Source organism: Aeromonas sp. S18(2024), from assembly GCF_041402525.1.
Lineage (GTDB): Bacteria > Pseudomonadota > Gammaproteobacteria > Enterobacterales > Aeromonadaceae > Aeromonas > Aeromonas enteropelogenes.
Genome location: NZ_JBGLQV010000010.1, coordinates 1 through 56,131, shown reverse-complemented (window position 1 = coordinate 56,131; position 56,131 = coordinate 1). Strand labels below are relative to the sequence as shown.

Annotated in this window: 53 protein-coding genes and 7 tRNA genes (1 of these 60 cut by a window edge); 42 read left to right on the top strand and 18 right to left on the bottom strand. The window is 60.4% G+C overall.

The genetic code is table 11. The annotated features are described in order from the left end of the window. From gpt to ACB034_RS16075, 5 genes are all read left to right on the top strand, one after another. Window positions 1–209, top strand: the 3' portion of a protein-coding gene (gene gpt / locus ACB034_RS16095) for a xanthine phosphoribosyltransferase (protein WP_026457557.1). The gene continues 259 nt to the left of window position 1, outside the view; 209 of the gene's 468 nt are visible here — the last part of the coding sequence; its start codon lies off the left edge, out of view; the stop codon is at window positions 207–209. Window positions 210–331: 122 nt separating this feature from the next. Further along, window positions 332–1,597, top strand: a complete 1,266-nt coding sequence (gene frsA / locus ACB034_RS16090; protein WP_026457558.1) for an esterase FrsA — start codon at window positions 332–334, stop codon at window positions 1,595–1,597. A gap of 62 nt (window positions 1,598–1,659) precedes the next feature. Beyond that, window positions 1,660–2,052 carry a sigma factor-binding protein Crl gene (crl, locus tag ACB034_RS16085; RefSeq protein ID WP_026457559.1) on the top strand — a complete coding sequence of 131 codons (393 nt, stop codon included), beginning with the start codon at window positions 1,660–1,662 and terminating at the stop codon, window positions 2,050–2,052. Between the two features lie 154 nt (window positions 2,053–2,206). Next, window positions 2,207–3,310, top strand: a complete 1,104-nt coding sequence (gene proB, locus ACB034_RS16080) for a glutamate 5-kinase (RefSeq protein ID WP_042028272.1) — start codon at window positions 2,207–2,209, stop codon at window positions 3,308–3,310. Between the two features lie 33 nt (window positions 3,311–3,343). Continuing rightward, entirely contained in the window at window positions 3,344–4,597 is a 1,254-nt protein-coding gene (locus ACB034_RS16075; RefSeq protein ID WP_371173239.1) for a glutamate-5-semialdehyde dehydrogenase, read from the top strand. 85 nt (window positions 4,598–4,682) lie between these two features. Here the strand turns inward: ACB034_RS16075 and ACB034_RS16070 are convergent, their stop codons facing one another. The 4 genes from ACB034_RS16070 to rsgA are packed head-to-tail and all read right to left on the bottom strand — an operon-like array spanning window position 4,683 to window position 7,122. Next, window positions 4,683–4,934 carry a DUF2960 domain-containing protein gene (locus ACB034_RS16070; RefSeq protein WP_042028274.1) on the bottom strand — a complete coding sequence of 84 codons (252 nt, stop codon included), beginning with the start codon at window positions 4,932–4,934 and terminating at the stop codon, window positions 4,683–4,685. A gap of 4 nt (window positions 4,935–4,938) precedes the next feature. Continuing rightward, the gene (locus ACB034_RS16065; protein WP_371173238.1) at window positions 4,939–5,190 is read right to left on the bottom strand and encodes a VF530 family DNA-binding protein; all 252 of its coding nucleotides are present in this window, start codon (window positions 5,188–5,190) and stop codon (window positions 4,939–4,941) included. Continuing rightward, entirely contained in the window at window positions 5,187–6,059 is an 873-nt protein-coding gene (gene asd / locus ACB034_RS16060; RefSeq protein ID WP_010633008.1) for an archaetidylserine decarboxylase, read from the bottom strand. Before asd ends, ACB034_RS16065 begins: the two co-directional genes overlap by 4 nt. Window positions 6,060–6,087: 28 nt before the next feature. Next, window positions 6,088–7,122: a small ribosomal subunit biogenesis GTPase RsgA gene (gene rsgA / locus ACB034_RS16055; RefSeq protein WP_041202860.1), complete on the bottom strand. Its 1,035-nt coding sequence runs from the start codon at window positions 7,120–7,122 to the stop codon at window positions 6,088–6,090. 91 nt (window positions 7,123–7,213) lie between these two features. Between rsgA and orn the strand changes: the two genes are divergently transcribed. The 8 genes from orn (at window position 7,214) to ACB034_RS16015 (ending at window position 8,635) form a co-directional block, all read left to right on the top strand. Continuing rightward, entirely contained in the window at window positions 7,214–7,759 is a 546-nt protein-coding gene (gene orn, locus ACB034_RS16050) for an oligoribonuclease (RefSeq protein ID WP_371173237.1), read from the top strand. 178 nt (window positions 7,760–7,937) lie between these two features. Further along, window positions 7,938–8,013 (top strand) — tRNA-Gly (locus ACB034_RS16045). Window positions 8,014–8,050: 37 nt separating this feature from the next. Further along, window positions 8,051–8,126: transfer RNA gene (locus ACB034_RS16040), tRNA-Gly, on the top strand. Between the two features lie 33 nt (window positions 8,127–8,159). Then, window positions 8,160–8,235 (top strand) — tRNA-Gly (locus tag ACB034_RS16035). A gap of 24 nt (window positions 8,236–8,259) precedes the next feature. Continuing rightward, window positions 8,260–8,335 (top strand) — tRNA-Gly (locus tag ACB034_RS16030). Window positions 8,336–8,359: 24 nt separating this feature from the next. Then, window positions 8,360–8,435, top strand: a tRNA-Gly gene (locus ACB034_RS16025). Between the two features lie 24 nt (window positions 8,436–8,459). Beyond that, a tRNA-Gly gene (locus ACB034_RS16020) sits at window positions 8,460–8,535 on the top strand. 24 nt (window positions 8,536–8,559) lie between these two features. Then, a tRNA-Gly gene (locus ACB034_RS16015) sits at window positions 8,560–8,635 on the top strand. A 229-nt stretch (window positions 8,636–8,864) separates the two neighbouring features. Here ACB034_RS16015 and ACB034_RS16010 read toward each other — a convergent pair. From ACB034_RS16010 to ACB034_RS16000, 3 genes are all read right to left on the bottom strand, one after another. After that, a complete protein-coding gene (locus ACB034_RS16010; RefSeq protein ID WP_005297820.1) occupies window positions 8,865–9,074 on the bottom strand; it encodes a cold-shock protein in 210 nt (69 codons plus the stop codon). A gap of 271 nt (window positions 9,075–9,345) precedes the next feature. Continuing rightward, window positions 9,346–10,008 carry a LysM-like peptidoglycan-binding domain-containing protein gene (locus tag ACB034_RS16005; RefSeq protein WP_371173236.1) on the bottom strand — a complete coding sequence of 221 codons (663 nt, stop codon included), beginning with the start codon at window positions 10,006–10,008 and terminating at the stop codon, window positions 9,346–9,348. Between the two features lie 99 nt (window positions 10,009–10,107). Next, window positions 10,108–12,210 carry a methyl-accepting chemotaxis protein gene (locus ACB034_RS16000; protein ID WP_338611797.1) on the bottom strand — a complete coding sequence of 701 codons (2,103 nt, stop codon included), beginning with the start codon at window positions 12,208–12,210 and terminating at the stop codon, window positions 10,108–10,110. 252 nt (window positions 12,211–12,462) lie between these two features. On the opposite strand from ACB034_RS16000, the gene gltX reads away from it, so the two are divergent. Then, complete coding sequence (gene gltX / locus ACB034_RS15995; RefSeq protein WP_216992992.1) at window positions 12,463–13,878, top strand: glutamate--tRNA ligase; 1,416 nt, start codon at window positions 12,463–12,465, stop codon at window positions 13,876–13,878. A gap of 138 nt (window positions 13,879–14,016) precedes the next feature. On the opposite strand, the gene ACB034_RS15990 is transcribed toward gltX, so the two are convergent. Beyond that, window positions 14,017–15,267 (bottom strand): methyl-accepting chemotaxis protein, encoded by a 1,251-nt coding sequence (locus ACB034_RS15990; protein ID WP_026455921.1) that lies wholly within the window; start codon window positions 15,265–15,267, stop codon window positions 14,017–14,019. Between the two features lie 32 nt (window positions 15,268–15,299). On the opposite strand from ACB034_RS15990, the gene ACB034_RS15985 reads away from it, so the two are divergent. From ACB034_RS15985 to ACB034_RS15940, 10 genes are all read left to right on the top strand, one after another. Further along, on the top strand, window positions 15,300–16,121 hold the full coding sequence (locus ACB034_RS15985; protein ID WP_042070094.1) for a potassium channel family protein: 822 nt from the start codon (window positions 15,300–15,302) through the stop codon (window positions 16,119–16,121). A 143-nt stretch (window positions 16,122–16,264) separates the two neighbouring features. After that, complete coding sequence (locus ACB034_RS15980; RefSeq protein ID WP_042028283.1) at window positions 16,265–16,870, top strand: TIGR04211 family SH3 domain-containing protein; 606 nt, start codon at window positions 16,265–16,267, stop codon at window positions 16,868–16,870. A 303-nt stretch (window positions 16,871–17,173) separates the two neighbouring features. After that, on the top strand, window positions 17,174–20,338 hold the full coding sequence (putA, locus tag ACB034_RS15975; RefSeq protein WP_371173235.1) for a bifunctional proline dehydrogenase/L-glutamate gamma-semialdehyde dehydrogenase PutA: 3,165 nt from the start codon (window positions 17,174–17,176) through the stop codon (window positions 20,336–20,338). 191 nt (window positions 20,339–20,529) lie between these two features. Next, entirely contained in the window at window positions 20,530–21,309 is a 780-nt protein-coding gene (gene nudC, locus ACB034_RS15970) for an NAD(+) diphosphatase (RefSeq protein ID WP_371173234.1), read from the top strand. A 160-nt stretch (window positions 21,310–21,469) separates the two neighbouring features. Next, complete coding sequence (gene hemE / locus ACB034_RS15965) at window positions 21,470–22,537, top strand: uroporphyrinogen decarboxylase (protein WP_026455918.1); 1,068 nt, start codon at window positions 21,470–21,472, stop codon at window positions 22,535–22,537. A gap of 171 nt (window positions 22,538–22,708) precedes the next feature. Then, on the top strand, window positions 22,709–23,638 hold the full coding sequence (locus ACB034_RS15960; protein WP_371173233.1) for an ROK family protein: 930 nt from the start codon (window positions 22,709–22,711) through the stop codon (window positions 23,636–23,638). A 58-nt stretch (window positions 23,639–23,696) separates the two neighbouring features. After that, on the top strand, window positions 23,697–24,707 hold the full coding sequence (epd, locus tag ACB034_RS15955; protein ID WP_124239629.1) for an erythrose-4-phosphate dehydrogenase: 1,011 nt from the start codon (window positions 23,697–23,699) through the stop codon (window positions 24,705–24,707). Between the two features lie 61 nt (window positions 24,708–24,768). Next, window positions 24,769–25,932: a phosphoglycerate kinase gene (locus tag ACB034_RS15950; protein ID WP_371173232.1), complete on the top strand. Its 1,164-nt coding sequence runs from the start codon at window positions 24,769–24,771 to the stop codon at window positions 25,930–25,932. 115 nt (window positions 25,933–26,047) lie between these two features. Next, entirely contained in the window at window positions 26,048–27,127 is a 1,080-nt protein-coding gene (gene fbaA / locus ACB034_RS15945) for a class II fructose-bisphosphate aldolase (RefSeq protein WP_026456218.1), read from the top strand. A 159-nt stretch (window positions 27,128–27,286) separates the two neighbouring features. Next, window positions 27,287–28,588, top strand: a complete 1,302-nt coding sequence (locus ACB034_RS15940; protein WP_371173231.1) for an NAD(P)/FAD-dependent oxidoreductase — start codon at window positions 27,287–27,289, stop codon at window positions 28,586–28,588. A gap of 32 nt (window positions 28,589–28,620) precedes the next feature. On the opposite strand, the gene ACB034_RS15935 is transcribed toward ACB034_RS15940, so the two are convergent. The 3 genes from ACB034_RS15935 to cutA form a co-directional block, all read right to left on the bottom strand. Then, window positions 28,621–29,034 (bottom strand): hypothetical protein, encoded by a 414-nt coding sequence (locus ACB034_RS15935; RefSeq protein WP_026456216.1) that lies wholly within the window; start codon window positions 29,032–29,034, stop codon window positions 28,621–28,623. Window positions 29,035–29,163: 129 nt separating this feature from the next. Further along, the gene (locus ACB034_RS15930) at window positions 29,164–30,933 is read right to left on the bottom strand and encodes a protein-disulfide reductase DsbD (protein WP_371173230.1); all 1,770 of its coding nucleotides are present in this window, start codon (window positions 30,931–30,933) and stop codon (window positions 29,164–29,166) included. Then, window positions 30,930–31,247: a divalent-cation tolerance protein CutA gene (gene cutA / locus ACB034_RS15925; protein ID WP_124239627.1), complete on the bottom strand. Its 318-nt coding sequence runs from the start codon at window positions 31,245–31,247 to the stop codon at window positions 30,930–30,932. Before cutA ends, ACB034_RS15930 begins: the two co-directional genes overlap by 4 nt. A gap of 219 nt (window positions 31,248–31,466) precedes the next feature. Between cutA and ACB034_RS15920 the strand changes: the two genes are divergently transcribed. Next, on the top strand, window positions 31,467–31,823 hold the full coding sequence (locus ACB034_RS15920; protein WP_026456213.1) for a hypothetical protein: 357 nt from the start codon (window positions 31,467–31,469) through the stop codon (window positions 31,821–31,823). 93 nt (window positions 31,824–31,916) lie between these two features. On the opposite strand, the gene ACB034_RS15915 is transcribed toward ACB034_RS15920, so the two are convergent. Further along, complete coding sequence (locus ACB034_RS15915) at window positions 31,917–32,354, bottom strand: PACE efflux transporter (protein WP_201942065.1); 438 nt, start codon at window positions 32,352–32,354, stop codon at window positions 31,917–31,919. 136 nt (window positions 32,355–32,490) lie between these two features. Between ACB034_RS15915 and ACB034_RS15910 the strand changes: the two genes are divergently transcribed. Then, a complete protein-coding gene (locus ACB034_RS15910; protein ID WP_371173229.1) occupies window positions 32,491–33,372 on the top strand; it encodes a LysR family transcriptional regulator in 882 nt (293 codons plus the stop codon). A 13-nt stretch (window positions 33,373–33,385) separates the two neighbouring features. Here the strand turns inward: ACB034_RS15910 and ygfZ are convergent, their stop codons facing one another. Then, on the bottom strand, window positions 33,386–34,294 hold the full coding sequence (gene ygfZ / locus ACB034_RS15905) for a tRNA-modifying protein YgfZ (protein WP_371173228.1): 909 nt from the start codon (window positions 34,292–34,294) through the stop codon (window positions 33,386–33,388). Window positions 34,295–34,405: 111 nt separating this feature from the next. Here ygfZ and ACB034_RS15900 point away from each other — a divergent pair, with 111 nt between their 5' ends. Further along, the gene (locus ACB034_RS15900) at window positions 34,406–34,675 is read left to right on the top strand and encodes a succinate dehydrogenase assembly factor 2 (protein ID WP_026458793.1); all 270 of its coding nucleotides are present in this window, start codon (window positions 34,406–34,408) and stop codon (window positions 34,673–34,675) included. Window positions 34,676–34,694: 19 nt separating this feature from the next. Next, window positions 34,695–35,078, top strand: a complete 384-nt coding sequence (locus tag ACB034_RS15895; protein WP_026458794.1) for a protein YgfX — start codon at window positions 34,695–34,697, stop codon at window positions 35,076–35,078. 143 nt (window positions 35,079–35,221) lie between these two features. On the opposite strand, the gene nadB is transcribed toward ACB034_RS15895, so the two are convergent. Further along, window positions 35,222–36,829, bottom strand: coding sequence for an L-aspartate oxidase (gene nadB, locus ACB034_RS15890; protein WP_224211113.1), 1,608 nt, complete (start codon window positions 36,827–36,829; stop codon window positions 35,222–35,224). A 182-nt stretch (window positions 36,830–37,011) separates the two neighbouring features. Between nadB and rpoE the strand changes: the two genes are divergently transcribed. The 10 genes from rpoE to pdxJ all read left to right on the top strand — a co-directional run bounded on the left by rpoE (window position 37,012) and on the right by pdxJ (window position 45,710). After that, a complete protein-coding gene (rpoE, locus tag ACB034_RS15885; RefSeq protein ID WP_371173227.1) occupies window positions 37,012–37,593 on the top strand; it encodes an RNA polymerase sigma factor RpoE in 582 nt (193 codons plus the stop codon). 23 nt (window positions 37,594–37,616) lie between these two features. After that, window positions 37,617–38,225 (top strand): RseA family anti-sigma factor, encoded by a 609-nt coding sequence (locus ACB034_RS15880; protein ID WP_042028304.1) that lies wholly within the window; start codon window positions 37,617–37,619, stop codon window positions 38,223–38,225. A gap of 24 nt (window positions 38,226–38,249) precedes the next feature. Then, on the top strand, window positions 38,250–39,230 hold the full coding sequence (locus ACB034_RS15875; protein ID WP_371173226.1) for a MucB/RseB C-terminal domain-containing protein: 981 nt from the start codon (window positions 38,250–38,252) through the stop codon (window positions 39,228–39,230). Between the two features lie 91 nt (window positions 39,231–39,321). Continuing rightward, entirely contained in the window at window positions 39,322–39,783 is a 462-nt protein-coding gene (locus ACB034_RS15870) for a SoxR reducing system RseC family protein (RefSeq protein ID WP_371173280.1), read from the top strand. A gap of 117 nt (window positions 39,784–39,900) precedes the next feature. Further along, entirely contained in the window at window positions 39,901–41,694 is a 1,794-nt protein-coding gene (gene lepA / locus ACB034_RS15865) for a translation elongation factor 4 (protein WP_042028307.1), read from the top strand. A 3-nt stretch (window positions 41,695–41,697) separates the two neighbouring features. After that, window positions 41,698–42,621, top strand: a complete 924-nt coding sequence (gene lepB, locus ACB034_RS15860) for a signal peptidase I (protein WP_042070081.1) — start codon at window positions 41,698–41,700, stop codon at window positions 42,619–42,621. Continuing rightward, entirely contained in the window at window positions 42,622–43,293 is a 672-nt protein-coding gene (rnc, locus tag ACB034_RS15855) for a ribonuclease III (protein WP_026456172.1), read from the top strand. Beyond that, on the top strand, window positions 43,290–44,189 hold the full coding sequence (gene era, locus ACB034_RS15850) for a GTPase Era (RefSeq protein ID WP_026456171.1): 900 nt from the start codon (window positions 43,290–43,292) through the stop codon (window positions 44,187–44,189). Before rnc ends, era begins: the two co-directional genes overlap by 4 nt. Next, entirely contained in the window at window positions 44,190–44,900 is a 711-nt protein-coding gene (gene recO / locus ACB034_RS15845; protein ID WP_042028311.1) for a DNA repair protein RecO, read from the top strand. Window positions 44,901–44,972: 72 nt separating this feature from the next. Next, window positions 44,973–45,710, top strand: a complete 738-nt coding sequence (gene pdxJ / locus ACB034_RS15840) for a pyridoxine 5'-phosphate synthase (RefSeq protein ID WP_371173225.1) — start codon at window positions 44,973–44,975, stop codon at window positions 45,708–45,710. A gap of 95 nt (window positions 45,711–45,805) precedes the next feature. On the opposite strand, the gene ACB034_RS15835 is transcribed toward pdxJ, so the two are convergent. After that, entirely contained in the window at window positions 45,806–47,716 is a 1,911-nt protein-coding gene (locus tag ACB034_RS15835) for an enterotoxin (RefSeq protein ID WP_371173224.1), read from the bottom strand. A 684-nt stretch (window positions 47,717–48,400) separates the two neighbouring features. Between ACB034_RS15835 and cysQ the strand changes: the two genes are divergently transcribed. Further along, complete coding sequence (gene cysQ, locus ACB034_RS15830) at window positions 48,401–49,171, top strand: 3'(2'),5'-bisphosphate nucleotidase CysQ (RefSeq protein WP_371173223.1); 771 nt, start codon at window positions 48,401–48,403, stop codon at window positions 49,169–49,171. An 84-nt stretch (window positions 49,172–49,255) separates the two neighbouring features. On the opposite strand, the gene ACB034_RS15825 is transcribed toward cysQ, so the two are convergent. The 3 genes from ACB034_RS15825 to ACB034_RS15815 form a co-directional block, all read right to left on the bottom strand. Beyond that, complete coding sequence (locus tag ACB034_RS15825) at window positions 49,256–49,552, bottom strand: YciI family protein (RefSeq protein ID WP_026456167.1); 297 nt, start codon at window positions 49,550–49,552, stop codon at window positions 49,256–49,258. Window positions 49,553–49,576: 24 nt separating this feature from the next. Continuing rightward, window positions 49,577–50,128 carry a septation protein A gene (locus ACB034_RS15820; protein ID WP_371173222.1) on the bottom strand — a complete coding sequence of 184 codons (552 nt, stop codon included), beginning with the start codon at window positions 50,126–50,128 and terminating at the stop codon, window positions 49,577–49,579. Between the two features lie 72 nt (window positions 50,129–50,200). Then, window positions 50,201–51,736 (bottom strand): pyridoxal-dependent decarboxylase, encoded by a 1,536-nt coding sequence (locus ACB034_RS15815; RefSeq protein ID WP_371173221.1) that lies wholly within the window; start codon window positions 51,734–51,736, stop codon window positions 50,201–50,203. Between the two features lie 174 nt (window positions 51,737–51,910). Between ACB034_RS15815 and ACB034_RS15810 the strand changes: the two genes are divergently transcribed. From ACB034_RS15810 to ACB034_RS15800, 3 genes are all read left to right on the top strand, one after another. Further along, window positions 51,911–52,549 (top strand): hemolysin III family protein, encoded by a 639-nt coding sequence (locus ACB034_RS15810; protein WP_042028321.1) that lies wholly within the window; start codon window positions 51,911–51,913, stop codon window positions 52,547–52,549. A 115-nt stretch (window positions 52,550–52,664) separates the two neighbouring features. Further along, on the top strand, window positions 52,665–54,326 hold the full coding sequence (locus ACB034_RS15805; protein ID WP_371173220.1) for a putative transporter: 1,662 nt from the start codon (window positions 52,665–52,667) through the stop codon (window positions 54,324–54,326). Window positions 54,327–54,562: 236 nt separating this feature from the next. Next, the coding region (locus tag ACB034_RS15800; RefSeq protein ID WP_371173219.1) for a retention module-containing protein at window positions 54,563–56,131 on the top strand (1,569 nt) is incomplete at its 3' end.

Sequence of the window (56,131 nt, the reverse complement as noted above, 5' to 3'; positions counted from 1 at the left end):
TGGTGGTGGACGATCTGGTGGATACCGGTGGCACAGCCAAGGCGATCCGCGAACTCTATCCCCGCGCCAAGTTCATCACCATCTTCGCCAAGCCGATGGGCGAGCCGCTGGTAGATGACTTCGAGGTTGCCATTCCGCAGGATACCTGGATTGAACAACCTTGGGATATGGCGCTGGAGTTCACCACGCCAATCTGCGACGAAAAATAACAGTTTCACAGGGCTCCACTTCGGAGCCCTGTTTTTTTGTCTGTCAATTGGGCCCGGGGTGGCTGTGTGACGACAAATCTGGTTAAGATGAACCATTGCCTGATCATGAATGAGATTTTACCTTGGACTTGAACGACGACCTCAACCTGACCGACCGACTGTTTACCCGCGTCAAGAAGGTATTGGAGACTTCCGAGATATCCAATACCAGTCCGGCGGCGGAAGAGGGCGAGTCAGAGGAGATGTTTATCGATGGCTCCCTGTCAAATCGCTGGTATCGTCTGCTGCGACGCCCTTCCTGGGCCTGGCAGGGCGCCGATCCGGTCGAAGTGGAGCAGACCCTGGCGCGCATCGCCATGGCGACCGGGGAGCGAACCCATGATTGCTACCTCGATACCATCAAGGGTTATGTGCCGGGCAACTGGATCTATGAGTGGAGCCAGGTGGCCGGCACCTATTTCAAACGGGGACGCGAACTGCGCGAGCAGGGAGATTCGGCGGCCGCGCTGAAGCAACTGCTCAAGGCGGTGCGCTACTACTCCATCGCCAGCTACCCCCACCTCAAGAATGACGAGCTGGCGGATCAAGCCCAGCTTTTAGGCAACATGGCCTATCGCGAGGCGGGCCGGCTGTTCAAGGTGCCGCTCAAAGAGATCCAGGTGCCGTTTCGCGGCAAGCATATTCAGGGCTATCTGCACCTGCCGACCACCGACAAGCCGGTGCCTCTGGTGATCATCAGCGGTGGGATCGACTCCCTGCAGCTCGATTTCCTCGCCTTCTATCTCAAGCGGCTGGAACCCAACGGCATCGGTATGCTCTCGCTGGACATGCCGGGGATCGGCTATGCCGAACATTGGCCGTTGGTGCAGGACACCAGTCGCCTCCATCAGGCGGTGCTGCAGTATCTCTCCGAGGTGGCCTGGGTCGATCACCAGCGCATCGCCATGGTAGGCATGCGCCTTGCAGGGAATATTGCTGCGCGTTTGGCCTTCATCGAGCCTTTCAAGCTGCGTACCGTGGTGTGTGTGGGGGCGGGGGTCAATCAGGTATTCACCAGCCCTGAGCTTTTTGCAAAATGCCCTCGCATGATGCGAGACAGTCTTGCCAACCGGCTGGGAGAGGATGCAGCCCAGTGGGATACCATGCGCACCAAGTGCCAGGTATTTTCACTCAAAACGCAAGGATTGCTGGGGACTCGCACCTCGGTGCCGATATTAAGTATCGGGCACAAGAAAGATTTCATCTGTCCCGAGAGCGATGTCCGGGCATTGGCGGCGGCCAGCCGCAATGGCAAGGCGGTCGTGTTCGACAAGCAACCCTTGCTGGAGGTGTATGACCAGGCCATGGAGGAGATTGTCGAGTGGTTGAAACGACATCTGTGTGTCTGATGTCGCGCTAAAAATCTGATGCCATCACAAGGTGGCGCGGCTTGTTTAACAGGGAGGTTAACATGTCTGAAAGAGTGACCTACAAGCGACTGCTGAGGCAATTCGCTGCCATAGGCCCATATCTGCGCGAGGATTTGTGTGAAGAGGGGCGTTACCGTTTCGATTGTCTGTCCGTCTGTGTCAGCGCCAAGCCGGCACCGGACAAGCGGGAGTTCTGGGGCTGGTGGCTGGTACTGGAGCAGGATGACCATCACTTCCGTTATCACTATCAGCTCGGTTTCTACGATGCAGACGGGGTGTGGCTCGACAAACCCGTCCCCAAGAAACACCAGGCAGAAGTGGAACGGACCCTCAATCACTTCTACAAGCTTCTGGTGGACAGATTGACTGTGCTTGAGTGCCACCTGGCGCCAGCCGAGCAGGTAACCAACGAACTGGCGGTCACCGCCGCCTGATCCCCGATACCCTGCGAGGGACTCACACCCTCGCAGGGTTATTCTTGTTCTCCCCTTCGCGGATTTTCGCCCCTTCTTCCGACGTTAATTGCCTTGCAGGGCCTGATGGCCGTGGGTATAAAGGGATTCCTTACTTTTTAGCCTTTATGCTCCCATGGAAAACAGAACCATAGTCGTCAAGTTGGGCACCAGCGTGCTCACAGGGGGGTCTTCCCAGCTCAATCGTGCCCATATGGTCGAGCTGGTCAGACAGTGTGCGGCCTTGCACCGTCACGGCCATCGCGTCGTCGTCGTCACCTCGGGGGCCATTGCCGCCGGGCGTGAGCACCTGGGGCACCCGCCACTGGCGCCAACCCTGCCCAACAAGCAGATGCTGGCGGCGATAGGCCAGACCCAGCTGATCCGGGTATGGCAGGATCTGTTCAACCTCTATGGTCTGCATATCGGCCAGATGCTGCTGACCCGTGCCGATCTCGAGGATCGCGAACGCTACCTCAATGCTCGCGACACCCTGCGTACTCTGCTCGATCACCGCATCATTCCGGTCATCAACGAGAACGACGCCGTGGCCACCGCCGAGATCAAGGTGGGGGACAACGACAACCTCTCGGCTCGTGCAGCCATCCTGGCCGATGCGGATCTGCTGATCCTGCTTACCGACCAGAAGGGGCTGTTCACCGCCGATCCGCGCACCAACCCGGATGCCCAGCTGATCGAAGAGGTGCAGACCATAGACGACACTCTGCGCAAGCTGGCGGGCGGCAGTGTCAGCGGCCTTGGCACCGGCGGCATGGCCACCAAACTTCAGGCGGCCGACGTGGCCCGTCGTGCCGGTATCGACGTGGTGATCGCCACCGGCCAGGTGCCGGAGGTAGTGGGGCGCCTGGCCAAGGGCGAGCGTATCGGCACCCGTTTCCCGGCCCTGGCCACACCGCTGGAAGGGCGCAAGAGCTGGATCCTGGCAGGCCCCCCTCCCCACGGCGAAGTGCATGTAGATCAGGGGGCCGTGGCCGCCATGCAGGAGAAAGGCTCCAGTTTGCTGCCCAAGGGGATCGTCGCGGTCAAAGGGGATTTCGTGCGCGGCGACGTGGTGCGTATCCTGGGACCCAAGGGCGCCGAGCTGGCGCGCGGCATCTGCCGTTACAACCATCAGGAGCTCGACAAGCTGCAGGGCGTCCATTCGGACCAGATTGAACAGGTATTGGGTTACGGCTATGGCGCCGTGGCCATTCATCGGGATGATATGGTGCTGCTGTGATCGCAGCATCGGCATGAACAGAAGGGAACAGTCATGAGTCTGGAAAAAATGGGGCAGGCGGCCCGTGAGGCCGCCTATCAGCTGGCCACCGTCAGCACGGCGCAGAAGAATCGGGCGCTGGCTGCCATCGCCGACGAGCTGGAGGCGCGAAGCGCCCAGATCCTGGCTGCCAACGAGAAGGACATCGCTGCAGGGCGCGAGGCGGGGCTGTCGGAGGCCATGCTGGATCGGCTGCTGCTCAATCCGGCCCGGCTGGCGGGCATCGTAGCTGACGTGCGCAAGGTGATCACTCTGGATGATCCCGTGGGGGCCGAGATCGACAGCCGGGTGCTGGAGAACGGCCTGCGCCTCTCCCGTCGCCGGGTCCCCATCGGCGTCATCGGCGTGATTTACGAGGCACGCCCCAACGTCACCATCGATATCGCCAGCCTCTGCCTCAAGACCGGCAACGCCAGCATACTGCGCGGTGGCCGCGAGACCTTCCACTCCAACCTGGAGCTGGTGCGGGTGATCCAGAGCGCGCTGGCCGCCTCAGGTTTGCCCGAGGCGGCGGTGCAGTACATCGACAACCCGGACAGGGCTCTGGTGGGTGAGCTGCTGCGCCTCGACCGCTACGTGGACATGATCATTCCCCGCGGCGGTGCCGGGCTGCACAAGATGTGCAAGGAGAACAGCTCCATCCCAGTCATCATCGGCGGATTCGGCATCAGCCATATTTTCGTGGATGAGAGTGCCGATCTGGCGCGTGCCTTGCCCCTCATCGATAACGCCAAGGTGCAGCGCCCCTCCGCCTGCAACGCCCTCGATACTCTGCTGGTGCACAAGAAGATTGCCGAGCGTCTGTTGTCTCAGCTGGTGAACCTGATGAACGAGCGCAAAGTGGCGCTGGTGGCCACCCCGGAGGCCATGCCCCTGCTGGCCGGTGCCGAGCAACTGCGCGCAGCGGGTGCCGAGGACTTTGACACCGAATGGCTGTCGCTGACCCTGGGGATCAAACTGGTGGCGGACGTCAACGAGGCGCTGGCCCATATGCGCGAGCACAATGCCGGCCACTCGGATGCCATCCTCACCAACGATCTGGCCAATGCCGAGCGTTTCGTCAATGGCGCTGGTTCGGCAGCGGTTTATGTCAACGCTTCTACCCGTTTCACCGACGGCGGCCAGTTTGGTCTGGGGGCCGAGGTGGCGGTGTCGACCCAGATGCTGCACGCCCGTGGTCCCATGGGGCTCACTGAGCTCACCAGCTACAAGTGGGTGGGCCAGGCGGACTATCTGAGCCGCGCCTGATGTGCCTTGGCGCCAGAGATGAAAATGCCGACCCCGGGGGTCGGCATTTTGTTTTTTGAAGGTTCCCGGCATCGCGCCTGGGTACTTATTCCTGGGGATCCCGCTCGATCACGATGTTGGAGAAGCCCAGCTCCTTGAAGTAGTTCTCGCGGTAATCCTTCACGCTCTTCTTGTCGCGCCGGCACACCTGGGCCAGCTGAGCCTCCATGGCATGGAAGCTGGCGAGGTCGATCCCTTCGGCGGCGGCCACGGCATCATAGATGCTGTTGAACTTGTCGTTGGCGTAGCCGATCTCCCTGGCCTGCTTCTTGTAGGTGTAAGTAATCTTGAACGCCATGGCGTTATTCCTTTGATTTGGCTTGCTTGCGCTGAACGTAGAGGTAGAGGCTCTCTACCTTTTCCAGTGCCCAGGGGGTCTTGCGCAAAAACTTCAGGCTGGACTTGATGCTGGGCTCATGGGTAAAGCAGCGGATGTTGATCTGCCGGCCCAGCTCTTCCCAGCCGTAGTGGGCCACCAGGGCAGTGACGATGGCTTCCAGCGTCAGCCCGTGCAGCGGATTGTTCTTCTGCGAAGAGGCGGGCTGTTCGCTCATGCTTGCTCCGCCAGCTTGGCAAAGGGTTGACCCATGCGGGTGGTGACCCCGTTGGCCAGATGCGGCTCGAAACCGGCCAGCATGCCCGGGCCAAACAGACAGACGACTGTGCTGCCGAGCTTGAACAGACCCATCTCGGCACCTTTTTGCAAGGTGATGGCCTCATCGCCTGTGTAGTCCCAGCGCACCACCTTCTTCTCTTTGGTCGGCGCTATGTTGCCGGCCCAGATGGTCTCGATGCTGGCCACGATAGTGGCACCGACCAGCACCAGCGCCATGGGGCCATGCGGGGTGCGGAAGGTGGCCACCACCCGTTCGTTGCGGGCAAACAGGTTGGGCACGTTTTCGGCGGTGAGCGGGTTGACCGAGAAGAGATCCCCCGGCACGAACACCATGCTCTCTAGCACGCCATCCAGCGGCATGTGGATGCGGTGGTAATCCTTGGGCGCCAGATAGATGGTAGCGAAGTCGCCATCCTTGAACGGCGCCACCAGATCCTCATAGCCGCCCAGCAACTCGCGGGCGCTGTAGTCGTGGCCCTTGGCCTGGATGATACGGCCTTGGCTGATGGGGCCGAGCTGGCTGACGGTGCCATCCACCGGCAGGGCCAGGGTCATGGCGTCTTCCACCAGGGGGCGAATACCGGGCTTGAGCTCGCGGGTGAAGAACTCGTTGAAGCTCTTGTAGTGGGCAGGGCTCTCGTGCAGCGCCTCGCTCATGTCGACCTGGTACTGCTTGATAAAGGCCTCGATCACCCTGGTGGTGAGGTTGCCCGCTTCGGCGGCGGCCAGCTTGCCCACCAGGCGGGAGAGGGCGTGTTTGGGCAGACAGTATTGACCGGCAATTTTCAGGTTGTCAGTAATGCTCATGTTCATCATCAACGTAGGTTAAACAGGGTCACAGGCGTGCCTGTTGGCGACCGTGACGGGCTTCCTGCATGGTTTCCAGGATGCGGTGATAGTTGTGGAAGCGATCGGCGCTGATGGCGCCCGCTTCGACCGCGGCGCGCAGGGCGCAGCCGGGATCGTCCTTGTGGGTACAGTCGCGGAACTTGCAACCGCCCAGATAATCGCGGAACTCGACGAAGCACCAGGTGATGCGGTCGGCTTCCAGATGCCAGAGGGCGAACTCGCGGATCCCGGGGGAGTCGATGAGATCGCCGCCGCTCGGGAAGTGGTAGAGCCGCGCCGTGGTGGTGGTGTGCTGGCCGAGCCCCGAGTTCTCGGAGATCTCGCCGGTGAGCACATCCAGCCCCGGCATCAGGGCATTGGTGAGGGACGACTTGCCGACCCCGGACTGGCCGACGAAGATGCTGATCTTGTCGGTCAGGGCGGCTTTCAGCTCATCGAGCCCTTCGCCGCTCTCGCAGCTCACCAGCAGCACCTCGTAATTGAGCTTGCGGTAGGTTTCGAGCTGGCGCTCGATGCGGGCGCGGGCGGCATCATCGAGCATGTCGACCTTGTTCAGCACGATGAGGGGGCGGATCTCCACATCCTCGGCGGCCACCAGATAGCGGTCGACGATGTTGGTGGAGAACTCGGGCATCACCGCCGAGACGATGATGATCTGGTCGATGTTGGCGGCGATGGGTTTGACTCCGTCGTAGAAGTCCGGGCGGGTCAGCACCGAGTGACGCGGGTGCACCGCTTCGATGACGCCGGCGGTCGCGGCATTGAGGCCGGGACGCCACACCACCTTGTCGCCGCACACCAGGCTGCTGATGCTGCTGCGCCGCAGGTTGCTGCGGTGGATGGTGCCATCGCTCGCTTCGACGTCTGCGTGCTGACCAAAACGACTGATCACCACCCCTTCGATGGCCGGCCCGAACAGGGTGTCATCCACCTCTGTGGTGTGCTCTTTTTGCAGCCGCCGCTCGCGGTTGGCCTGGACGCGCCTTTGTTGACCCAGATTGAGTTTTGCTTTCTTTGCCACTCGATTCGCCAGTTTATGAACAGATCCAAAGCCAGTATGATACATGCAAATTGGCAAAATTCCGCCATTCCTCCCAATAGAGAGAGCAATCATGACAGTCAGCGCGCAGAATCTGGTATGGATCGACATGGAGATGACGGGCCTCGACCCTGAAGAAAACGTGGTACTGGAGATCGCCACCATAGTCACCGACAAGGATCTGAACGTGCTGGCCGAAGGGCCGGTCATCGCCATCCACCAGAGCGACGAAGAGCTGGCCAAGATGGACGACTGGAACGTCAACACCCACACCAAGAGCGGTCTGGTGGCCCGGGTCAAGGCGAGCCAGCACGACGAGGCGAAAGCCGTCGCCGAGACCCTCGACTTCATTCGCCAGTGGGTGCCGGAGCGCACCAGCCCGCTGTGCGGCAACAGCATCGGCCAGGATCGCCGCTTCATGGTCAAGCACATGGCTGATCTGGAAGCCTTCTTCCACTATCGCAACGTCGATGTCAGCACCATCAAGGAGCTGGTACGCCGCTGGCAGCCGGAGCTGCTGGATCAGTTCAAGAAGAGTGGTACCCACCAGGCGCTGGACGACATCCGCGAATCCATTGCCGAGCTGCAGTTTTACCGCACTCACGTCTTCAAGATCTGATGCCCAGGCAAGGGATTGCCCCGCTCTGGTTGCTAAAATCGACAGTTCGACCAGCTTTTGAGCGAACGCGCGCAACCAGACAAAAAAGCCCTTGCAATTGGAATGACTGCTCTTATAATTCGGCTCCCGTACAGTAGCGCAAGCAACCAAATGCTGTACGGCCTGTTTTAAGGCAGTTGCGGGAATAGCTCAGTTGGTAGAGCACGACCTTGCCAAGGTCGGGGTCGCGAGTTCGAGTCTCGTTTCCCGCTCCAAAATCTGATGATGCACACTGGTGCAAACCAGCCCGATGCGGGAATAGCTCAGTTGGTAGAGCACGACCTTGCCAAGGTCGGGGTCGCGAGTTCGAGTCTCGTTTCCCGCTCCAATCATCAGCACAGCCTCAAGACAATCTAATGTTGCGGGAATAGCTCAGTTGGTAGAGCACGACCTTGCCAAGGTCGGGGTCGCGAGTTCGAGTCTCGTTTCCCGCTCCAAAAATTTGTAAGTGATATTCCGATGCGGGAATAGCTCAGTTGGTAGAGCACGACCTTGCCAAGGTCGGGGTCGCGAGTTCGAGTCTCGTTTCCCGCTCCAATCACTTGCAGATGATATTCTGTTGCGGGAATAGCTCAGTTGGTAGAGCACGACCTTGCCAAGGTCGGGGTCGCGAGTTCGAGTCTCGTTTCCCGCTCCAAAAATTTGTAAGTGACATTCCGTTGCGGGAATAGCTCAGTTGGTAGAGCACGACCTTGCCAAGGTCGGGGTCGCGAGTTCGAGTCTCGTTTCCCGCTCCAATCACTTGCAAATGACATCCTGTTGCGGGAATAGCTCAGTTGGTAGAGCACGACCTTGCCAAGGTCGGGGTCGCGAGTTCGAGTCTCGTTTCCCGCTCCAATCTCTCCTCGAAGTCTTGTCACTCCTCCTGATTTATCAATGACATCGCGCTGCGATGATTTTTCGTATCTGGCGTTTGCCCAGATCGGCTTTTCCATTTTTTGCAAACCGGGTTTGTACGTGGCTGGTCGTAGGGGACGGGATCATGACCCGTGGTGGGGGAGCGGAAAACGACGGACAAAAAAATAGGAGGGGCGGCGGCTCCTCCTACGGGTTCGCTGGCACGGGCTTAGATAACGGTGACGTTCTCGGCCTGCGGGCCTTTCTTGCCCTGGGTCACAGTGAACTGGACTTTTTGACCTTCAGCCAGGGTCTTGAAACCCGCGCTCTGGATGGAGGAGAAGTGAACGAATACGTCCGGACCCTGGGATTGCTCGATAAAGCCAAAACCCTTGGTTTCGTTGAACCATTTGACCTGGCCGGTGCGAATGTCAGACATGTGCTAAATCCTATCTATAACAATATGAAACTAAGCCCGGTGGGGCTGCATTTGCCTTGCTGCAGGGGTTGGCTCATGACTGACCACGTCTCATTGTCCCAGTAGCACGCAGAACAATCCCTGTCTAAAGCAAAAACGATTGTACGTTAGCACCTACCCTTGTCAATTTTGCCCCTTTCGTTTTTTGAACAAGCTAAAAATATTGTGAAGTCAGCGGCTTATTTGAGGAAAAACGGCATAAAAAAACGGGAGGCATGGCCTCCCGCTTCTCTTACTCCTTGAGGGCGAACCCCTCGCCCTGCCGATCGTAGCGATAGATGGCCTGGCCGTAAGAGCGAATTTCCACTCGCTGGATGCGACGATTTTCGTCCACCAGGATGAAGACCGATTTGCCGGATTGCAGCCGGGTCAGCGGACGATCCGGCCCTTCGATGGCGATGAGGCGACTCAGTTCCACCCCCGGCAGCTCGAATTTACGGAAGATGGAGTAGAGGGTCTCGCCAGCCTGCACTTCGTGCTGCAACCAGGTACCGTTGACCTTTTCTTCCACCGCCGGTTTGGCGGCAACTGCCGCAGAGGTGCTGCCGACAGTCAGTGCCTGGCTGGGTACGGCAAGGGGAATATCGAGTGAACCTGATGGGGCCACCGTTGGTGCACTGGGGGCCGGCTCCCAGGCCAGCACCAGCAACCAGAGCGGAGTCAGGATCAGCAGCCCTATGGTGTTTTTGCGGGGCAGCGGGCTGCTCAGCTTGAACTTGGTGGCCTTGGGCTCCTGGCTACGTTGGCCGAAGCGGCTCATACCCTGGCCGATGCACTGGCGCAGGGGCAGGGTTGCGGCATTGATACGATGGAGCAGGGATCCTTGTGATTCGTCTTGGCGACGCTGCTGGGCTCGTCTGTTATGGCCACGTGGGCGACGGTCCGGGGTGGGCACGGCATTTACCTCTCACTACATTGCCTGCCATCAGGCAAATACGCTGCCTATGGTAAACGGACTCGCCCCCGAGGGGGAGAGTCCGTGAGAGGAAAATTATCAGCTGAGACGAAATTGTCCCAACAATTGCTGCAATCGCTCTGCGGCCTGACGCAGAGCCTGACTGGCTTTGGCCGTTTCGGTCGCATCCAGGGCGATGTCGTTGGCCAGTGCGTTGGTTTTTGACAGATTGCCGGAGACGGTCTCGGAAACCGAGCTCTGCTCCTCGGCGGCAGAGGCGATCTGGTAGGTCATGTCGTTGATGGTGGAGATGGCCTGATAGATGCTGCCGAGCGCCTCTTCCGCCAGATCTGCCTCGCCTACCGCCTGGTGGGTCAGCTGCTGGCTCTGGTTGATGGCGTTGACCGCGTTGGCCGAGCTGTGGCGGATCTTCTCGATCAGCTCCTGGGTGTTCTGCACCGCCTGCTGGGTGTTGCCCGCCAGCTTGCGCACTTCGTCGGCCACCACTGCAAAGCCGCGTCCCTGCTCGCCGGCGCGCGCCGCCTCGATGGCCGCATTGAGCGCCAGCAGGTTGGTCTGGTCGGCAATGCCCTGAATGACGGTGAGGATGCTGGTGATCTGCTCGCTGTCGTGGGCCAGCCCTTCCACTACCTCGGCCCCTTTCCCGGCCTCTGCGGCGACCTTGTGCATCGACTGGATCACCTGCTGGAAGCGTACCTTGCCCTGATCCGCCGCGCTCTGGGCCTGCTTGGCCGAGTCGGCGGTGTTGTTGGCGTGGGTGGCCACCTCCTGGCTGACGTAGGACATCTCCTGCACTGCGGTCAGCATCTGTTCCATCTCTGCCTGATGATGCTGCAGGTTGTTGTCGGTCTGGCCAGCGATACGGTCGGTGTCACCGGCGTGACGGTTCACCTCGCTGGCAGTTTTCAGCACATCGCCCAATAGCCCCTGCAGCTTGTCAATGAAGCGGTTGATGCCCTTGGCCAGATCCCCCAGCTCGTCCACCGAGCGGGTGGTGAGGCGCTTGGTGAGATCCCCTTCGCCGTCGGCGATGTCATCCACCAGGCTGACCATCTGACGGATGGGGCCCGTGATGCTGCGAGCGATCACCAGCATGGTGGCCAGCGCCAGCACCAGCACGATGAGCGCACCCACCAGCTGTTGGGTCATGGCGGCCCGGTTCATGTCGCTCAGTTGGGCTTCCAGCTGATCGGCGCCCGCCAGCACTACCTTGTAGGGCAGGGTGACGATGATGGCCCAGTTGCGGGCCATGCCCGGCACCATGATGGGCACCGAGATGCGGAATGAATCGTTCAGCTCCTGACGCTGAACCTCCGGCTTCAGATATTGTTGCCACTGCTGGCCGAGCACCTTGTCGGCCCGCCCACCCAGCAGGCTGGCATCCCCGCTGGTGCCGGTGATGACACCGGCGGCGCTGACGATCAGGGTCTCGCCCTTGCCCTCATAGATGTTGCTGTTGAGGGTCTTGGCCTGGCGGCTGATGGAGTCTACCGCCAGATCCAGTGCGGCGATCCCCTTGAACTGGCCACCCACCATGATGGGGGTGGTGATGGTGCTGACCAACACCTGCTGGCCGTTGATGTCCACCTTGAAGGGATCGATGAGGCAGGAGCGTCCCTCCCGTTTCGGACAGGAGTAGTAGTCGTTGGCCGGATTGCCGAACTCGTCGGGGTCGGTTTTCTCGATGGAGAGCAGCAGATCCGTGCCGATCTGATCCTTGTCACGATAGAAATAGGGCACGAAGCGACCCTTGTCATCGCTGCCGAGCGCGCTCTGGCCGGCGAAGCTGGCGTCCTGGCCATCGAAGCCGCTCGGTTCGAAACCGGCAAAAGCGCCGTACAGTTGCGGCTCGAGTGCGAGCTGGGCCTTGAGCAGATCGGTGGCCTGCTGGCGAGTCAGGGGCAGCTTGCCCTCCTGCTGCAGGGCGAGGGCGCTGGCCATCTGCTGGGTGTAGGAGAGTCCCTTTTGCAGCAACTGGGTGATGGCGGCCGCTTCGGCACGGGCGTTGGCGCTGACTTTCTGCCAGGCCTCCTGTTGCAGGGCGGCGCGGCTGGAGCTGATGGTCAGCTGTTGGGTTTGTTGGCCCGAGTAGTGGTTGAGCAGGATCAGGATCACCAGGGCGGTGGTCATGGCGATCCCGGCCATTACCAGAATACGATTCTGGATAGAACGAAACTGCATCGTGCGTTCCTTGTGACGTGGAAAGTTGTTTGAATTATCGGCAGGGCGGGAGGCTTCTCCAGCAATGCTGCCTAGCAAAGCGGAAAAAACTGAACGGTTTTGCGATCCTCTTCAAAGATTGATGGGCATGCCCTATCGACCGCTTATTTCTTGTCCGGCGTCCTCATGGTTTTCCCATCCGTCACTGTCGGTGCTAAAATGCGACGGTTTTTTTAACGAATTGGCCCAAGGCCCTCTACACAAGGCTTAAAGATGAAAGTCAAAACCCGTTTTGCTCCCAGCCCGACCGGCTTTTTGCATGTCGGCGGTGCCCGTACCGCACTCTATTCCTGGTTGTTTGCAAAGAATCAGGGCGGTGAGTTCGTGCTGCGTATTGAGGATACCGATCTGGAACGTTCCACCCAGGAGGCGATCGACGCCATCATCGAGGGCATGGAATGGCTGGAGCTGAACTGGGATGAGGGCCCCTACTACCAGACCAAGCGTTTCGATCGCTACAACGCCTTGATCGACGAGATGCTGGCCGACGGTCGCGCCTACAAGTGCTACTGCTCCAAGGAGCGTCTGGAAGCGCTGCGCGAAGGCCAGATGGCCAACGGCGAGAAGCCCCGTTACGACGGCAAGTGCCGCCATGGTGATCACGATCACCCGGCCGATGCGCCTCACGTCATCCGTTTCCGCAACCCGACTGAAGGCTCAGTGGTGTTCGATGACCACGTACGTGGCCGCATCGAGTTCGCCAACACCGAGCTCGACGATCTCATCATCCGCCGCACCGATGGTGCCCCCACTTACAACTTCTGCGTGGTGGTGGACGATTGGGACATGGAGATCACCCACGTGGTGCGTGGTGAAGACCACATCAACAACACCCCGCGCCAGATCAACATCTACAAGGCGCTGAACGCGCCGGTGCCAGAGTTTGCCCACGTTTCCATGATCCTGGGTGACGACGGTGCCAAGCTCTCCAAGCGCCACGGCGCCGTCTCCGTGATGCAGTACCGTGACGACGGCTACCTGCCGGAAGCCCTGTTGAACTATCTGGTGCGTCTGGGCTGGTCCCACGGCGATCAGGAGATCTTCAGCCTGGAAGAGATGATCAAGCTGTTCAGTCTGGATGCCATCTCCAAGTCCGCCTCGGCCTTCAACACCGACAAGCTGCTGTGGCTGAACAACCACTACATGCGCAGCCTGGATCCGGCCTATGTGGCCAAGCACCTGGCCTGGCACATGGCCGACCAGAAGATCGACACCAGCAATGGCCCGGCCCTGGCCGACGTGGTGACCCTGCTGGCCGAGCGCTGCAATACTCTGGTGGAGATGGCCGCCCAGAGCCGCTATCTGTTCGAAGAGTATGAAGCCATCGACGAAGCGGCTGCCAAGAAGCATCTGCGTGGCGTCGCCGCCGAGCCCCTGGCCCTGGCCAAGGCCAAGCTGGCTGCCCTGGATACCTGGACTACCGAAGCGCTGCACGAGCTGATTGAAGCCACTGCAGCCGAGCTGGGTCAGGGTATGGGCAAGGTCGGCATGCCGCTGCGCGTGGCGGTGACCGGTCTGGGTCAGTCCCCGGCCATCGACGCCGTGATGGCGCTGGTGGGCAAGGAGCGTGTGCTCGCCCGCATCGATCGCGCTTTGGCGTATATCGAAGCGCGCATGGCCGCCGAGTAAGCAGGCCATCGTCAGGCCGGGCGGGATACCTGCCCGGCTGGACACCAGATATAAAAAATCCGAAACGCCATGTTTCGGATTTTTTTATGGTCGCAGTTTTGTGTGGCGGAGCCTGGCTGAGCAGGATCCGGATCGGGATCAGGTCAGCTTGAAGGAGTTGATCTGGCTGTCCAGATCCTTGCTGTGTTGCTCCACCAGCTCGGAGGCCTCCTGCAGCTCCCGCAGCACCACCACGGAGCCTTCGGCGATCTGCTTGACCTGCTCCAGGTTGCCGCGCATCTCTTCGGCCACCGAGCTCTGTTGCTCGGAGGCGGCGGCGATGTGGCGGTTCATATCGGCCACCCCCTGCACCCGTTGCACTATGGTGGCGAGTTGATCCCCCGCGCGAGTGACCTGCTCTACTCCCTTGTCCGCCTGTTGCACGCTCTGGGACATCAGCTCGGCCGCCTGGGCGGCATTGCCTTGCAGCTGTTCGATCATCTTCTGGATCTCGACGGTGGCCGCTTGGGCCCGGTTGGCCAGCTCCCGTACCTCGGAGGCGACTACCGCAAAGCCCCGACCGGCCTCACCGGCGCGGGCTGCCTCAATGGCGGCGTTCAACGCCAGCAGGTTGGTCTGCTCCGAAATGCCGCGAATGGTGTCGACCACAGAGCCGATGCGATCCACCCCCTGTTCCACCTGATTGACCACAGTGGCAGAGCGCTGGATGTTGCCGGAGAGGGTGTCGATGGTGTTGACGGTTTCCGCCACGCAGCGGCTGCCCTCTTCGGCCAGCTGGCTGGTTTCTGTGGTGGCATGGGAGGCCTGTTCGGCATGGGCTGCCACTTCACGAATGGCGCCGACCATCTGGCTCATGGCGCTGGCCAGCTGCTCTATCTGGCCAAACTCTTCGTTGATCGCCTCGTTGGCCTCCTCCATGCAAAGGGTCACCTGGGAGGCGATCTCGTTGAGCTCCTTGCAGGCGGCACGCTGGTTGCCAAACACTGCCTTGAGGTTTTCCTGGGAGTGGGAGACCGCCTTGGCAATGTCACCGAACTCATCGCGGGAGTGGAGCAGCACCTTGTGGCTGAGATCCCGCTTGGCGAAGCGCTCCAGCAGGCCGACCAGATAATGTACCTGCTTCACCATTAGGCGGGAGCCGGTCAGCAGCAGGATCACGAACAGCAGCCCCATGATGGCCGTCTCCATCAGACCGGTCCAGAGCAGGCGGTCGGCAATGGCATTTGCCTTGTCCGGATCCAGCCCTTCGCTGAGCAGGGTGGCTTCCAGATTGTTGGCATCGAACCAGAGCTTGGTGAGCAACAACAAGGTACTGAATACCATCAGCAGTACTACCTTGGGTACCAGCCGTATATCACTCATCCGCTTCTCTAGCAGGTTTAGCTGCATATTTTTTCTCCTTTAAAAAACTGCTTTTTCCTTTGTCCTCAGGGCTATCGGCATTATCTTCCCTTTTATTAATTTGCACTGTGTTTAAAGTTGGAAAATGTATGCGACATCACTTAACTCATCTGCGGGCCACCGATCTGCTGATGGCCTTCCTCTCTGTTATCTCGGTATTGCTGGTTACGGCCCGTTGGTGGGGGCACGAGACCCTGACTTCCCAGACACTGCAACTCTTCTATGACCTCGACAGCCTGATCTGTTACTTCTTTCTCGCCCACTTCGCTTATGGCCTGGCCCGCGCCCCTGACAGGAAGGCCTACTTCAAGGCCAACTGGTTTTATCTGCCGGGCAGTCTGCCCATGGTGGAGTCCCTGCGCTGGGCCCGGTTGATCCAGTTGTGGCGGGTCTATCAGTTGCTGCGCAGCCAGCCGGACCTGCTGGCCATGTTTCGTCGCGAGCGAAACGAGACCACCATTTCCGGCATCCTGTTCCTGTTCGTCCTCTTGCTGGGGCTCGGCTCCGGGATCATGTACTGGATTGAATCCGGTCAGCCGGGCAGTGAAATCGAGACTCCCTATGATGCGTTCTGGTGGACCCTGGTGACCCTCTCCACCGTGGGTTACGGGGATCTGGTGCCCAAGACGGAGGAGGGGCGTTTTGTGGCCAGCCTGCTGATCCTGTTCGGGGTCGGCCTGTTTGGTGCGCTCAGCGGTTTCATGGCCAGCCTGTTTCTGCAGCCCAATCGCGGTGATAACGACACCGAGAAGTGGCGTCATCACTACAATGCCCAGCAGGAGCAGTTGTTGCAGGAGTTGCGAGCACTGCGGGCCGAGGTGCGGGAGCTGAGAAACAAGTGATGATGAGGTCAAAAAGTGGCCAAGTCATGTATGGCAGGGCAGGAAGTGCCCCCGGGGGAAGCGTTTTCTTTGCTTGTCCTTTAACCTGCCGGCGGCTTAACATTCAGCCTCTTACCCAAAACTGAAAAGAGAACCGATCGACCATGCGCGCCCTTCTCGGGATTTTGATCTGCTTGTGTGCCGGCCAGGCACTGGCCGAGACCCGTTATGTTTCAGACAACATCTTTACCTATATCCACAATGGCCCGGGGACCCAGTACCGGATCCTGGGCAGCGTCAAGGCGGGTGAGCCGCTGGAGATAAAGTCGGTGAACGGCGAAGCCGGTTTCACTCAGGTGGTGGACGGCCGTGGCCGTGAAGGGTGGATCAAGAGCAGCGAGCTGCAGAGCCAGCCCAGCCTGCGCGAGCGCCTGCCCCAGGTCGAGAAGGAGCGGGATGAGCTCAAGAGCCGCCTGCAGAACCTCAACGGCGACAACGAGAAACGCTTTGCCGAGAAGGATGGCCAGATTGAACTGCAGAGCAATGAGATAGCGTCGCTCAAGGCCCAGCTTGCCAGCCAGGGCGAGGAGATGAGCAATCTCAAGGAGCAGAACGATGCCCTGACCCAGAGTTATGACAACCGGGAACACGACATGCAGATGGACTGGTTCATCCGTGGCGGTGCCATGGTGGGGGCCGGCATCCTGCTCGGCATCCTGTTGCCCATGCTGCCTCGTCGCCGCAGCCGCAGCGATCGCTGGATGAATTGACAAAAATTGTCTGACTGAGCAGAAGGGTCGCCATGGCGGCCCTTCTCTGTTTTTGTCGTTTGACGCAGGGCTGGAGGGGGCATAAAGGGAGAGCGAAATTGTATACAAAACAAGATGTGAAGCTGGCCTGAAAAGGGCATTTTCACCCTGAGATAGCCATAAAACTCCCATGTCAGCGATTTTTGTTAAAACAAGGCAACAAATTTATTTCATATAGGGTGCAATATTGTATACATTATCGGCGTTTCGGCGGCACGGCCGCCTTCGTCGATATCAGCCCTAGGGCGTACAGGAAGACCCCATATGTTCAAAGCGACTCAAGTGCTTGCAGCTGACTATATTCCCTCCGATCTGGCCGCCCTGCGCGAAGCCATCACCCAGAACTATGTGGTGGATGAAAATGCCTATCTGGCAGAGCTTGCCGCCATGCTGCCGGGAGATGGCGCCTCGCTGGAACAGGTGACCCAGCGGGCCCGCACCCTGGTGACCAAGGTGCGCAAGGAGAGCGGTTCCGGCGACGGTATCGACGCCTTCCTGCAGGAGTACAGCCTGGATACTCAGGAGGGGATCATCCTGATGTGTCTGGCAGAGGCGCTGCTGCGCATCCCCGATGCCCAGACCGCCGACGCCCTGATCAAGGACAAGCTCTCCGGCGCCAACTGGTCCTCTCATTTTCGCAAGAGCGACTCCACCCTGGTCAACGCCTCGACCTGGGGCCTGATGCTGACCGGCAAGATCATCAAGCTCGACAAGAAGCTCGACGGCAATCCTGCCAATCTGCTGGGGCGCATGGTCAACAAGCTGGGCGAACCCGTGGTGCGCTCTGCCATGTACGCCGCCATGAAGATCATGGGCAAGCAGTTCGTGCTGGGCCGCGATATGAAGGAGGCCCTCAAGGCGAGCCGCAAGTCTCGCGAGCTGGGTTACACCCACACCTACGACATGCTGGGAGAATCGGCGCTGACCATGCAGGATGCCGACAAGTATCTGGCCGATTACCACAACGCCATCGAGGCGGTGGGCGGCGAGCGGATCAGCGACGGCGGCCCGGCCCCCTCCATCTCCATCAAGCTCTCGGCGCTGCATCCGCGCTATGACGTGGCGAACCGCGAGCGGGTGCTCGGCGAGATGTGCGAGCGGCTGGTGGGGCTGGTGCGTCTGGCCCGTGACAAGGACGTGGCCATCAGCATCGATGCCGAGGAGATGGACCGCCTCGAGCTCTCCCTGGACCTGTTCGAGCAGCTCTACCGCTCAGAGGCCAATCGCGGCTGGGGCAAGCTCGGCATGGTGGTGCAGGCCTACTCCAAGCGTGCCCTGCCGGTCTTGTGCTGGCTCACCGCCCTGGCCCGCGAGCAGGGGGATATCATTCCGGTACGTCTGGTGAAGGGGGCCTACTGGGACAGCGAGCTGAAATATGCCCAGCAGGCGGGCTTGCCCGGTTATCCGCTGTTTACCCGCAAGGCGGGCACCGACATCTCCTATCTCGCCTGTGCCCGCTACCTGCTGAGCGAGCCGACCCGCGGCTTTATCGCGCCCCAGTTTGCCACCCACAACGCCAATACCGTGGTCAGCATTCTGGAGATGGCCGGCGATCGCCAGTTCGAATTCCAGCGTCTGCACGGCATGGGGGAGGAGCTGCACAACGCCGTGCTCAATGACACCCCGGGCTTGCACTGCCGCATTTATGCACCGGTCGGCGCCCACAAGGATCTGCTGCCCTACCTGGTGCGCCGCCTGCTGGAAAACGGCGCCAACACTTCGTTTGTGCACAAGCTGGTGGATCCCAACACCCCGGTGGACAGTCTGGCCGAGCACCCGCTGCGTACCCTCAAGCGCTACTCGAGCTTCGCCAACGACCGCATCCCGCAGCCGGTGAACCTCTTTAGTGATCGCAAGAACTCCAGTGGTGTGAACATGAACATCGTCTCCATCCAGCGCCCCTTCTTCGCCGGGCTCAAGGAGCTGGAGAGCAAGCAGTGGCTGGCCGGCCCCATCGTCGATGGCGAGACCCTCAAGCGCAATGACGCCCGCGTGGTGGTGAGCCCGCAGGACGTGAGCCTGACCGTCGGCAAGATCCACTGGGCCGATGAGCAGGCGGTGGAGCAGGCGCTGGCCTCGGCCCATGCCGCTTTCCCGCGCTGGCGCGAGACGCCGGTCTCCGAGCGTGCCGCCGCGCTGGAAAAGCTGGCCGAGCTTTTGGAAGCGAACCGTAGCCAGTTCATTTCGCTCTGTACCCGTGAGGCGGGCAAGCTGCTTCAGGACGGCATCGACGAGGTGCGCGAGGCGGTGGATTTCTGTCGCTACTACGCGGTGCAGGCTCGCAGCATGATGGGTCAGGCGACCCTGCTGCCCGGCTACACCGGCGAGCAGAACGAGCTGTTCCTGCAAGGGCGCGGTGTGTTTGTCTGCATCAGTCCGTGGAACTTCCCGCTGGCCATCTTCCTGGGGCAAGTCGCGGCGGCGCTCGCCACCGGCAACACCGTCATCGCCAAACCGGCGGAGCAGACCGGCCTCATCGCCCATCTGGCGGTGACTCTGGCCCATCAGGCTGGCATCCCGGGTAACGTGCTGCAGCTGCTGCCGGGCGACGGTGCCACAGTGGGCGCCAAACTCACCGCGGATCCCCGAATCGGCGGCGTCTGCTTCACCGGATCTACCGAAACCGCCAAGCTCATCAACCAGACTCTGGCCAATCGTGACGGCGCCATCCTGCCGCTGATTGCCGAGACCGGTGGCCAGAACGCCATGATCGTCGACTCCACCGCCCTGCCGGAGCAGGTGGTGCGCGACGTGGTCAGCGCCGCCTTCCAGAGCGCCGGCCAGCGCTGCTCCGCCCTGCGGGTGCTGTTCCTGCAAGAGGAGATCGCCGATCGGGTGCTGGAGATCCTCACCGGTGCCATGCAGGAGCTCAAGGTCGGCAACCCGGCCGAGCACAACACCGACGTGGGCCCGGTCATTGACGCCGAGGCCAAGGCGGGTCTGGATCTGCACCTGGCCAGGATGATCCCGAAAAGCCGCCTGATCGCCCAGGCCCCCATGCCGAAGGCGACCCAGGAGGGACATTTCGTCCAGCCGACCGCACTCGAGATCCGCTCCATCAAGGAGCTGGAGCGCGAGCAGTTCGGCCCCATTCTGCACGTGGTGCGCTATGCCGCTCGGGATCTGGAGCAAGTGATCAATGACATCAACGGCACCGGCTACGGCCTGACACTGGGCATCCACAGCCGCAACGAATCCCACGCCGAAGAGCTGGCAAGCCGCATCAACGTGGGCAACGTCTACATCAACCGCAACCAGATCGGCGCCATGGTCGGGGTACAGCCGTTCGGTGGCCAAGGCCTCTCCGGCACCGGTCCCAAGGCGGGCGGCCCCCACTATCTGAGCCGCTTCGTCACCGAGAAGACCCGCACCATCAATACCACGGCGGTGGGGGGTAACGCCTCCCTGCTGGCGATGGGGGATGCCTGATATCGGGTCTTTCTTTCTGGTGAAAATGAGATAACACCAAGGTCGCCAGCGGGCGACCTTGTTATTTCGGGGTGGCTCGTACCGGCGAGTAGCACTACCGGCATAGGGGTCGTCATCTTTTCGCGCTGGCCGTAAGATGAGAGCCTCGACCGGTGCCGAGCGCACCTTTGCTACACAGAGCCTGGATGCTTATGTCATTGACCGAACAGGCCCGCTGGTTCGTACTGGGGGGCGATCACCTGGTGCTGCTCGACGAGCAGGGCCATATTCCGCAGGGGGCGTTGAGCCAGTTGCCCGCGTTTTTGCACGCCAAGTCATTTGAGCGTTTCGACGAATGGGAGGGCCTGCCCTGCTATCTGCTGGATCTGGGGGAGGAGGCCGAGACGTCTCTTATGACCCCCTTGCGCCAGCTGATGGTGGCAGGGGATGAGGCGGGTTTTCATCTGGCGGGGCGCGCCTGGCAGCTGGCGACCTTTCGCCGCACCCACCGCTTCTGTGGCGAGTGTGGTGCCCCCATGGCGCCCAAGGCAGGGGAGTGGGCCCAGGTGTGTCACCATGGCCACATCGTCTATCCGCGCATCTCCCCCTGCATCATAGTGGCGGTGCGCAAGGGGCCGGCCATTTTGCTGGCTGCCCATCGCCGTCACCATCAGGTCGAGAATCCCATGTATACCGTGCTGGCGGGCTTTGTGGAGGCGGGGGAGAACCTTGAGCAGTGCATAGCGCGGGAGGTGTTCGAGGAGAGCGGCATCCGGGTGCGCAACGTGCGCTATGTGGCCAGCCAGCCCTGGCCTTTTCCCCACAGCCTGATGATGGGCTTCACCGCCGACTACGAGAGCGGCGAGATCCGGATACAGGACGAGGAGCTGGTGGCCGCCGACTTCTTCGACGCTGACCGTCTGCCAAGGCTGCCTCCCCATGGCACCATAGCGCGGCGACTTATCGAGCTTTGCCTGGCGGGCGAGGCCTGAGGCGAGTCGTTATTTCCTCGTTGTAAAAGGGACGCTTGTTTGCGTCCCTTCACATCTTTGCAACCGGCCCTGGATTTGCCACCCATTGGGCAGTCCGTTCCGGCGGGCAAAGTGGTATCATGGCCGCCATTTTATGCGTGATATGAATTCAGGAACTGGGATGAAAGAGCTGAAGAACGATCGTTACCTGCGTGCCCTGCTGCGCCAGGAAGTGGACATGACCCCGGTATGGATGATGCGCCAGGCAGGCCGTTATCTGCCGGAATACAAGGCGACCCGCGCCCAGGCGGGGGATTTTATGTCCCTGTGCCGCAATGCCGAGCTGGCCTGTGAAGTCACCCTGCAGCCGCTTCGCCGCTATCCGCTCGATGCCGCCATCCTCTTCTCCGACATCCTCACAGTGCCCGACGCCATGGGGCTGGGTCTCTACTTCGAGCAGGGGGAAGGCCCGCGTTTCGAGCGTCCCATCACCTCCATGGCCGACGTGCAGGCACTGCCGGTGCCGGATCCGGAAGACGAGCTTGGCTACGTGATGAACGCGGTGCGCACCATCCGCCGCGAGCTCAAGGGCGAGGTGCCGCTGATTGGCTTCTCCGGCAGCCCCTGGACCCTGGCTACCTACATGGTGGAGGGGGGCAGCTCCAAGGCATTCACCAAGATCAAGCAGATGATGTACGCAGAGCCGCAGACCCTGCACCTGCTGCTCGACAAGCTGGCCGACAGTGTAATCGCCTATCTGAACGCCCAGATCAAGGCGGGTGCCCAGGCGGTCATGGTGTTCGACACCTGGGGCGGCGTGCTCACCCCGCGTGATTACCGCGACTTCTCCCTGCAATACATGCACAAGATCGTCGATGGCCTCATCCGCGAGCACGACGGTCGCCGCGTGCCGGTCACCCTGTTCACCAAGAACGGCGGCCAGTGGCTGGAGCAGATCGCCGCCACCGGTTGTGATGCGCTGGGGCTGGACTGGACCACCGACATCGCGGACGCCAAGCGCCGGGTCGGCGACAAGGTGGCGCTGCAGGGCAACATGGACCCTTCCATGCTCTACGCCTCTCCCGAGCGCATCCGCGAGGAAGTTGCCTCCATCCTGGCCGGGTTCGGTCATGGCAATGGCCACGTCTTCAACCTGGGTCACGGCATCCATCAGGATGTGAACCCGGAGCATGCGGGCGTGTTCGTCAACGCGGTACACGAGCTCTCGGCTCAATACCACAAGCGCTGATAGCGGCGCGTTTTATCGTGACGACGGGGCCTTGGGGCCCCGTTTCGTTGGTGGCGGGGCTGCATCCCGGTTGTCGCTCGGGTTACACTGCATCCCTTGTGGGAACAACGATGGGAGCGGGCATGAGTCTCGTTTTCCGGACAGGTTTCCCTGGTCATGGCTGGAGGCTGGATGAGCAAACGAGTATTGGATTGGGGTATCGATCTGGGTGGTACCAAGTGCGAGTGCGTGGTGCTGGAGGGAGACGAAGTGCTGCTGCGTCATCGCATCCCCACCGAGCGCCAGGGCGGTTATGAGCATATGATCGGCCAGATCGCCAAACTGGTAGAGGAGTGCGCCGCCAAACTCGGCCAGCGCCCCGCCATCATCGGCATGGGCACCCCGGGGGCGCGGGATCCCCAGACCGGCCTGATGAAGAACTGCAATACGACCGAGCTCAACGGCAAGCCGTTCAAGGAAGATCTGGAGTGCAGGCTCGGTGTGCCCGTGCTCATCGCCAACGACGCCAACTGCTTCGCCCTGGCGGAAACCCACCTCGGGGCGGTGCGCCAGCATCATCCGGATGCGAAAGTGGTGTTCGGTATCATCATGGGTACCGGGGTGGGGTCGGGCATTGTCATCAACGGCCGCATCCTCAACGGCCACCACGGCATCGCCGGTGAGTGGGGCCACAACGTGCTCTCACCCGATGGCCCCGAGTGCTACTGCGGCAAGCGCGGCTGCGTCGAGACCCTGATCAGCGGCCCGGCGCTGGAGGTCTGGTACGAAGCCAAGGCCAAGCGCCGCCTTTCGCTCGCCCAGATTGCGGCAGCTACCGCCCACGATCATGTGGCCAAGCTCACCATCGACCGGCTGCACCTGCTGTTTGGCCAGGCGCTGGCCAACGTGGTCAACATCCTGGATCCGGACGTCATCGTCATCGGTGGCGGGGTGGGCAATGTGCAGAGCCTCTATCGCGCCGGGCGGGAGACTATTTTGCCCTTCCTCTTTAATCCCCGCTTCCGGGCCCCCATTATTGCACCAGCCCTTGGCGACAGCGCCGGGGTATTTGGCGCGGCCTTGCTGGCGCGCGGGGAATTCAAGGATGCCCTGCTGTCGTGAGCCGGGTGTCGGGTGGCCCAAGGGTCACCCCTTTTTGCTGGTAAGGAATGCATCCCAGATGATCAAGATTGCCATCAATGGTTACGGACGGATAGGTCGCAACGTGTTGCGGGCCCTCTATGAAAGCGGGCGCGACAAGACCATCAAGATCGTCGCCATCAACGAACTGGCGGCGCCGGAGGCCATGGTGCACCTGACCCGCTTTGACACCAGCCACGGTCGCTTCCGTTATCCGGTGCAACTGGCGGGCAACAGCATGCAGGTAGGCGAAGACCTCATCTCCCTGTTTGCCGAGAAAGACCCGTCCAGATTGCCGTGGCGGGCGCTGGGGGTGGATGTGGTGCTGGATTGCACCGGGGTGTTCGGCTCGCGCGCCGATGCCGAGCTGCATCTGGCGGCGGGGGCGGGCAAGGTACTCTTCTCCCATCCGGCCGATGCGGATGTGGATGCCACCATCGTCTACGGGGTCAATCACCAGGTGCTGACCGGGCGTGAACGGATCGTCTCGAACGCCTCCTGCACCACCAACTGCGTGGTCCCCGTCATAGAAACATTGCATCGAGAATTCGAAATAAATTGTGGTACTATTACGACAATTCATTCGGCCATGCATGACCAGCAAGTCATTGATGCCTACCATGGCGACTTGCGCCGAACTCGCGCCGCCAGCCAGTCCATCATTCCGGTGGATACCAAGCTGGCCAAGGGGTTGGAGCGTATCCTGCCCCACTTCGCCGGCAAGTTCGAGGCGATCGCGGTACGGGTACCGACCATCAATGTAACAGCGATGGATCTCAGTATTACTGTTCGTAAAAAAGTGACAGTTAGTGACGTAAATCAAGCCCTGCAACGGGCATCCAGAGGTACATTACACGGTATTCTGGATTACACGGAAGAACCGCTGGTCTCCGTAGACTTTAATCATGATGCACACTCCTGCATCATTGATGGTACCCAGACCCGGGTGAGCGATGCCAACCTCGTCAAGATGTTGATGTGGTGCGATAACGAATGGGGCTTCGCGAATCGGATGCTGGATACTACCCGGGCCATGATGGTTGCAGGCTGAGCCTGCCCCGGGCGAAAGGTTACTGTTTTTAACATTACCTGGAAAATATAGAGGACTGAATATGTCTGTTATCAAGATGACTGACCTGGATCTGGCGGGCAAACGCGTTCTGATCCGTGCTGACCTGAACGTGCCGGTAAAAGACGGCAAGGTCACCTCCGATGCACGGATCAAAGCTACCCTGCCGACCATCAAGCTGGCTCTGGAAAAGGGTGCCAAGCTGATGATCACCTCCCACCTGGGTCGTCCGACCGAAGGCGAGTACAACGAAGAGTTCTCTCTGCTGCCGGTTGTCAACTATCTGAAAGACGCTCTGTCCTGCCCGGTTCGCCTGGCCAAGGATTACCTGGATGGCGTGGAAGTCGCTGCCGGTGAGCTGGTTGTGCTGGAAAACTGCCGCTTCAACAAGGGCGAGAAGAAGAACGCCGAAGAGCTGGCCAAGAAGTATGCCGCGCTGTGTGACGTCTTCGTAATGGATGCATTCGGTACTGCTCACCGCGCCGAAGGTTCCACCTACGGTGTCGCCCAGTTTGCCCCGATCGCCTGTGCAGGCCCCCTGCTGGCCGGTGAACTGGAAGCCCTGGGCAAAGCCATGCTGAAGCCCGAGCGCCCCATGGTTGCCATCGTTGGCGGCTCCAAGGTCTCCACCAAGTTGACCGTGCTGGAATCCCTCTCCAAAATTGCTGACCAGCTGGTGGTCGGTGGTGGCATCGCCAACACCTTCATCGCCGCTGCCGGTCACAACGTCGGCAAGTCCCTGTGCGAGCACGACCTGATCGACACCGCCAAGAAGCTGGCTGCCGAAACCTCCATCCCGGCCACCACCGACGTGGTTGTGGGTAAAGAGTTCTCTGAGTCCACTCCGGCGACCACCAAGTCCGTGGCTGACGTGTCTGACGACGACATGATCTTCGACATCGGTCCGGATTCCGCCAAGGCGCTGGCCGACATCATCATGAACGCCAAGACTATTCTGTGGAACGGCCCGGTAGGTGTGTTCGAGTTCGACCAGTTCGCCAAGGGTACCGAAGTGATCGCCAAGGCCATCGCTGAATCCCCGGCCTTCTCCATCGCTGGCGGTGGTGACACCCTGGCTGCCATCGACAAGTTCGGCATCGCCGACAAAGTCTCCTACATCTCCACCGGCGGCGGCGCCTTCCTGGAGTTCGTAGAAGGCAAGGTACTGCCGGCTGTCGCGATTCTGGAACAGCGCGCCAAAGCCTAATTGACCCGAGACGGGGGGCAAAAGCCTCCCGTTTCGTTTATCATGTGCCCGCTGTGCCGGTTCATGATGAACCCCCCATTTTTTATTAACGGCATACGAGACAGGACGATTAAACATGTCTAAGAAAATTTTCGACTTCGTAAAACCCGGCGTGATCACTGGTGATGACGTTCAGAAAGTGTTCGCCATCGCTAAAGAGAACGGCTTCGCTCTGCCGGCCGTCAACTGCGTTGGTACCGACTCCGTGAACGCCGTGCTGGAAGCTGCCGCTAAGGTGAAAGCGCCGGTTATCGTTCAGTTCTCCAACGGTGGTGCTGCATTCACCGCTGGTAAGGGTCTGAAGCTGGAAGGTCAGCAGGCTGCCATCATCGGCGCCATCTCCGGCGCCAAGCATGTTCACGCCGTTGCCGAAGCTTACGGTGTACCTGTGATCCTGCACACCGACCACGCTGCCAAGAAGCTGCTGCCGTGGATCGACGGTCTGCTGGAAGCGGGCGAGAAGCACTTCGCTGAAACCGGCAAGCCGCTGTTCTCCTCCCACATGCTGGATCTGTCCGAAGAGTCTCTGGAAGAGAACATCGACATCTGCTGCGAGTACCTGACCCGCATGGCCAAGATGAACATGACTCTGGAGCTGGAACTGGGTTGCACCGGTGGCGAAGAAGACGGCGTCGACAACAGCCACATGGATCAGTCCGCTCTGTACACCCAGCCGGAAGACGTGGCCTACGCCTACGAGCGTCTGTCCAAGATCAGCCCGCGTTTCACCATCGCTGCCTCCTTCGGCAACGTACACGGTGTCTACAAGCCGGGTAACGTCAAGCTGACCCCGTCCATCCTGGATGCGTCCCAGAAGTATGTTTCCGAGAAGTTCGGTATTCCGGCCAAGTCCCTGGACTTCGTATTCCACGGTGGCTCAGGTTCCACTCTGGAAGAGATCCGCGAATCCATCTCCTACGGCGTGGTGAAGATGAACATCGACACCGACACCCAGTGGGCGACTTGGGAAGGCATTCTGGACTTCTACAAGACCAACGAAGCCTACCTGCAAGGTCAGCTGGGCAACCCGGAAGGTGCCGACAAGCCGAACAAGAAGTTCTACGATCCGCGCGTATGGCTGCGTGCCGGTCAGACTTCCATGATCAAGCGTCTGGAACAGGCTTTCTCCGACCTGAACGCCATCGACGTACTGTAATTCGTTACCGTACCTTGATTGCATGAAAAGGCGCCCTTCGGGGCGCCTTTTGCATTTCTGTGATCCGGTGCGACTGGTTTGCAGTGAGTGAGCTGGGTATTATCGAAACAAATCTGCTTATTTTATTAAACAATTTGCAACCAAGGCAGGATGCTGAACATGCAGGGAAAGCACAACACACATCAGGAACATGTGGCCTCCTATTACGCGGCCACCCGCAATGACAATCAGCAGTGGCCAGAGCTCAGCGGGGAGTGCAATGCCGAGGTCTGCATCATCGGCGGCGGCTTCACCGGTCTCAATACCGCCATCAATCTGGCCGAGGCTGGCTACAAGGTGGTGCTGCTGGAAGCCAACCGTATAGGCTGGGGCGCCTCCGGGCGCAACGGCGGTCAGCTCATTCGCGGTATCGGTCACGACACCAGCCAGTTCGCCCGCTGGATTGGTGAAGAGGGTGTGCGCGAGCTGGATCTGATGGGGCTGGCGGCGGTCGAGCTGGTGCGCGAGCGAGTCGAGCGCTTCAACATCGATTGTGACCTGCGCTGGGGTTACTGCGATCTGGCCACCCGCCAGCGCCATCTGGCCGGGTTTGCAGAGGAGGCGGCGCACCTGGCGAGCCTCGGCTACCGGCACGAGCTGAAACTGGTGGCGCGCGAAGATATGCATAGCGTGGTGGGATCGGATCGCTACATCGGCGGCATGATCGACATGGGCTCCGGCCACCTGCACCCTCTCAATCTGGCGCTGGGTGAGGCGCGAGCGGCGGCCAGCCTGGGAGTGGCGTTGTTTGAGCAATCCAGGGTGGTGCACATCGACTATGGCGAGCGGCTACAGGTCACCACGGCCCATGGCCGGGTCAGCGCCGACTACCTGGTGATCGGCTGCAACGCCTATCTCAATGACCTCAACCCCGAGCTGGGGGGCAAGGTGCTGCCGGCGGGCTCCTACATCCTCGCCACCGAGGTGCTGGAGAAACGGCTGCGCCAGCGGTTGCTGCCGCAAAACATGGCGGTGTGCGATCAAAACGTGGCGCTCGACTACTACCGTCTCTCCGCCGACGGCCGCCTGCTGTTTGGCGGTGCCTGCAACTATTCCGGCCGTGATCCTCGCGATATAAAAGCCTTTATGTTGCCCAAGCTGCTGCGGGTATTCCCCGAACTGGCCGGCACCGCCATTGAATTCCAGTGGGGGGGAATGATAGGCATAGGCGCCAACCGCTTGCCGCAAATCGGCCGCCTCAAGCAGCATCCCAATGTCTTCTACGCCCAGGCTTATTCGGGGCATGGGGTCAATGCCACCCACATGGCGGGCAAGCTGGTGGCGGAGGCGATCCGCGGCGAGAGCCGGGGCTTCGATCTGTTTGCCAGCGTGCCCCATATCACCTTCCCCGGTGGCCCTGCCCTGCGCTCCCCGCTGCTGGCGCTCGGGATGCTGTGGCACCGGATGAAGGATTTGCTATAGCGCAGGTGGGGCGGGCACTATCCTGAGCGGGATTAGTGGGCGGGCTCGGCCAGCCGCCAGCCCTGCTCCGTCTTCATCATCCACACTTCGGCTTGCTGGGGCAGCACCTGGCCAGCCTCGAAGTCGCCATATTTGCGCTCCAGCTCCATCAGTCCCATCTCCTGCTGGAAGGGACCGACCTTGTCGTAGACCAGATCCTCGTCGTGCAGCACTTGCAGTTGAGCCAGCCCCTGCTTGAAGTGGAGCTGGTAGCTGACCTTGACCAGATAGACGCCTTCCATGCGTTCCTCCTTGTCCAGGATGGCGAAGTCGCTGATCTCGAACAGGCTGGCGTCCGTTTCCGCCATCAGCTTGTCACTGACCTGCTGGCGGATCACCTCTTCACCGGGGCCCGCGCTGCAGCCATAGAGCCAGAGGGCCAGCAGGGGGATGAACCACTTTTTCATCAAAACTCCGGACGGGCGAAACAATGGAGGGCAAATTTTGCCACGCTGTCGCTCATATACAAGGGATTGCCAGAAAAATCAGCGAGTAACAGTGGGGATGGCCCAGCGGTGCGCCAGGCCAATTCCCATCTATGGCAGCTTGTCGAGCTGAGCCAGAAACTCGGCCTGGCCCATAAAGCCGGTGACTCTTTGCCCCGTGAGTTCGTTGCCGGCGCGATCGAAGAAGATCAGGGTGGGCAAGCCCAGCACATTGAGGCCGTTGAGCAGCTCGACATCGGCGTCGTCATTGGCAGTGACATCCGCCTGCAACAGCACCATGTAGGCAAAGCGCTCGCGCACCGCAGGATCGCTGAAGGTCTTGTGCTCGAACTCCTTGCAGGCGACGCACCAGTCGGCATAAAGGTCGAGCAGCACCGGTTTGCCGCGGGCGGCTGCGAGCTGGGTCTTGAGATCATCCTGGGTCTTGATGCGAATAAACTGCGGCGCCCGGGTTTCGGCACTGGTCTGGGCGCTGGGGGCGGGCAGCAGCAGATCCTTGCCCACCACCACGGCACTGATCATCGCCAGCAGCAGCACAAAACCGCGCAGGCTCTTGCCGATGGAGTGGGGCTGATGCTGGTTGTGGTGATAGAGGTAGGCGCACAGCGCCAACCCCCAGCCGAGCCAGGCCAGGGTGGCGGTCTGATCACTCCAGAGCCTTGAGAGCAGCAGGATGGGCACCGCCAGCAGCGCAAAACCAAAGAGTTGCTTGATCACATCCATCCAGGCGCCGGCCTTGGGCAGCAGCTTGCCGCCCGAGGTGCCGAGCAGCAGCAGCGGCAGTCCCATCCCCAGCGACAGGGCGTAGAGCGCCGCACCGCCGAGCCAGAGATCGCCGCTCTGGGCCACGTAAATCAGGGCGCCGGAGAGCGGTGCCGTGGTGCAGGGGGAGCAGACCAGTCCCGAGATCATCCCCATGATGGCGACCCCGGCCACCGAACCGCCCTGCTGGCGGTTGGAGAGGCCGGAGAGGCGCGTTTGCACGCTGCTCGGCAGCTGCAGGGTGTAGAGCCCGAACATGGAGAGAGCCAGCAGCACGAACATCACCGAGAGGCCGATCAGCACATAGGGGTGCTGTAGCGCCGCTTGGAATTGCAGCCCGGCCGAGGCCACTACCAGCCCGAGCAGGGTGTAGGTGAGCGCCATCCCCTGGACATAGACGAAGGAGAGCAGGAAGGCGCGGCGGGTGGAGAGACGATGGCCGGCACCGGCGATGATGCCGGTCAGAATGGGATACATGGGAAAGACGCAGGGGGTGAAGGCGAGCCCCAGCCCCAGTGCAAAGAAGGCGGCGATGCTGAGCCAGAAGCCCTGGCTGCCGAGGGCAGCGGCCAGTTTATCCTGTTGGCTGGATGGTGCAGCGGGCGCCGCCTCGTTATCACCCGACGTGGCCATCAGCGACTGCACCTCGACCACCTTGGTGGTCGGCGGGTAGCAGAGCCCCACGGTGCAGCCCTGGTAGCTGATTTTGAGGCTCGCTTGTGGCCCTGCCTCGGTCAGGGTGACGGGGATCTCCACCTCCTGGTAATAGACCCGGGTCTTGCCGAAGAAATCGTCCTCGTGCTCGGTTCCCTCGGGCAGGACGGGCTCGCTGAAGGTGAGGTCGTTGCCCTGAAAGCGCAGGCTGTGGCGATAAATATAGTAATCATCGGCGATGCGAAGTCGCAGCAGCAGCCGGTTGCCCCGCTGTTCGCTCTCCAGGGTAAAGGCCTCGTCGACCTTCAGGAAGGCGGGCTTGGTACTGGCCTGAATGCCCAGGCTCCCCAGCAGATCACTGCTTGCCTGGACGGGGGGGCACAACAGGCCCAGCAGCAGGGTGAACAGGGCGGGCAGCAGATAGCGCAGGCGAGCACGACTCATGGGGTCTCCTCCTTCAGCCAGTCGAGATAGGCGGGTAGACCCGCACTGACCGGCAGCGCCAGCAACTCGGGCACCTCGTAGGGGTGGTGGGTGAGGATACACTGTTGCAGCTCGGCAAAGAGCGGCATCCGGGATTTGATGATGAGCTGGATCTCGGTGGCCCGTTCCACCTTGCCTTGCCAGCGATAGACAGAGGTCACGCCCGGCAGCTGGTTGATGCAGGCGGCCAGTCGCCGGGTCAGCAGCTGTTCGCAGACAAGGTCGGCACTGGGTTGGTCTGGGCAGGTGCAGAGCACCACAATGGCGTCAGTCATAAAGGGGGATTTTCACCTCGGTGGGGTAAACCGGCGGGGTCATTTTTGTTAATGAAATGCCCCGAAAATCAGCGGTTACTATACCCCAGAGCCGCCCTGAATATCATCTGTCGCCATTTGTGAACCTGCGCCGAAAATTTGTGGGGGTCATGAGATGGACGCTGCCATGGGGACAGGGCAGAATGAGCGAGCTTGTTCCCACTAGACGTAAGGAAATGTATGACCCAACAGAATGAGCAGCAGAGAAACCGCATGTTGAGCCTGCTGCGCGAAGGTGAGCGCCGCATGTTGGTTCAACTCGCCGGTCTGCTGCGTACCACTGCCGATGACATCAATGCCGAGCTGGAAAAAGAGGGGCTGCAGAGCTTCCTGGAGCAGCCCATCACGGTGGATTATCTCAATGGCGTGGTGCAGCACCATCTGTTCGAGCGCAAGCACAAAGGGGATATGGCGGTGGCCCAGCAGATGCTTGGTGAATACCAAAGCGAGCTGGAAGCCCTGCAACTAGCCCAGGCTCAACCCGAAGAGGCTGATGCCACCGATGAAGAGGGTGCCGAGCTCAAGGCTCAGGCCTGACGTTTCTCTCTCCCCGCTAGCCGCTTTTGTTCTCTCAGGCACCATCATTGCGATCATGATGGTGCCCTGTTTTTTTTGGGGGGATCTTGCCGCTTAGCCCAGCGCCTTCTGCGGCATCGGTTGGGGGATGGGGAACACCTTGTCATAGCCCCAGTTGTAGGCGAAGGCGTAGACCAGATAGAAGGCTACGAAGCCCAGATCCAGCACCAGCGCCTCCAGCAGGCTGATGTCCAGCCACCAGGACATCACCGGCAGGGCGACGGTCAGCAAGCCCCCCTCGAAACCGAAGGTATGCACAATCCGTTGCCACAGGCTCTTGTGGGTATGGCCCTGATACTTCATCAGCAACTTGTCGACGCCGATGTTGTAGACATAGTTCCAGACGGTGGCGAGCACCGAAAAGAACAGTGCCAGTGGCCCCATGTGGTTGAGCCCGACTCCGGTGACCCAGCTCGCCAACGGGGCGGCAATCAGCAGGCCAATCAATTCAAAGCCGATGGCATGGCGCAGGCGATCGTTACGGGTTCGCATAAATCACTCTCTCAATCAGGTTCGTTCACGAATATCGGGCCAATCTATCGATAAAAGTTGATGTATTCACGTTACTATCTATCTGTAAATCAGATAGCTTGGTCGACAAGTATCACAAGCAAACAGGAATTCCGGGATGGGGCCGTCACTGGAACAACTCAATGTACTGCTGGCCGCCGCCGAGGCCGGCTCGTTTTCGGCTGCGGCGCGTAAGCTGGGCAAGGCGCAGTCGGTGGTGAGCACTGCCATCGCCAATCTGGAGATCGATCTGGGGTTGACCCTGTTCGACCGCACCGGCCGTTATCCCCGGCTGACGGCGGCCGGGGTTCGTATGGTGCAGGAGGCGAGCATACTGTTGGCGCAGGGTGAGCGCCTGCAGGCGATTGCCGGCGAGCTGGCGGCGGGGGTGGAGTCACGGCTGACCCTGGCCATTGACGATGATTCCCATCTCCCCTGGCTGGGCGCCTTGCTGGAAGAGTTTGCCCGCCGTTACCCGGCTGTCGAGCTGGAGCTGCTCTTTCCCTTGATGGAGGATGTGACCGACATGCTGGTCAGCGGCCGCGCCCAGCTTGGTATCAGTTACCAGCAGGCTGTTCCCCAGCGGGAGATAGTCACCCGTACTCTGGGGGAAGTGGCCATGCCGCTGGTGGTCTCGCCGGATCATCCGCTGGCGCACAGGGTGCTGGTGCAAGAGGTCGATCTGCAGGGGGCGCGCCAGCTGATTGCCACCGGGCGGCGGGATGGCCCCGAGCGTCAGCGCTTTCGCATTGCCTCTCAGGTGTGGTGGGTCGAGGGAGATCTCGGCGTGCTGGAGCTGGTCAAGCGTGGGCTGGGATGGGGCGTGGTGCCCGAGTTCTTGCTGGACAGGCCCCTGGCGCGCAAGGAGGTGGTGGTGCTGACTCCCGACTTTATCGCCAGGCATGAACTGGTGCTGGAGCTGCAGTGGCACCGCGCCCGCCCGCTTGGGCAGGCGGGGCGCTGGCTGAAGGAGGCACTGCTGGCGCGCGTGCCTCGTTAGTCCGGATTGCGGGTCAGTCGATGAGGGCGTAGGGCAGGGACTGCAGGGTGAGGCTGGCGCTCTCATCCTGCTTGAGACGGAACAGGGCGTCGGTCTCGGTGTCTTTGGGCAGCACGGCGGTGAGCCACACCTGACCATCCTGTTGCCAGGCGTTGAGCACCATACCGCTGCGACGCCAGTTGTCACCGAGCCGGATCTCCAGCGTATCACCACTGGCCACAGGCTCGTTGGCAACGCCCGCCAGCAGGAACAGGGCACGGTTGTTGGCGCCGCGATACTTGGCGCGCGCCACCGTCTCCTGACCCATGTAGCAACCCTTGGTAAAGCAGATGCCGTCGAGGGCCTGCAGGTTGAGCATCTGCGGGATGAACTCCCCCTGATGCACCGCTTCCATGTGCGGCAGACCCGCCTTGATCTCGAGCCCCCACCAGAGGGATTCGTCGCCCGCCGGCAGGGCCTCGGCTTGCTGGTCGCTCACCAGCAGCCAGCGATCCTGCTCAATTTTCACCGCCATGCCGCCGTCGACCAGCCCGCTTTGGACCAGGCCAAAGTGATCGGCGATCCAGGCGTCGCTGCCGGTTCCGGCAATCCCGGTGGCGTGGCGCTCGTCGGCGGCGATCTCCACCTTGGAGAAAACGGCGAATTTCTTCAGCTCCGGCAGCTGGCGCTCCAGCACGGAGGGGGTCGTCAGCATCAGCAGGCTCTCTTCGAGACAGAGCAGGCGGAAATTGCTCCACAGCTTGCCCTTGGGATCGCAGTGGCCACCCAGGGTATTTTGTCCCGGTTGCAGGGCATTGACGTCACAGGTGACCTGACCTTGCAGGTATTTGACGCGATCCTGGCCGGCGATGCGGGTGATGGCGATCTTGGTCAGGGCAAAGCGGGTCGGCTCGGCAGGAAAAACAGGTGGTTGCAGGCTCACGATGGTATTCCAGAGAGAAAGTATGTGAGCTGCATGGTAAAGACGTAACTAATGTTTGTCAGCCGGAAAATCCAGCTGGTACCATCCCACGGTCTTTGTAAGGAGAGTTCCATGTTAAGCCCAGTTGAAAAATCCCGCCTGAAGTGGGCCTGCCGTCGCGGCATGCTCGAGCTGGATGTGATCTTTATGCCCTTTTTTGAACACGAATTCGACACCCTGAGCGAGGCCGATCAGCAGACCTTTATCCGCCTGCTGGAGAGCGATGACCCGGATCTGTTCAAGTGGTGCATGGGTCATGGTATCCCCGAAGACCCCGCCTTTGCCGCCATGATCCCGATGATCCTGGAGCGCAACCAGGCCCGTCACGACCGCCAGGGCTGATCCGGTGGAGCGGGTGAGCATGACGGTTCACCCCTCCCGCCATCAGCGGATCTGGCTGCTGGCGCTCTTTCTGTTGTTGCTATGGCCTGTGGCCATGTTGATCGATGGTTGGCGTTGGGCCCTGTTTATTCCCTGCTGGCTGGCCGCTCTGGTGCTGGGCTGGCGTGCACTGCCACGCGATGCCTTTATGCTGGAGTGGGATGGCCGCTGGCTGTCGTGGCAAGGCGCCCGCTATCAGCTGGGCCCCGGGAGTCGCACTCTGCCCGGGGTGCTGAGACTCTCTCTTTTGCCTGAACAAGGGGCGCCCTGCATCCTGTGGATCTGCTCCGACTCGCTTCCCCCCGCACACTATCGCCTGTTGGCCCGGGCTATCCATTTCCTGTCGTCTGATAGCGGACGTTGAATACCGCGCTTTCATTCGCCGCTGTCGCAGCCTCATTGTCAGGTTGGGGGGCTGTGATGACGTTGCTTTCTGCTTGTCGCTTTGCCAAAAAAGAGTGACCCCGCCTTAAGCGGGGTCACGGATGGGCATTTGCCAGGCCGGGGTCAATCCCGCTCCGGGGTCAGTACGGTGGGCTTGGGGTTCGGCAGCATGTCCGGATAGTCCAGGTTGTAGTGCAGGCCGCGGGACTCTTTGCGCTGTAGGGCACAGTTGACGATAAGCTCGGCCACCTGCAGCAGGTTGCGCAGCTCCAGCAGGTTGTTGGAGACCCGGAAGTGGGCATAGTACTCCTGCACTTCCTGCTTGAGCAGGTCGATGCGGCGTTTGGCGCGGGCCAGACGCTTGTTGGTACGCACTATCCCCACATAGTCCCACATCATCAATCGCAGCTCGTGCCAGTTGTGCTGGATCACCACCAGTTCGTCGGAGTCTTCCACCTGGCTCTCGTCCCAGGCGGGCAGGTGAGGCGGCTCCACGCTTGTCGGCAGCTTGGCCAGGATGTCGGCACCCGCCTGATGGGCATAGACCACGCATTCGAGCAGGGAGTTGGAGGCCATCCGGTTGGCGCCGTGCAGCCCGGTATAGGTCACCTCGCCGATGGCATAGAGGCCGGGAATGTCGGTCTGGCCATTGTTGTCGATCATCACCCCACCACAGGTGTAGTGAGCCGCGGGCACGATGGGCATGGGCTCTTTGGTGATGTCGATGCCGACCGCGAGGCAGCGCTCATGGATGGTCGGGAAGTGCTTGATGATGAACTCCGCCGGCTTGTGGCTGATGTCCAGATACATGCAGTCGGCACCGAGGCGCTTCATCTCGTGGTCGATGGCACGGGCGACGATATCCCGCGGTGCCAGCTCGGCGCGCTCGTCAAATTCCGGCATGAAGCGGCTGCCGTCGGGGCGACGCAGATAGGCGCCTTCGCCGCGCAGGGCCTCGGTCAGCAGGAAGTTGGGATCGTCGGGGTGGAACAGGCTGGTAGGGTGGAACTGGTTGAACTCCAGGTTGGCCACCCGGCAGCCGGCGCGCCATGCCATGGCGATGCCGTCCCCGGAGCTGACGTCCGGGTTGGAGGTGTACTGGTACACCTTGGAGGCGCCGCCGGTCGCCAGTGCCACGAAGCGGGCGCGAACAACTTCGACCTGCTCGGCGTTGCGATTCCAGACATAGGCGCCGAGGATCCGGTTGCCCGGCAGACCCAGCTTGCGGGTGGTGATGAGATCGACCGCGTTGAAGCGCTCCATCAGCTGGATGTTGGGGTGGGCGCGTACCTGATCGATCAGGGTCAGTTGCACCGCCTTGCCGGTGGCGTCGGCCGCGTGGAAAATGCGGCGATGGCTGTGGCCCCCTTCGCGGGTCAGGTGATAGTGGGATTCGCCCTCGGAGTCTTCTTCCTGATCGAAGGGGACCCCCTGCTGGATCAGCCACTGGATGGAGTCGCGGGCGTTGCGGGCGGTGAACTCGACCGCGGCCGGGTCGCACAATCCTGCCCCGGCATTGAGCGTGTCGCTCACGTGGGATTCGATGCTGTCGGTCTCGTCGAACACGGCAGCGATGCCTCCTTGCGCATAGAAAGTGGCCCCCTCACTGATGGGCCCCTTGCTCAGAACCAGGACTTTGGCCTGGTCCGCCAATCGCAACGCGAGAGACAGACCGGCGGCACCGCTGCCAATGATCAGTACGTCGCAAAGGTATTCAACACTTGCTTTCATAAGTATCATTGGCCTGGATTAAGAACTGGCACCATGGTAGCCCAAGCGGGGGCGTGTATGCAGCCTGCATCACATTTTTTTCAATGCAAGCGAACTTTCTCTGATTCTCCCTGTCTGAACTTGTGCGCTTAGGAAGGGCCGGAAAAGAAAAACGATAACCTGATGGGGGTTTTACGGCTCCAATGAGCGACCAGAATCTACTGGACGAACAGCTGGTTGAACGTGTCCAGCGTGGCGACAAAGCAGCGTTCAACCTGCTGGTAAAAAAATACCAGCACAAGGTGGTCAACCTGGTGTCCAGGTATGTCAACAATCCCGGAGATGTGCCCGATGTGGCGCAAGAGGCCTTTATCAAAGCCTACCGGGCTTTGCCGACATTCCGTGGTGAGAGTGCTTTCTATACCTGGTTGTACCGAATTGCCGTCAACACGGCGAAGAATTATCTGACCTCCCAGGGGCGCAGGCCGCCCAGCAGTGATGTGGAGGCTGACGAAGCAGAGTCCTATGGTGGTGGTGAAGCCTTGCAAGAGGTCTCAACCCCTGAAAACCTGGCGCTGACCGACGAGATCAAGCGCACCGTGTTTGCCGCCATAGAGGCCTTGCCGGAAGACCTGAGGACAGCGATCACCCTTCGTGAACTGGAAGGGCTGAGCTACGAAGAGATTGCCGAAATCATGGATTGCCCTGTGGGTACGGTCAGATCCCGTATCTTCCGGGCGAGGGAAGCAATCGACAAAAAGCTGCAACCTCTGATCGAGAACTAACTGGGGAAAGACGGGTTTAACTTATGGCAAATAAAGAGCAAATCTCTGCCCTGATGGATGGTGACCTGAGTGACGCACAAGTACTGAACGAGCTGGAGCTGGACTCCGACTTGCAAGATACCTGGGGTCGTTACCACCTGATCGGCGATGCCATGCGGGGGGACCTGCCGGTCAATCTGCAGCTGGATCTCAGCGACAGCATCATGGCCGCACTGGAAGATGAGCCCACCGTACTGGCACCCAAGCCGGTCGAGGCCAAACCGGTTGCGCCTCAGGCACAACCGGAAATGGAACCAGCCAAGACAGATTCCAATGTGGTGCCGCTGTTCCGCCGTATCGGCCAGCAACTTGGCCAATACGCCATTGCGGCATCGGTCGCCGCGGCGGTCATCTTCGGGGTACAGCAGTATCAGGGACAGGACGGCGTGCCGACCAACCCTGTGCTCAATACCATCCCTATCGGTGGCAGCGCGGCCCCGGTCAGCGTGCACTATCCGCAAGAGGGTAACCGCAATCGCCAGCAAGGGTTGACCGAGCAGCAGATGCAGGAGCAGCGGGAACGGATCAACGCCTTCCTGCGTGACCACCAGTTGCAGCAACGTCTGCTGCAAGACAGGCAAATTCAACAATAACGAGTCGTCAGGGATACCAACAACGTGCGCCAGTCCAGCCGTATTTTGCTGGCCTCTCTCCTGCTGATCAGTGCCAAGGCCTCGGCCGACGATAAGTCGGCCGAGGCCTTGTTGCAGCAGATGCAGAGTGCCGTGCAGCAGCAAAACTTCGAGTTATCCATGGTCAAAGCCCGTCAGGGGCGCCTTGAGCCGATCCGCATCAGTCATGCCGTGATCGATGGCAAGGAGGTCGCTCATCTCAGCTATCTCGACGGCAAGGCCATCGAGTATCTGCAGCGCCAGGATGAATTCACCTTTTTTGAAAACAGTCATGAACCCTACACCCTGAAGGGGGCACGCTTCCCGGGCGTCTGGTCGACCCTGGTGAAGATGCCGCTTTCCCGGGTGATGGAAAGCTATGACGCCGTGCTGGCCGGTCGCAGCCGGGTAGCTGGTGTGGTGGCCCAGGTCGTCAGACTGGTGCCAAAAGAAGCAGACAAGTATGGCTTCGTGCTCTGGATCGATGAGCAGAGCAACCTGTTGCTGCGGGTCGACATGGTGGAGCGGGAAGGCAATCTGGTCGAGCAGGTGCTGGGTGTCGATCTGGAGCTGCAGAGCAAGCCGGCACCCTGGCTGGTTGCCCTGGCCAAGAGCAAGCTGCCGGAGGCGCTGGCGCTGGAAGATGCCTATCCTGCCCCGCAGCAAGTGCTGAGCTGGCAGATCACCTGGCTGCCGGATGGCTTCAAGGTGCTCTCTCGCGACAAACACCAGCTGGTGACCACCAGTCTGCCTGTGGACTACATGATGCTCTCCGATGGCCTGGTGGACCTCTCCGTCTATGTGGCCCGGGTCGATCCCAAGCAGGCGGTGCGCCAGCAGCTGATCCGCCAGGGAGCCACTTCGCTGGTGAGCTATGTCAACGAGGTGGGGGTCGAGATCACCGTCGTGGGGGAAGTGCCTGCCGAGACGGCCAAGCGGATCGCCGAGTCGGTCCAGGCCTTGGTTCGCAACGAAGCGGTACAATGACGCTGGCACAGAGGGGAAGGGCGCTTGCTGAACCTGGCAAAGCGTGTTCAGATCCCGTGCTTTGCAAGCCCGAGGTGTTGCCGTGAACGAGATGAGTGAAGAGCTGGCGACGGTTGTGGCCATTGAGGGCGACCATGCCTGGGTGGAGTGCGAACGGCGCTCCGCCTGCAGCGGTTGCCAGCAACAATCCAACTGTGGCACCGGTACGGTTGCCAAGGCGTTTCCCCTCAAGGCGCCGCGTCTGCGGGTGCGCCTGACTGCCGAGGTGCGGGTCGGCCAGCAAATCCGGCTCGGAATTCCTCAAGAGAGCCTGCTGCGCGGGGCCGCACTGGTCTATGTGCTGCCGCTCTTCTGCCTGTTGGCGGGGGCTCTGCTGGGCCAGCTCTGGCTGGCGCCGCTGCTCGCCGGGGGGGAGGGGATCACCATTCTCTCCAGCGTATTGGGGGGCGTGCTCGGCTTTTTACTGGTTCGTTACTTTTCCAACCGCCTGGATCAGGGGCGCTATGGCCCCCGGATGATCGGAGTGGTGGTTCCTGTCCGCATTATCTCTTGACCCGGTTGGCGCTATTTGACGGGCGCTGGCGACTAAAGAATGGCCGTCAGCCGGGTTATCCAGTAAAATCGCGCCTCCATAACCGACCTTAAACCAATTTTGAGTGACTCTTGCTCGATGAAACACATTCGTAACTTCTCGATTATTGCGCACATCGACCACGGTAAATCGACTCTGTCGGACCGTCTGATCCAGACTTGCGGCGGCCTCTCCGATCGCGAGATGCAGGCTCAGGTGCTTGACTCCATGGAGCTGGAGCGCGAGCGCGGCATTACCATCAAGGCGCAGAGTGTGACCCTGAACTACCAGGCACAAGACGGTAACACCTACCAGCTGAACTTTATCGATACCCCGGGCCACGTGGATTTCTCCTACGAGGTTTCCCGCTCTTTGGCGGCCTGTGAAGGGGCACTGCTGGTAGTGGATGCCGGCCAGGGGGTTGAGGCACAGACTCTGGCCAACTGCTACACCGCCATGGAAATGGATCTGGAAGTGGTGCCGGTGCTGAACAAGATTGACCTGCCGGCCGCCGAGCCCGAGCGTGTTGCCGAAGAGATCGAAGACATCGTCGGCATCGATGCGGTGGACGCGGTGCGCTGCTCCGCCAAGACCGGCCTCGGCGTCGATCTGGTACTGGAAGAGATCGTGGCCAGGATCCCGGCACCGGAAGGTGACCCGAACGCTCCGCTGCAGGCGCTGATCATCGACTCCTGGTTCGACTCCTATCTGGGCGTCGTCTCCCTGGTGCGGATCAAGAACGGTTCGCTCAAGAAGAACGACAAGATCAAGGTCATGAGCACCGGTCAGACCTGGGGTGTGGATCGCATCGGTATTTTCACCCCCAAGCAGGTGGATACCGACGGCCTGGGTTGTGGCGAGGTAGGTTGGGTTGTCTGCGGCATCAAGGACATCCACGGCGCGCCGGTGGGCGATACCCTGACTCTGGCCAAGCACGGTGCCGAGAAGGCGCTGGCGGGCTTCAAGAAGGTGAAGCCGCAGGTCTATGCGGGCTTGTTCCCCATCTCCAGCGATGACTACGAGTCCTTCCGCGATGCGCTGGAGAAGTTGTCGCTCAACGACGCCTCCCTGTTCTACGAACCGGAGAGCTCCACTGCGCTGGGCTTTGGCTTCCGTTGCGGCTTCCTCGGCATGCTGCACATGGAGATCATCCAGGAGCGGCTGGAGCGTGAATACGATCTGGATCTGATCACCACGGCGCCGACCGTGGTCTACCAGATTGAGCAGACCGATGGCACCACCATCCACATCGACAGCCCGGCCCAGATGCCTGCCATCACCAGCATCAAGGAGATGCGCGAGCCGATCGCCGAGTGTCACATCCTGCTGCCGCAGGAGTACATGGGTAACGTGATCACCCTGTGTATCGAGAAGCGTGGCGTGCAGACCAACATGGTCTACCACGGCAAGCAGGTGGCGCTGACCTATGAGATCCCGATGGCGGAAGTGGTGCTCGACTTCTTCGATCGCCTCAAGTCCACCAGCCGCGGCTACGCCTCCCTGGATTACGGCTTCAAGCGCTTCGAAACCTCCGACATGGTCCGTCTGGACATCATGATCAACGGTGAGCGAGTCGACGCCCTGGCCATCATCACCCACAAGGACAACGCCCAGTATCGCGGCCGTCAGGTGGTGGAGAAGATGCGCGAGCTGATCCCGCGCCAGATGTTCGACATCGCCATCCAGGCTGCCATCGGCAACCAGATTATCGCCCGCAGCACCGTCAAGGCCCTGCGCAAGGACGTGACCGCCAAGTGTTACGGTGGTGACGTGAGCCGGAAGAAAAAGCTGCTGAACAAGCAGAAAGAAGGTAAGAAGCGGATGAAGTCCCTGGGCCGTGTCGACGTGCCGCAGGAGGCTTTCCTCGCGATTCTCCACGTCGGAAAGGATTGATAGATGGCTAGCACGTTTTCCCTGATCCTGGTGGTGGTCTGCGCGATCACCGGTGTTATCTGGTGCCTGGACAAGATGATCTGGTCCAAGCAGCGCGCGGCCAAGATCGCCGTGGCCCGTGCCCACGGCGGCGCCAATCTGGACGAGAAGACCCTGGCCAAGGTTGCTCCCGTGCCGGTCTGGATCGAACAGACCGCCGGGATCTTCCCGGTCATCACCTTCGTGCTGGTATTGCGTTCGTTCATCTTCGAACCGTTCCAGATCCCGTCAGGCTCCATGATGCCCACCCTGCTGGTGGGCGACTTCATCCTGGTGGAGAAGTTTGCCTACGGTCTGCGGGATCCGGTGACCAACACCAAGTTCCTCGAGACCGGTGAGCCCAAACGCGGTGATGTGGTGGTGTTCAAGTACCCGCTCGAACCTCGGGTGGACTACATCAAGCGGGTAGTCGGCATGCCGGGGGATAGGATCATCTATCGCAACAAGGAGCTGATGATCCGGCCCAAGTGCGAGGAGCAGGAAGGGAAAACGTGCCCGGGCTTCAAGAAGCTCGACATCAAGTTTGAACAAAGAGGTGAATTTACCCAGATGGGGATCCCCCTTGACCGCTATACCGAGCAGTTGGGCGATGTCTCCCACGAGACCCTGCGCAATCCGCTGATGCCCGATATGGTCGGCCGTTACTATCGCCAGCCGGGCACCTACCCGGATGAGTGGGTGGTGCCGGAGGGGCAATACTTCGTGATGGGCGACAACCGTGACAACAGTACCGACAGCCGTTTCTGGGGCTTCGTGCCCGAGCAGAATCTGGTGGGCAAGGCGGTCGCTATCTGGATAAGTTTTGAATTTGAGCGCGAAGAAGGCTCCCTGCTGCCAAGCTGGGTACCAACAGGGGTGCGCTTCAACCGCATTGGCGGAATCAAGTAAATGAATATCAAGATGAACAGACTGCAGTCCCGTCTCGGGCATGTCTTTCAGGATCAAGAACTGCTGACCCGGGCGCTGACTCACCGCAGCGCCGGTTCCCGTCACAACGAGCGACTGGAATTTCTGGGTGACTCCATTTTGAGTCTGGTGATTGCCGATGATCTGTTCCACCGCTTCCCGCAGGCGGCGGAAGGGGATCTCAGCCGGATGCGTGCCACCTTGGTGCGCGAGAAGACCCTGGCCGAGCTGGGCCGGGAGTTCGACCTCGGGGATCACCTGATCCTGGGGCCGGGCGAGCTGAAAAGCGGCGGTTTTCGCCGTGAGTCCATCCTGGCCGACACGGTCGAGGCGGTGATCGGCGCCATCTATCTGGACTCCAATCTCGAGACGATCCGTACCCTGCTGCTGGGCTGGTATGCCAGCCGCTTGGAGGAGATCAAGCCGGGCATAGAGCAGAAGGATCCCAAGACCCGTCTGCAAGAAATTCTGCAGGGAAGCCGCAAATCCCTGCCGACCTATACAGTGACCAACGTCAAGGGCGAGGCCCACAACCAGGAGTTCACCGTGCAGTGCGAGGTGGAAGGTCTGGATGGTCCGCTGGTCGGGGTCGGCACCAGTCGCCGCAAGGCCGAACAGGCCGCAGCGCAGCAAGCATTGGAAAAACTGTCATGACAGATACTACCTACTGCGGCTTTGTCGCCATCGTGGGCCGCCCCAACGTGGGCAAGTCCACTCTGCTCAACAAGCTGCTTGGCCAGAAGGTCAGCATCACCTCGAAGAAGCCCCAGACCACCCGTCACCGGATCCTGGGGATCGACACCGAGGATAACTACCAGACCATCTATGTGGACACCCCGGGTCTGCACATCGAAGAGAAGCGGGCCATCAACCGCCTGATGAACCGCGCCGCCACCAGTTCGCTGGGAGACGTGGCCATGGTGGTGTTCGTGGTCGACGGTACCCACTGGACCAAGGATGACGAGATGGTGCTGGGCAAATTGCGCCACCTCAAGTGCCCTGTGGTGCTGGCGGTCAACAAGGTCGACAACGTCAAGGAGAAGGAAGAGCTGCTCCCCCACCTCGAGTGGCTGGGTCAGCAGATGGCCTTCTCCCACATCCTGCCCATCAGCGCCCAGAAGGGCACCAACGTGGCCAAGATCCGCGAGTGGGCCAAGGATCTGCTACCGGAGAATGTGCACTTCTTCCCGGAAGATTACGTGACCGACCGTTCCTCCCGCTTCATGGCCTCCGAGATCATCCGTGAGAAGCTGATGCGTTTCACCGGCGAGGAGCTGCCCTACTCGGTGACGGTGGAGATCGAGCGCTTCAAGGTTGAAGAGAGCGGCATCTTCCACATCAACGCCCTGATCCTGGTGGAGCGCGATGGCCAGAAGAAGATGGTCATCGGCAACAAGGGTGAGAAGATCAAGACCATAGGCACAGAAGCACGCCTCGACATGGAACGGCTGTTCCAGAACAAGGTGCACCTGGAGCTGTGGGTCAAGGTCAAGGCGGGCTGGGCCGATGACGAGCGTGCCCTGCGCAGTCTCGGGTATGGTGATGATTGATTGCTGACCCCGGCTTTCGTCATCCACAGCCGGCCCTATCGGGAGACCAGCCAGCTGGTCGAGGTATTCACCCAGGATAGTGGTCGCTTTACCCTGGTGGCTCGCGGTTCCCGCGGGCCACGCTCCCCTCTGAAGGGGCTGCTGCAGCCCTTTACCCTGCTCACCATCGCCTGGCGTGGCAAGGGGGATCTCAAGAATCTCACCCAGGTGGAGTGCCCGGATCACTCCCTGCGCTTAGGGGGGGATCGCCTCTTCTACGGCCTCTATCTCAACGAGCTGGTCTACTACCTGCTGGAAGCTCATACCCCCTTCCCCGAGGTGTTTGATGCCTATGCCCGTGCCATCATGGCGCTGGCGGATGGCGAGACCCCGGAGCTGCCCTTGCGACGCTTCGAATTTCTGCTGTTGCAGGCCCTCGGTTATGCGGTGGACTTCGAATATGCCGCCGACGACGATGCGCCGATCCAGCCCGAACTGCTCTACGGTTTCGAGCGCGAATTGGGCTTTGTCGCTTGCGAGCGGGCGCCGGATCCCCGTACCCTGTTTCTCGGTGCCCACCTGCTGGCCTTCGCCGAGGGACGTTTCGATACTCCCCCCCTGCTGCAGGCGGCCAAGCGTTTTAGCCGGCTGGCCTTGCAACCCTATCTCGGCAAACGCCAACTCAAGAGCCGGGAGCTGTTTTTGAAACGCAAAGCCAGTATGCAAGGCTGACATACGGATATCGGAGCTGGCGCCAAGGCGGCAGCCGCACAGTCAACAAATGAAGTGTTTCAAGGAGTCGTCATGAGTGAAATCTACCTGGGTGTGAACATCGACCATATCGCCACCCTGCGCAATGCCCGCGGCACCCAGTACCCGGATCCGGTACAGGCCGCCTTCGTGGCCGAGCAGGCTGGCGCCGATGGCATCACGGTTCACTTGCGGGAAGATCGCCGCCACATCACCGACCGGGACGTGGAGATCCTGCGCCAGACGATCCAGACCAGGATGAACCTGGAGATGGCGGTGACCGAAGAGATGATCGGCATCGCGCGGCGCATCAAGCCCCATTTCGTCTGCCTGGTGCCGGAGAAGCGCACCGAGGTGACTACCGAGGGTGGCCTGGACGTAGCCGGCCAGCTGGACAAGGTGACCGATGCGGTGACCCGTCTGGCCGCCGTCGGCGCCCAGGTGTCGCTGTTTATCGATGCCGACCCCATCCAGATCGATGCGGCCGCCGCGAGTGGTGCTCCCTTCATCGAGATCCATACCGGTCGCTACGCCGATGCCACCACGGATGCCGAGCGCAATGCCGAGTTCAAGCGCATCGCCGCCGGTGCCTCCTATGCCGCCGGCAAGGGCTTGAAGGTCAATGCCGGCCACGGCCTGCACTACCACAACGTCAAGGCCATCGCCGCCATTCCCGAGCTCTATGAACTCAACATTGGCCACGCCATTATCGGTCGTGCCGCCTTCGACGGCCTGGCCAAGGCGGTCAGCGATATGCGTGCACTGATGCAGGAAGCCCGTCAGGGGATCTGATCGGCCGAGACTGACAAGAGATAAAAAGGGACGCTGCGGCGTCCCTTTTTATCAGTGCCGCCCGGCATGCTGAATTGTGCCTGACCTGTGGTTTGCTAGCTGGCGGGGGTCAGCTCAATGGAGGGTGTCAGTTCAAGGGTAATGAGCTCCAGCGGTGCCAGCTTGATGACGGCGCCATTGCCAAGCGAAGAGGGGACGGTCGGGTTGTTGCCATAGCGTGACCGAACCTCGAAGTAGCTTGCCTCCCCCGACGGGATCTCAAGTTGACGCTGTGGTTCCAGCAGGAATTGTTGAGGCTGGCTCGACGGATTGCGCAAGGAGATAAATGCTCTGTCGGGGCTCCACGCGGCCCAGCCGTAGACTTCCAGCAGGGTGGGATCGCCGCCGATCCAGTGGCTGTCAAACAGAGCGTCCTGGTTCTGGCGTGACCAGAGCGCCGCCCTGGCCAGCAGATCCCAGTTCTCACCGGTCAGCAGCTCGGGAGTGAGGTAGAGCTCCTGCAGTTGGGTACCGGTGGCGAAGTAGCTCCAGGCCTGATCGGCAAAGTCCTGCGGTGACTGCTTGTCCAGATGTTTGGCCTGCTTGGCATAGACCAATCCGTGCAGCATCAGGGAGTTGAGCGGAAACAGGGGACCGTTTTTGACGATAGAACGATAGGTTTCGGCATCCCGATAGGTGATCCATTGCTGAACCTTGGAGCCCGGACCGTAGAAGTTGATGTCATCGCCGCCGCGCCAGATGGAGTCGGCGAAGAACAGCCAGGCGGGGGAGGCCGTAGTACCCGTGGTCAGGTTGATAAACACATCCTTGTTGGTGGCCCGCGCATCCGCGATGAGATTGATAGCGGCATCGAAGTCGCTGGTGAAACGGCTCCCCTTGATCAGCTTGTCCGCATTGCCGGTACCGTCAAACTTGAAGTGAGTAACCCCCTGTTCCTTGATGAGCGACATCACCTTCTGGTGGAAGTTTTGATAGTAGATCGGGCCCGAGAGGGCGAACTTGCCATCGCTCAGTTCATACCCGAACTCGGCGGCATGGGAGATCCGCTCATCCCTTGGTTTGTTGTAGCCGCCCCAAGGGGAAAGCCAGATCCCGAGCTGGGCATGGTATTTTTCGGCAGCCTTTTTCAGTTTGCGAAAACCGTCGGGGAAGTCCTTGCTAAATGCCCAGTTGCCCTTGCGATTGTCCCAGCCATCATCAAACAGAAAGCCGTTTACGGGTACCCCACGCTGTTTGACCAACGCCTCGCCAATCTGGTTGATGCGCTTGAGGGCCTCGGCCTCCGTGTAGGGAGTGAAGAAGCCTATGTCGAGCCAGGAGTTGTAGTGCAGATAGGGGGCGTAAGGTCTGTCGCGGGCGTCATTGATAAAGCGGTTGAAGTCGCGTCTGAGCTGGCCCTCACCGCAAGTGCCGATATAGGTGCGATAGCTGAGCGGTTTGTCTTGCGAGAGGGGGAGTTTGAGGGAGACAAGTTGGCTGACGCCCCCCTCGTAGGCACGGGTGTTGACCAGTGGATTCTGCGGCGTGATGAAGAAGCTGTCGCTGATGATGGGGGAACTGTTGATGGCTCCATAGACGAACGGGGCCTGGGTGCGAAATGGCAGCATGGAAAAACCGTTGATCCGCTTGTCGTTTTGCCGAGTGCCCAGTGAGAAATCAATGCTGGCGTAGCTTTTGTTCGAGGGCAGCCGGATAGCGCTTTTGACCACGAAGTCGGCGTTTTTCAACTCTAAGTTGATATGGTCTTGCACCTTGGCGAACGCCGTGACTCTGAAGTCGGCCGATGAGGTCAGCCGATCATCCAGCCCTTTGATATCAAACAGATTGTTCGAGCGGATGAGATCGCCATTGGCAGTGTTGGTGAAGGTGATCTCTCGGAACTGGTCGGCAGCTGTCTCGACGGTGATGCGGTACTGGTTTCCCTCCAGCGACATCACCTCGGCCCGGGCGAAGGTGGGTAGGGTCAGCATGACCAGCAACGTCATGCTCGCGATATGTGAGTGCATGGTTGTCTCCGTGCGGTAGTGGAAAGGTCAGAATGGTGTGCTGGCGGGTTGCCTCCTGTGGCTTGTGGATGGGAGGATTCGAACAAACCCAAGGATGCGTATCGGAGAGTGGCCGTCAGCCACCAGTTGATACAGGTGGCTATCCTGTTTATCTCGTAGGACAAGACCCTGCATCCCTTTCATTCCACCATCCTTGCCCGTCTGGTCATCAGAAAAAGTTTCGATCCGTTTCAAAACCATATGCTTGTGGCTTGCACAACAAAACAGAGTGCAGCCTGCTCTATGAGTAAGATCACAAAAAGAAAGGTATCGAAGTTTTTTGAGATTTATGTGTAGCGAGTCACTATGTTCTCTTGCACAGGAGAAAGGCTTTGTTGTGGCTTTATCATCGAATCATGATGGATGGAAACGAAATGAAATCTTTGTTTCAACACATCGCTTCGGCAGAAGAGTCTGTGCAAATAGCTGAAAAGCGTCGCTCCATTACACTGAATACCTATGATGCCATCCCGGGAGAAGCGGCCTCTAGCGTGCGCCATGTAGGTGGTTCCTGACTCTTGATTGCACGCAGATGCATACCAGCTCAAGGTCGCAACCGAAGGAAATAGCTCAGAGCAATAAGCTATAAGCGATTGATGTCAAAAAGGGTTACACTGACTGGCCTGCACACTGGAAGAGCCCCTTATGTACCGACCCGAGATTGCCGAGATTGAACCCGTTGCCCGCGCCGCGGGGGAGGCCATCATGGCCATCTACAGCCAGCCCTTTGCGGTAGAGTACAAGAGTGACGAGAGCCCGCTCACTGCCGCCGACAAGGGGGCCCACGAGGTGATAGTGCGAGCGCTTGCCAGGCTCACGCCAGATATCCCCGTGCTGTCGGAGGAGTCGGGCCCGCAAGTGATGGCCGAGCGGCTGGAGTGGCGGCGCTACTGGTTGGTGGATCCTTTGGATGGCACCAAGGAGTTTGTCTCCCGCAACGGCGAGTTCACCGTCAATATCGCGCTGATTGAAGAGGGGGCACCGCGCTGGGGGCTGGTCTACGCTCCCGTGCTGGACAAGCTCTGGTATGGCGGCAAGGGACTCGGTGCCTGGTGCATCGCCGATGGCAGGCGTGAGGCCATCCAGACACGCCCGCACCGGGAAGGAAGCCCCTGGCGGGTGGTGGGCAGCCGCAATCACCTCTCGCGGGAGACCCTCGATTATCTGGCACGCTTTGGTGACATGGAACGGGGCGAGATTGAGCTGGTCTCCATGGGCAGCTCCCTCAAGTTCTGCATCATCGCCGAGGGGGGCGCCGAGCTCTATCCCCGTCTTGCGCCTACCTGCGAGTGGGACACGGGGGCCGCCCAGGCGGTACTGGAGGGGGCCGGTGGCAGCGTGACCCGGCTCGATGGCGAGCCCCTTGTCTACAACAAGCCGGATATCCTCAATCCCTGGTTTGTCGCGAAGGCCTGATCGGGCGTTGCTGGTAGCCGGGGTAGAAAAAGAGGCCGGACAGTGTCCGGCCTCTTTGCATCCATCGTTTGCGGCAGCGCTCTCTTAAAAGACCTTCTTGAACGGTTTGACCGTGACGCTGGCATAGATGCCGGCCGCCACATAGGGATCGGCATCGGCCCAGGCCCGGGCATCCGCCAAGCTGGCAAACTCGGCGATGACGGTACTGCCGGTGAAGCCGGCATCGGCCGGATCCTCGGCATCGATGGCCGGGTTGGGGCCGGCGGTCAGCAGACGTCCCTCATCCTGCAGCGCCTGCAGACGGGCCAGGTGAGCGGGGCGAGCCTGTTTGCGCAGCGGCAGGCTGTTGGGAACATCTTCCGAATAGATGAGATACCACATGAGAGCGTCCTTTTCTTGATGCGATTATTTTTTCAGCTCGCCTTTCTGCTCGGCGGGCAGGTGGCGATAGAGGTAGGCACCACATAGCAGGGTAAAGACCAGGGTCATGCCGAGCAGGCCGAATACCTTGAAGTTGACCCAGATCTCCTGCGGCAGATTGAATGCCACATAGAGGTTGAGCAGACCACAGACGGTGAAGAAGCCGACCCAGCCGAGGTTGACTTTGTCCCAGATGGCATCGGGAGCTTGCAGCTCCTTGGCCAGCATCTGCTTGATCAGGTTCTTGCCAAAGCCGTAGCGGCTGATGAGCAGCCCCAGGGCAAACAGGGCGTTGACCACGGTGACCTTCCACTTGATGAAGGCGTCATCGTGGAAGAAGACGGTGAGACCGCCGAAGAAGCCGACCAGCAGGAAGGTGAACAGCTGCATCTTCTCGACCTTGCGATAACGCACCCAGCCATAGATGAGCTGCAGGCCGGTCACCACCACCAGGGCGCCGGTGGCCATATAGATGTCGTAGAACTTGTATACGGCAAAAAATACAATAAGTGGAATAAATTCAATAAATTGCTTCATGTCTGGCCCATTGTCCTCAAAATTTGGTTCAGTTTACCTGCAAGGTGGATAACGGCAAATGAATAAGACCGCTCATTTTGCATCCGGTTCCCTGTCGCTACTCTGGTCGAACATCTGGCCGGCAATCTCGCCGCCGAGGCGTTTCTGATCCGCCAGCAGCTCGCGGATATGGCGCTCTTCGATAAGCGGATTGAGCAGCACGGCCCGCAACAGGGTGAGGGGCTGGGCACCGTAGCGCACCACCGCCCGCTGGGTGCGGGAGACAAAGCTGTGCCCCTCGGCCCGCTGGGCCTTTTGCAGGGCGACATTGAAGGCGTTGATCTGCTCGTTGGCTGTCTCGTTCAGGGGCTTGCCCTGCAGATGGGGCGGAATGCAGCGGTAGGAGAGCAGGTTCATCACGGGGGCCGACATCAGCTCGAAGGCGGGATCCGCATCGATGAGTTCCGCCATCAGGCGTGCCCGATCGTAGTTGGCCTCGATCAGGCTGGCGTAGCCCTGCTGGCCAAACAGCTGGAAGGCGGCGTCCAGATAGAGGGCGTTGGCGGGGCGGGTTCCTTCCAGGGTGAAGCGTCCCTGATCAAAGGAGCTGGCACGAATGGCGTAGGGGGCCTCGCGCTTGACCGTCATCATCAGATCCGGCTGGCGGCAGAGCAGCATGCCGGTACCGAGCGGCACCAGCAGTTGCTTGTGGCCATCCAGGGTGACGGTATCGGCCCGCTCGATCCCCTCCAGCAGCCCCTGATAACGGGGAGAGAACAGGGTCGGACCGCCCCAGGCGGCATCCACATGAAAGTGGATCTGCTCGCGCTCGGCGATGGATGCCAGCTCCGACAGGGGATCGATGGAGCCAAAGTCGGTACTGCCGGCGACGCCGACCAGTGCCAGCACCTTCAGCTTCTGTGCCTTGCTCTGGGCAAGGGCCTGCTCCAGCGCCGCCAGGTCGAGCCGGTTGTGCTCGTCGGTGTCGAGGCGCCACACGCTTCTGGCCCCCAGCCCCAGCAGATCCATCCCCTTGTCGAAGGAGTAGTGCATCAACCGCGAGCCCAGGATCACGGCGCCGCGATAACCCTGCTCATAGAGGGCGAACAGGTTGTCGCCACAGGCGCGGTTGCGCGCCAGCCAGAGGGCGGTGACGTTGGCGATGGTGCCGCCGCTGGTCATGACGCCAAGGGCGGCATCCTTGGCATGCATCTGCTCGCCATAGAAGTCGTCATCGGCGCGGTAGATGAGGCGGTGCAGCTTGGCCAGTACCTCCCGCTCCAGAAAGCTGAGCAGACGGGAGGACTCCATCTTCATCGGATTCTGGTTGAGCATCACCAGCAGGCGCGATAGCTCGGCGGTGAAGGCCGGTAATGGTGCCGTCATGTGCCCCATGTAGCGTGGCGAGGTGAGGTGGGAGGCGCCGGGCACCAGGATGGCCAGCCGGGCCAGATAGTCGTCGATGCTGATGCCCTGGGTCGGCATGCGGGACTGATCGAGCTGGTGGGTGAACTGCTTGCGCTGGTAGGGAGCCTGGCTGTCATCCGAGTGGTGAAAATGCTTCAGCAGGGCGGTCATCGCCTCGCCAAAGGCCGGGGTCGGTTGTGTAAACAGCTCAGTCAGCTTCATCAGGTTCTCCAGACCAGATCACCGGGGTCGGTGTGCATGTCCCTTGTCGCGGGCGTCGGCGGCAGAGCATACACCATAGGGGGGGAGGGTGACAGCCATCCCCTTTTTTAAGCTAACACTTGTACACTTAAAATGGGCTGGGTAGAGTGGAGCCAGTTATCGTGGAGTGCGTATATGAGTGGTGAGATGGATTACTCCCCCCGGGAGGAGCTGGCCAACCGGCTGAGTCATGGGGCTGGGCTGCTGCTGGGGATCGTCGGTCTGGTGCTGTTGCTCGTCAAGGGATGGGAACAGGGTACCCGGGCGCTGGTCAGCTATGGCCTCTACGGGGGCAGCCTGGTGCTGCTCTACCTCGCCTCGACCCTCTATCACAGCGTGGCGGAGGGAAAAGCCAGGCGCTGGTGCAAGGTCTTCGACCACTGTGCCATCTATCTGCTGATCGCGGGCACCTATACCCCCTTTCTGCTGGTGACCCTGGATACGCCCTTGGCGCGTGGCTTGATGGCGGTTATTTGGGGGCTGGCGCTGGCGGGAGTGGTGTTCAAGCTGGTCTTCATCAACCGATTCAAGCGGTTGTCGCTTTTTACCTACCTTATGCTGGGCTGGTTGTCGCTGCTGGTCATCTATCAGCTCTATATCCACCTGGCCGGTGCCGGCTTGCTGCTGCTCGCCTTGGGAGGACTGGTTTACAGCCTGGGGGTCATCTTCTATGTGGCCAAGCGCATTCCCTATAACCACGCCATCTGGCATCTGTTCGTGCTGGGGGGCAGCATTTGTCACTTTGCGGCCATCTATGGTTATGTCGCTGACTAGCCCTTAATTGGTATTTATCGCCGTTTTAAAGGATAAATTCGTGCGGTATCACACAGTTGGCCCCGGCTTTTACTGACAAGCTAGTCACAGTTTCAATTCGCAAAGGATGCACAAGATGAGTGATATCGCGCTTTCCATCAGCATATTGTCGCTGGTGGCGGTGCTGGGGCTGTGGCTGGGCAACTGGCGGGTCTATGGCGTTGGATTGGGAATAGGGGGGGTGCTATTCGGTGGCATCATAGTGGGCCACTTCGCAGGGGTCTCGGGTCTGGCGCTGGACTCGCAGACCCTGCATTTTATTCAGGAATTTGGCCTGATCCTGTTTGTCTATACCATCGGCATCCAGGTCGGTCCGGGCTTTTTCTCCTCCTTGCGCAGCTCCGGGCTCAAGCTTAACGGCTTTGCCGCCCTGTTGGTGCTGCTCGGCTGCGTGGTGGCTGTGGTCCTGCATCAGCTGTTTGATGTGCCGCTGCCGGTGATCCTCGGGGTTTTCTCCGGCGCAGTCACCAATACCCCGTCACTCGGTGCCGGTCAGCAGATCCTGGGCGAACTCGGCGCCGCGCCCGGTTCGACCGGCCTGATGGGGATGGGTTATGCGGTGGCCTATCCATTCGGCATCTGTGGCATCCTGATCACCATGTGGCTGGTGAGAGTCTTCTTTCGCATCAAGATCGACGACGAAGCCGCCCTGTTCGAACAGCAGACCGGCAAGACCAAGGAGAGCCTGCAGACCATCAATATCGCGGTGCGCAACCCCAACATGCATGGTCTGATGCTAAGCGAGATCCCCAGCCTCGACGAGTCCGATGTCATCTGCTCCCGCCTCAAGCGCGGCGAGGAACTGATGGTGCCCAAGCCCGAGTCCCGCATCGAGCTTGGGGATTTGCTGCATCTGGTTGGCGAACGCCACGCCCTGCACAAAGTGCTGCTGGTGCTGGGAGAGGAGGTGGAGACCTCTCTCTCGACCCGTGGCACCGATCTGCGGGTGGAGCGGGTAGTGGTTACCAACGAGCAGGTGCTCGGCAAGAAGATCCGCGATCTCGACATCAAGCAGAAGTACGATGTGGTGATCTCCCGCCTCAACCGGGCTGGTATCGAACTGGTGCCGACCAGTCAGACCAGCCTGCAGTTCGGTGACATCCTCAACTTGGTGGGGCGGCTCGATGCCATCGAGGCGGTCACCAATGTGGTGGGCAACGTGCAACAAAAACTGCAGCAGGTGCAGATGCTGCCGGTGTTCATCGGTATTGGCCTCGGCGTGCTGCTGGGATCCATCCCCTTCTATCTGCCGGGATTCCCCGCTGCCCTCAAGCTGGGGCTGGCGGGCGGGCCGCTGGTGGTGGCGCTGATCCTGTCGCGGATCGGCAGCATCGGCAAGCTCTACTGGTTCATGCCCCCTAGCGCCAACCTGGCGCTGCGAGAGATTGGCATAGTGCTGTTTCTGGCGGTGGTCGGCTTCAAATCAGGCGCCGGCTTTGTCGATACCCTGATCAATGGTGATGGCCCGGCCTGGATGTTCTATGGCGCCGCCATTACCCTGATCCCGCTGCTGGTGGTCGGCGTGCTTGCTCGTCTCTATGGCAAGATGAACTACCTCACCCTGTGCGGTTTGCTGGCGGGCTCCATGACGGATCCCCCCGCCCTGGCTTTTGCCAACGCCATGCATCCGACCAGCGGGGCCAGCGCCCTCTCCTATGCCACCGTTTACCCTCTGGTCATGTTCCTGCGGATCATCTCGCCGCAGTTGCTTGCCATCATCCTCTGGGCAGGTGCCTAGTATTCCGTCCGGGTGGGAGCCTGCCTGATCAGGCTCCTACCATCATCATTTGCAATCTATTGATAAAATACACTTTTATTGCCACACCTTCGCTTTGCAACACCCTTCTGTCTGGCTGAAAATTCGAGGTTTAAATCGGTCCATCTGTTCGAATTTTCGAACTGGTTATTTGCACCATCAAGGAGCAAAGTACGCTGTGGTTTTTTGTATGCCAAAAACAGGACTCAGGAGCGAAGATGATCACCAATAGCATTACCTTGGCACAGGGCGTAACCGTTACCCAGCTGAAAGGAGAGGTCTATCTGCTGGCCGCAGATGGCAGCCGCAAGCAGTTGGCGGAAGGTGATGTAGTGCCAAAAGGTGCTGTGATCATCTCTCCGGAAGGGGGGAGTTTTCTCGGGGGGGAGCAACAGTTCACCCTGATCCCCGCAGAAGAACCCCGTGAACCAGCCCAAGAGGCAGAAACCCTGCTGGCGCAAAATGGAACAGCCGGTGCGCCGGATGATATCAATGCGCTGCAACAAGCGATCCTGGGGGGCGCCGACCCGACCCAGACCTTTGAAGCCTCGGCTGCCGGCGGGGCTCCTGCCGCCGGTGGTGGCGTGGGCGGTGTGGCCGGTGCCAGCGGCAACGGTGGCTTCGTCACTATCGATCGTACCGGTGATACCACCATCTCTCAGGCCGGTTTCGACACGACCTACAACACCAATGCTGAACCCCCGCGCGATGCGCTGGGAGGGGAAGAGCAGACATTTATCTCCACCAACCTGACACTCTCAGCAGCACCTCAAGTGAATGAAGGTGGCACTATCACTTTCACTGCGTCCGTGGATACACCGGTTTTTGGTACCGATCTGATAGTTACTCTCTCCAACGGTGCCGTTATCACTATCCCTGTCGGCCAGAGCTCGGGTTCAGTGACCGTTGCAGCCCCCAGCGACAGTCCTTATGTCGATCCGTCAACCATCACAGTCGCGATCACCGGCACCCAGGGTGGTGGCTTCAATCAGATCATTATCGGTCCTTCGACGACCACCGAGATTAACGACACCGTCGACACCACCACAGTGACCTTGAGCGCTCCGGCGCAGGTCAATGAAGGGAGCCAGATCACCTACAGCGCCAGCGTCAATAACGCGCCGCAAGGCGATCTGGTGCTGAGCCTGTCGAACGGGGCGAGCATCACCATCAAGGCAGGCGAGCTGAGTGGCAGCGTGACGGTCGCCGCGCCTGGCGACGATGTCTACAAAGATGGCAGCAACCTGACGGTGAGCATCACTGGCAGCAGCGGCGGCAACTACGAAAAACTGGATACCAGCAGCACGGTGACCACCGAGGTGGCCGATACGGTGGACACCACCACAGTGACCCTGAGCTCGGCCACCGCCGGCCAGGAGGTGGTCGAGGGCGGCAGCATCGTCTACACCGCCAGCGTCAACAACCCGGTGAGCGGCAGCCCGCTGACCGTGACCCTCTCCAACGGCGTGGTCATCACCATTCCGGTGGGAGCCAGCAGCGCCAGCAGCGATCCGGTGCCGGTACGTAGTGATGACATTTATCAGCAAGGTGAAGAGTCACTGAGCGTCACTATCGATAAGACCAGTGGCGGCAATTACGAGAATGTGGTTACCACTGGCACCATCACCAATACCGTGGTGGATGATCAGGATGCGCCGACACTGACTCTGACTGGGGATGCCAATGTGGTCGAGGGGGGCAAGGCCAACTACACCCTGACCATCAGCGACGCGCCGAAAACCGATCTGACCGTCAAGGTGGTGGTGGGCCACATCACCACCGACGAG

What these genes read in the sequence shown, in the direction of transcription:
- ACB034_RS16075 (WP_371173239.1), top strand. Translation starts at nt 3,344, where the DNA reads ATGAGTCTGGAAAAAATGGGGCAGGCGGCCCGTGAGGCCGCCTATCAG.
- nadB (WP_224211113.1), bottom strand. Translation starts at nt 36,829, where the DNA reads ATGAAAGCAAGTGTTGAATACCTTTGCGACGTACTGATCATTGGCAGC.
- asd (WP_010633008.1), bottom strand. Translation starts at nt 6,059, where the DNA reads ATGAGCATTACTGACAACCTGAAAATTGCCGGTCAATACTGTCTGCCC.
- ACB034_RS15920 (WP_026456213.1), top strand. Translation starts at nt 31,467, where the DNA reads ATGACCCAACAGAATGAGCAGCAGAGAAACCGCATGTTGAGCCTGCTG.
- hemE (WP_026455918.1), top strand. Translation starts at nt 21,470, where the DNA reads ATGAAAGAGCTGAAGAACGATCGTTACCTGCGTGCCCTGCTGCGCCAG.
- ACB034_RS16070 (WP_042028274.1), bottom strand. Translation starts at nt 4,934, where the DNA reads ATGGCGTTCAAGATTACTTACACCTACAAGAAGCAGGCCAGGGAGATC.
- ACB034_RS15805 (WP_371173220.1), top strand. Translation starts at nt 52,665, where the DNA reads ATGAGTGATATCGCGCTTTCCATCAGCATATTGTCGCTGGTGGCGGTG.
- ACB034_RS15870 (WP_371173280.1), top strand. Translation starts at nt 39,322, where the DNA reads ATGAGTGAAGAGCTGGCGACGGTTGTGGCCATTGAGGGCGACCATGCC.
- fbaA (WP_026456218.1), top strand. Translation starts at nt 26,048, where the DNA reads ATGTCTAAGAAAATTTTCGACTTCGTAAAACCCGGCGTGATCACTGGT.
- lepA (WP_042028307.1), top strand. Translation starts at nt 39,901, where the DNA reads ATGAAACACATTCGTAACTTCTCGATTATTGCGCACATCGACCACGGT.
- ACB034_RS16010 (WP_005297820.1), bottom strand. Translation starts at nt 9,074, where the DNA reads ATGTCTGACATTCGCACCGGCCAGGTCAAATGGTTCAACGAAACCAAG.
- ACB034_RS15810 (WP_042028321.1), top strand. Translation starts at nt 51,911, where the DNA reads ATGAGTGGTGAGATGGATTACTCCCCCCGGGAGGAGCTGGCCAACCGG.
- ACB034_RS15895 (WP_026458794.1), top strand. Translation starts at nt 34,695, where the DNA reads ATGACGGTTCACCCCTCCCGCCATCAGCGGATCTGGCTGCTGGCGCTC.
- rpoE (WP_371173227.1), top strand. Translation starts at nt 37,012, where the DNA reads ATGAGCGACCAGAATCTACTGGACGAACAGCTGGTTGAACGTGTCCAG.
- ACB034_RS15880 (WP_042028304.1), top strand. Translation starts at nt 37,617, where the DNA reads ATGGCAAATAAAGAGCAAATCTCTGCCCTGATGGATGGTGACCTGAGT.
- ACB034_RS16000 (WP_338611797.1), bottom strand. Translation starts at nt 12,210, where the DNA reads ATGCAGTTTCGTTCTATCCAGAATCGTATTCTGGTAATGGCCGGGATC.
- crl (WP_026457559.1), top strand. Translation starts at nt 1,660, where the DNA reads ATGTCTGAAAGAGTGACCTACAAGCGACTGCTGAGGCAATTCGCTGCC.
- era (WP_026456171.1), top strand. Translation starts at nt 43,290, where the DNA reads ATGACAGATACTACCTACTGCGGCTTTGTCGCCATCGTGGGCCGCCCC.
- ACB034_RS15940 (WP_371173231.1), top strand. Translation starts at nt 27,287, where the DNA reads ATGCAGGGAAAGCACAACACACATCAGGAACATGTGGCCTCCTATTAC.
- ACB034_RS15935 (WP_026456216.1), bottom strand. Translation starts at nt 29,034, where the DNA reads ATGAAAAAGTGGTTCATCCCCCTGCTGGCCCTCTGGCTCTATGGCTGC.
- ACB034_RS15930 (WP_371173230.1), bottom strand. Translation starts at nt 30,933, where the DNA reads ATGAGTCGTGCTCGCCTGCGCTATCTGCTGCCCGCCCTGTTCACCCTG.
- ACB034_RS15820 (WP_371173222.1), bottom strand. Translation starts at nt 50,128, where the DNA reads ATGAAGCAATTTATTGAATTTATTCCACTTATTGTATTTTTTGCCGTA.
- ACB034_RS15915 (WP_201942065.1), bottom strand. Translation starts at nt 32,354, where the DNA reads ATGCGAACCCGTAACGATCGCCTGCGCCATGCCATCGGCTTTGAATTG.
- cysQ (WP_371173223.1), top strand. Translation starts at nt 48,401, where the DNA reads ATGTACCGACCCGAGATTGCCGAGATTGAACCCGTTGCCCGCGCCGCG.
- rnc (WP_026456172.1), top strand. Translation starts at nt 42,622, where the DNA reads ATGAATATCAAGATGAACAGACTGCAGTCCCGTCTCGGGCATGTCTTT.
- ACB034_RS15910 (WP_371173229.1), top strand. Translation starts at nt 32,491, where the DNA reads ATGGGGCCGTCACTGGAACAACTCAATGTACTGCTGGCCGCCGCCGAG.
- lepB (WP_042070081.1), top strand. Translation starts at nt 41,698, where the DNA reads ATGGCTAGCACGTTTTCCCTGATCCTGGTGGTGGTCTGCGCGATCACC.
- nudC (WP_371173234.1), top strand. Translation starts at nt 20,530, where the DNA reads ATGTCATTGACCGAACAGGCCCGCTGGTTCGTACTGGGGGGCGATCAC.
- epd (WP_124239629.1), top strand. Translation starts at nt 23,697, where the DNA reads ATGATCAAGATTGCCATCAATGGTTACGGACGGATAGGTCGCAACGTG.
- putA (WP_371173235.1), top strand. Translation starts at nt 17,174, where the DNA reads ATGTTCAAAGCGACTCAAGTGCTTGCAGCTGACTATATTCCCTCCGAT.
- ACB034_RS15960 (WP_371173233.1), top strand. Translation starts at nt 22,709, where the DNA reads ATGAGCAAACGAGTATTGGATTGGGGTATCGATCTGGGTGGTACCAAG.
- orn (WP_371173237.1), top strand. Translation starts at nt 7,214, where the DNA reads ATGACAGTCAGCGCGCAGAATCTGGTATGGATCGACATGGAGATGACG.
- cutA (WP_124239627.1), bottom strand. Translation starts at nt 31,247, where the DNA reads ATGACTGACGCCATTGTGGTGCTCTGCACCTGCCCAGACCAACCCAGT.
- ACB034_RS16065 (WP_371173238.1), bottom strand. Translation starts at nt 5,190, where the DNA reads ATGAGCGAACAGCCCGCCTCTTCGCAGAAGAACAATCCGCTGCACGGG.
- ACB034_RS15950 (WP_371173232.1), top strand. Translation starts at nt 24,769, where the DNA reads ATGTCTGTTATCAAGATGACTGACCTGGATCTGGCGGGCAAACGCGTT.
- gltX (WP_216992992.1), top strand. Translation starts at nt 12,463, where the DNA reads ATGAAAGTCAAAACCCGTTTTGCTCCCAGCCCGACCGGCTTTTTGCAT.
- ACB034_RS15835 (WP_371173224.1), bottom strand. Translation starts at nt 47,716, where the DNA reads ATGCACTCACATATCGCGAGCATGACGTTGCTGGTCATGCTGACCCTA.
- ACB034_RS15980 (WP_042028283.1), top strand. Translation starts at nt 16,265, where the DNA reads ATGCGCGCCCTTCTCGGGATTTTGATCTGCTTGTGTGCCGGCCAGGCA.
- ACB034_RS15815 (WP_371173221.1), bottom strand. Translation starts at nt 51,736, where the DNA reads ATGAAGCTGACTGAGCTGTTTACACAACCGACCCCGGCCTTTGGCGAG.
- ACB034_RS15825 (WP_026456167.1), bottom strand. Translation starts at nt 49,552, where the DNA reads ATGTGGTATCTCATCTATTCGGAAGATGTTCCCAACAGCCTGCCGCTG.
- pdxJ (WP_371173225.1), top strand. Translation starts at nt 44,973, where the DNA reads ATGAGTGAAATCTACCTGGGTGTGAACATCGACCATATCGCCACCCTG.
- ACB034_RS15900 (WP_026458793.1), top strand. Translation starts at nt 34,406, where the DNA reads ATGTTAAGCCCAGTTGAAAAATCCCGCCTGAAGTGGGCCTGCCGTCGC.
- ACB034_RS15990 (WP_026455921.1), bottom strand. Translation starts at nt 15,267, where the DNA reads ATGCAGCTAAACCTGCTAGAGAAGCGGATGAGTGATATACGGCTGGTA.
- proB (WP_042028272.1), top strand. Translation starts at nt 2,207, where the DNA reads ATGGAAAACAGAACCATAGTCGTCAAGTTGGGCACCAGCGTGCTCACA.